This is a genomic window from Terracoccus sp. 273MFTsu3.1, from assembly GCF_000383675.1.
Taxonomy (GTDB): domain Bacteria; phylum Actinomycetota; class Actinomycetes; order Actinomycetales; family Dermatophilaceae; genus Terrabacter.
In genome coordinates, this window is record NZ_KB911832.1 from 1 (window position 1) to 56,391 (window position 56,391).

Genomic DNA, 56,391 nt, shown 5'->3' on the forward strand with positions numbered 1-56,391 from the left:
AGAGGCTCCCAGCCAGACTACTGGGTTGATAGGCCGGATGTGGAAGCACAGCAATGTGTGGAGCTGACCGGTACTAATAAGCCGATAACTTGACTTACAAAGATGCTCCGCGTCCACTGTGCAGTTCCCGAGATACAAACGGGAACACCACCCACTGATTTGATATCTCCATAGAGTTTCGGCTGTCATAGCGAAGGGGAAACGCCCGGCTCCATTCCGAACCCGGAAGCTAAGCCCTTCAGCGCCGATGGTACTGCACTGGTGACGGTGTGGGAGAGTAGGACGCAGCCGGACAACCATTCACGACAACCCCGCCAGGACACCTGGCGGGGTTGTCGCATTCCCCCACCCTTTTCACGCCATGGAAATGCCGCGCGCGGACTCCCGCCTCACCCCGCGCGGTCGCGCCCCACAGGGGGATGGGGCGTCGAAGGCGCAGGGACTAGGGTTGGTCCGTGCCTGAACTCATCCCCTCCCCGACCCGTATCCCCGTTCCCGGTGGCAAGGTCATCGACGAGCACATCGGTGCCGTCAACACGCCTGACGCCCGTCTGCAGGCCTCGGTCTCGGTCGCCCGCATGGTGGCGCCGGCCGGATGGTCCGAGCCCTTCCAGGCTCCCGAGTTCGACGAGATCACGCTCGTCCTCGCCGGGACGGTGCTCATCGACCACGACGGCGGCACGCTCGAGGTGGGCGCGGGGCAGTCGGTGATCACGCGCGGCGGTGAGCGCATCCGCTACTCGTGCGGTCCCGAGGGCGCCGAGTACGTCGCCGTCTGCCTGCCGGCCTTCAGCCCGGACTCGGTCCATCGCGAGGAGGACGCCGAACCGGCGGCCGGGGACGCGTCGTGAGCTCGGACGACGTGCTGCACGCTCCCAAGGTCCTGCTCCACGACCACCTCGACGGCGGCCTGCGCCCGCAGTCGATCATCGAGCTGGCTGCGGACGTGGGCTACGACGCCCTGCCCGAGACCGAGGCGGACGCCCTCGGCGCTTGGTTCCGCGAGAGTGCCGACTCCGGGTCGCTCCCGCGCTACCTCGAGACCTTCGACCACACCCTGGCCGTCATGCAGACCCGCGAGGGGCTGTTCCGGGTGGCGAGCGAGTGCGCCCAGGACCTGGCCGCCGACGGTGTCGTCTACGCCGAGAGCCGCTACGCGCCGGAGCAGCACCTGACCCGTGGCCTCACGCTGGAGGGGGTCGTCGAGGCCGTCAACGCCGGTCTGCGCGACGGAGAGGCCAAGGCCGCGGCCGCCGGAAACCCGATCCGGGTCACCTCGCTGCTCACGGCGATGCGCCACGCCGCCAAGTCGACCGAGATCGCAGAGCTGGCGATACGCTACCGCGACGAGGGGGTGTCCGGCTTCGACATCGCGGGCGCGGAAGCCGGCTACCCACCCACCCGCCACCTCGATGCGTTCGAGTACCTCCGCCGCGAGAACTTCCACTTCACGATCCACGCCGGCGAGGCCTTCGGTCTGCCGTCGATCTGGGAGGCGATCCAGTGGTGCGGCGCGGACCGTCTCGGTCACGGAGTCCGCATCGTCGACGACATCACCATCGACGGCGCCCCCTTCGCGCAGTGGGTGGAGGGGAACGAGGACGAGCCCGACGCGCTGACATCGCTCGAGCTCGAGCGGGTGCGCCTGGGGCGCCTGTCGGCCTACGTGCGCGACAAGCGAATCCCCCTGGAGATGTGCCCGAGCAGCAACCTGCAGACCTCGGCGGCCCCGTCGATCGCGCTGCACCCGATCACGCTGCTCCGTCGGCTGCGCTTCCGCGTCACGCTCAACACCGACAACCGGCTCATGAGCGACACGTCGATGAGCAAGGAGGCGGCCCTGCTACGCGACGAGGCGGGGTGGACCCTCGAGGACCTGCGGTGGGTGACGATCAACGCCATGAAGTCGGCCTTCATCCCCTTCGACGAGCGTCTGGCGCTCATCGACGACGTCATCAAGCCGGGCTACGCAGCCCTCGGCTACCAGGCCCCGCCCGTCGCCTGAGACACCCCAGCCGGTCAGAGCCGCCGCCGGCAGCCCGCGACGGGCGTCACTCCGCAGCGAGCGCGGCGTCGACGGCGGCCTCGACGTGCAGGCGCGTCGTCGGGAAGACCGGGACGTCCGCGTCGGACTGGTCGACGAGCAGCTCGATCTCGGTGCAGCCGAGGACCACGCCCTCGGCGCCGGCAGCGACGAGCCGCGCGATGATCTCGCGGTAGGCCTGCCGGGACTCCTCTGTCACCACGCCGAGGCACAGCTCCTCGTAGATGATCCGGTGGACCGCCGCCCGGTCGTCGGCGTCGGGCACGACCACGGTGAGGCCGTGACCGGCGAGACGGCCGCGGAGGAAGTCCTGCTCCATCGTGTACGCCGTCGCGATCAGCCCGACCTGCCGCAGTCCCGCCGCCCGCACGGCATCGGCCGTCACGTCGCCGATGTGCAGCAAGGGGATCGAGACGGCGGCCTCGATGGCGGGCGCCACCTTGTGCATCGTGTTGGTGCACAGCACGAGCAGCTCGGCACCGGCAGCCTCGAGTCCGGCGGCCGCCGTCGCGAGCAGCGCCCCAGCCTCGTCCCAGCGGTCCTCGGCCTGGAGCCGCTCGACCTTGGCGAAGTCGACCGAGTGGAGCAGCAGACGCGCAGAGGCCAGGCCTCCGACCCGCTCACGGACGAGCTCGTTCGCGAGCCGGTAGTACTCCGCGCTCGACTCCCAGCTCATGCCACCGAGCAGGCCGACGAGCCTCACGCCGGGCTGCCGGCCCCGAGAAGGGCGCCGAGCTCGGACTCGGCCTCGCGCGGGTGCAGGCAGCGCGCCCCGTGCGCCCGTGCCTCGGCCACGACGCGGGGCTCGTCACGCCACAGGGCGAGCCCGCGCCGCACGAGGATGTGCGGCGGTTTGCGGCGCTCGGACAGGTCACGCACGAAGCGGCGCAGTGCCGTCAGGGTGCGGTTCTGGCGTACGCACAGGGCGTCGGCGAGCAGTCCCTCGCGGCGCAGCGGCTCGACGAGACGTCCGGCGAAGAGCCCCTCGGCCAGCACGAAGTCGGTGGGACCCGCGTGCACGACGTGCCGACCGGTCACGGCCGAGGCGCCGATCTCGTAGACGGGCACCTCGACGCGGCCCTCGTCGACGAGTAGCCGGAGCGCGCCCACTGCGGACGCGGCGTCCCACGAGTCCTCGTGGTCCCAGTCCGGGATGCCCAAGGGGGAGCGGGGCAGTGCCGGGTCGCTCGCCTCCCGGTAGAAGTCGTCGAGACGCACGACGGGCCACCCGTGGGTGGCGCTCAGCCGTGCCGAGAGCCGGCTCTTGCCGGCGCCGCTCGGTCCGGTCAGCAGGATGACCCGACGCCGGTCCCGCCCGGTCGCACCCGGCGTGTTCGCATCCGACGGCCTGCTCATCGACGCGTCCGCAGCTGCACCACGCACGGCGTCGGGGCCCGCGCCGTCCACGGAGCCACCGGGGTCGCGGACGGCGCCCGCCCTCGCCGTTCGGCCCGTGGGCGGCTCGCCCGCGGTGTCGCCCGAGCGGTGGTCGACCGACGCCACCTCGCCCTCCTCCACCAGGTCCAGGGACCGGGTCAGAGACCCTTGGGGTGCCAGACGGTCTTCGTCTCGACGAAGGCCCTGATGCGACCGAGACCGGGGTCGGCGTTCCAGTCGGGCTCGACGGGAGCGCCGTCGGCCAGAGCCGGTCGGTAGACGCGCTTGAGGTTGCCGGCGGCCTCTGCCTCGAGCGCGGCCCAGTCGACGCCCTCGGCGCCGGCGACACCCGTGAGGTCGATGGCGTTGACGTCGCGGTGCGCCGCAAGCCACGTGGCGACCTCGGCGGTCTGGGCCGTGACGATGTTGACGACGCCACCGGGCACGTCGGACGTCGCGAGCACCTCGCTGAACGTCACCGCCGGCAGGGGACGAGCGGCCGACGACACGACGACGGCCGTGTTGCCCGACGCGATGACCGGGGCCACGACGGACACCAGCCCGAGCAGCGAGGAGGCTTGCGGCGCAAGCACGCCCACGACACCAGTCGGCTCGGGAGCCGACACGTTGAAGAACGGTCCAGCGACCGGGTTGAGGTTGCCGAGCACCTGGGCGATCTTGTCGGTCCACCCGGAGTACCAGACGACACGGTCGATCGCGGCGTCGACGACGGCACCCGCGGCACGAGCCGTCAGGCCCTCGCTCGCGGCGACCTCGTCGACGAACTGTGCGCGGCGGCCCTCGAGCACCTCGGCGACGCGGTAGAGCACCTGGCCGCGGTTGTACGCCGTGGCACCCGACCAGCCGGGCAGGGCGGCGCGGGCGGCGACGACGGCGTCGCGGACGTCCTTGCGCGAGCCCATCGCGGCGTTGGCGAGGAACTCGCCCGTGGCCGAGACGACCTCGTAGGAGCGACCGGACTCGCTGCGCGGGAACTTGCCCCCGATGTAGAGCTTGTAGGTCTTGCGCACGTCGAGGCGGCTCATCGGGCGGCTCCCGTCAGGGTCGAAGGGGCGGTGGTGACGTAGGCCTCGAGGCCGTGGCGGCCGCCCTCGCGGCCGTAGCCCGACTCCTTGTAGCCACCGAAGGGCGAGGTCGGGTCGAAGCGGTTGAAGGTGTTGGCCCAGACGACGCCGGCCTTGAGCTGGTCGGCCATCCAGAGGATCCTCGAGCCCTTCTCGGTCCAGACACCGGCGGACAGGCCGTATGCCGAGTTGTTGGCCTTGGCGACCGCCTCCTGGGGCGTGCGGAAGGTCAGCACCGACAGGACCGGTCCGAAGATCTCCTCGGTCGCGACGCGGTGCGTCTGCGAGACACCGGTGAGCACCGTCGGCGGGAACCAGTAGCCCTTGGTGGGCAGCGTGCACTCGGGGCTCCAGCGCTCGGCGCCCTCGGCGACGCCCGCCTCGACGAGCGAGGTGATGCGGTCGAGCTGCGCCCTGGAGTTGATGGCGCCGAGGTCGCTGTTCTTGTCCATCGGGTCACCGACGCGCAGCGTGCCGAGGCGGCGCTTGAGCTTGGCGACGACCTGGTCGTGGACGTTCTCCTGGACCAGCAGCCGCGAGCCGGCGCAGCACACCTGTCCCTGGTTGAAGAAGATGCCGTTGACGATGCCCTCGACGGCCTGGTCGAGGGGGGCGTCGTCGAAGACGATGTTGGCGGCCTTGCCGCCGAGCTCGAGCGTCGCCTTCTTCGACGTGCCGGCGATGGAGCGCGCGATCGCCTTGCCGACGTCGGTCGAGCCGGTGAAGGCGATCTTGTCGACGTCGGGGTGCTCGACGAGCGCCTGACCGGTGCGGCCGTCACCGGTGATGATGTTGACGACACCGGCGGGCAGCTCGGCTTGCTGGCACACCTCGGCGAAGAGCAGCGCGCTCAGCGGGGTCGTCTCAGCAGGCTTGAGCACGACGGTGTTGCCCGTCGCGAGGGCCGGCGCGATCTTCCACGCGAGCATGAGCAGCGGGAAGTTCCACGGGATGACCTGTCCGACCACGCCGTGCGGGCGCGGCACGTCGGCGCCCGAGGCGGACAGGCCGGCATACTCCAGCTTGTCGGCCCAGCCCGCGTGGTAGAAGAAGTGCGCCGCCGCGACCGGCACGTCGACGTCGCGCGTCTCCTTGATCGGCTTGCCGTTGTCGAGCGTCTCGAGCACGGCGAACTCGCGGGCGCGCTCCTGCAGGATGCGGGCGATGCGGAAGAGGTACTTGCCGCGCTCGGCGCCACTCATCCGGCCCCAGACGCCCTCGTACGCTCGCCGGGCCGCGGCGACGGCCTTGTCGACGTCCTTGGGGCCGGCCTGGCTCACCTCGGCGAGGACCGTCTCGTCGGCGGGGTTGACGGTGGGGAAGGTCGCCTTGGGACGCGTGAACGCGCCGTCGATGAAGAGACCGTAGGACTTCTCGATCGTGACGATGGCGCGCGACTCCGGCGCTGGGGCGTACTCGAACTTCGGCATCAGGGTGTCTTTCGTGGGCGCTGTCGTGTGAGGCGCGGTCGGTCAGTCAGGCAGTCACGGTCAGTCGATCGTCACGTAGTCGGCGCCGGAGTAGGCGCCCGTGGCGAGCTTCTGACGCTGGAGGATGAGGTCGTTGAGCAGGCTCGAGGCGCCGAAGCGGAACCACTCCGGCGTGAGCCAGTCGTCGCCGGCGATCTCGCTGACCATGACGAGGTACTTGATGGCGTCCTTGGTCGTCTTGATGCCACCGGCCGGCTTGACGCCGACCTGGCTGCCGGTGAGGTCACGCCAGTCGCGCACGGCCTCGAGCATGATGAGCGTGACGGGCAGGGTGGCGGCGGGCTGCACCTTGCCGGTGGAGGTCTTGATGAAGTCACCGCCCGCGAGCATCGAGAGGTAGGACGCGCGGCGGACGTTGTCGTAGGTGACGAGCTCGCCCGTCTCCATGATGACCTTGAGGTGCGCCGTGCCGCAGGCCTGCTTGACCTCGGCGATCTGGTTGAAGACGGTGAGGTAGTCACCGGCGAGGAACGCGCCGCGGTCGATGACCATGTCGATCTCGTCGGCGCCGGCCTCGACGGCGTCGCGGGTGTCGGCCAGCTTGACCGGCATGCTCGCGCGCCCGGACGGGAAGGCCGTCGCCACGGCGGCGACGTGGATGCCGCTGTCGCCGAGCGCGGCCTTCGCGGTCGCGACCATGTCGCCGTAGACGCAGATGGCGGCGGGACGTGGCGTCGTGGGGTCGAGCGGGTCGGGCACGAGGGCCTTGGCGCACAGGGACCGGACCTTGCCGACGGTGTCGGAGCCCTCGAGGGTCGTCAGGTCGATCATCCCGATGGCGGTGTCGATGGCCCAGGCCTTGCTCGTCGTCTTGACCGAGCGGGTGCCGAGCGACGCCGCACGTGCCTCGCAGCCGACCTGGTCGACCCCGGGCAGGCCGTGCAGCCACGAGGTGAGGGCATGGTTCGTCAGGCGCGACACCCCGAGGACGTCCCGCGCCTGCGCGGTGAGGTCCTGCGCGGTGTGCGTCGTGGTGCTAACTGTCACCACGGGAGTCTATCCACCTATCGAGACGGCCCGTGACGCGTGAGAGAGTCTGTCCGTGAGCCCCGACGTGTCCCCGCTGCCCTCCGACTCACCCGCAGAGGAGCATCCCGAGCGCGTCGCCCTGCGCGACGCCCGCACGCTCCGGCCCGGCTCGTCGGTCACCGTCGGCGTCATCGGTGCAGCGGCCGGAGTCGCCCTGCTCGTCCCCGGTGTGCTGACCGAGCCGCGCAGCTGGACGCTCATCTCGACCGTCGTGCTCGCACTCGTGCTCCTGTGGCTCTTCGTCGTGCGCCCCAGCGTCGTCATCCACGCCGAGGGGATCCGGCTCGTCAACCCGCTGCGAGTCGTCGACGTCACGTGGCCGGCCATCAGCGAGGTCCGGTCACGCTGGGCGCTCGAGATCGTCGCGGACGGCCGCCGCTACACCGCGTGGGGGGTGCCGGCCGATCCCGGTCGTCCGAGGTACGGCCGCGGCATGCTGACCGTTGGCGCCAACAAGGTGCGGGGCAAGGGGACCACCGAGGAGCCGGCGAAGTCGAAGGTCGAGGCCCAGGCCGTCGCGGCCGAGGTCGAGGCCCGGATGACGGCCGATCGCAAGCGCAAGGACGGCCGGACGCCACGCATCGCGCACCAGGTCTGGGACCCGGCGTCCGTCGGCCTGCTCCTCGTCGGCCTCGCCTTCTTCGTCATCGGCACGTTCGTCGTCTGACGGGCCTACTGACGTAACCCAGAGAGGGCCACTGACGCGGCCCTGACGGGCCCGGGTGACCCGGCCCCACGCGTACGCCCGTCGATGGCGTACGCGTGGAGCGGCGTCACAGGGACGTGAGGCGTTCCAGGTCGGCGCGGACCCGGGCGAGCCGGGTCTCGGCGACCGCGCGGGACTCCCCGAGCGATGCCGGACGGGCCACCGGCTCGATGACCTCGAGGTAGACCTTCACCTTGGGCTCGGTGCCGCTCGGGCGCACGATGACCCGCGAGCGGTCGGCGAGGTGGTAGCGCAGGCCCTCGGTCGGCGGCAGCCCCCCGTCGCCTTCGGCGAGGTCGTCGACCCGCACGACGTCGACGCCGGCCACCGTGGTGGGCGGCTCGGCGCGCAGGCGGCCCATGAGGGTGTCGGTCTGGGCGAGGTCGGAGACGCGCACCGAGAACGAGTCGGTCGCGTGGACGCCGTGTTCGATCGCGAGGTCGTCGAGCAGGTCGATGAGGGTGCGTCCCTGCGCCTTGAGGCCGGCCGCGAGCTCGGCGAGCAGGAGGGCGGCGCTGACGCCGTCCTTGTCGCGGACGAGCTGCGGGGCGACGCAGTAGCCGAGCGCCTCCTCGTAGCCGTAGCGCAACCGGTCGACGCGGGAGATCCACTTGAAGCCGGTCAGCGTCTCCTCGTGGGCGAGCCCGGCCGCCTTGGCGATCGACGCGAGCAGGCGCGAGGACACGATGGAGTTGGCGAAGACGTCGCGGCGCGAGACACCGCGCTGCACGATGTGCGCGCCGAGCAGCGCCCCCACCTCGTCGCCGCGCAGCATCCGCCAGTCGCCGAGCGCCGGGTCGAGCACGGCCGCGGCGCAGCGGTCGGCGTCGGGGTCGTTGGCGATGACGAGGTCGCAGCCGACGGCGCGCGCACGGGCGAGCGCGAGGTCGATCGCGCCCTTCTCCTCGGGGTTCGGGAAGGCGACGGTCGGGAAGTCGGGGTCGGGCACGGCCTGCTCGTCGACGACGACCGGGGCGGTGAAGCCCGCCTGGACGAAGGCCGTGTGCACCGTGCCGTGGCCGACGCCGTGCAGGCTCGTGTGGACGATGCTCAGGTCGCGCGGCGAGTGCGGGTCGACGACGCTGACGACGGCGTCGACGTAGTCCTCGAGGAGGTTGTCGCCCAGCGTCTCCCAGCCCTCGGAGACGCGGGGCACGTCGGCCACCCGCTCGACCCGGCCGATGTGGGCGGCGATCTGGGCGTCGGCGGGCGGCACGATCTGGCTGCCGTCGCCGAGGTAGACCTTGTAGCCGTTGTCCTGAGGCGGGTTGTGGCTCGCCGTGACCATGACGCCGGCATCGGCGCCGAGGTGGCGGATCGCGAACGCGAGGACGGGCGTCGGCAGGGGCTGGGGGAGCAGCAGCGCCCGACCGCCGGCCGCGACGACGACCGCGGCCGTGTCGCGGGCGAAGACGTCGGAGTTGTAGCGCGCGTCGAAGCCGACGACGACGGTCGGCGCCTCGCCGGCGCGGCCCTCGTCCTTGAGGTATGCCGTGAGGCCGGCGGCCGCGCGGATCACGACGCTGCGGTTCATCCGGTTGGGGCCGGCACCGAGGGCCCCGCGCAGGCCGGCGGTCCCGAACTCGAGCAGGCCCGACATGCGGTCGGCGAGGTCGGCGGCGGCCTCCGCGTCCCCCGCTGCGGCCCGCGCGAGGACGGCGTCGAGCTCGTCACGCGTCGTCGGGTCGGGGTCGTCGTCGCGCCAGGCGCGCGCCGCGGCATGCAACGTCTCGGTCGTGTCGACGGTCGTCATCAGAGACGCCCCACGACCGCCGCGAGGAGGCGGCCGCACCGTTCGGCGGCGGCCTTCCCGGCCTCGAGCACCTCCGTGTGGCTCAGCGGCTGGTCCGAGATGCCCGCGGCGAGGTTGGTGACGAGCGAGATGCCGAGGACGTCGAGCCCGACCTGACGCGCTGCGATCGCCTCGAGGCTCGTCGACATGCCGACGAGGTCGCCGCCGATGACCTTGGCCATCTGCACCTCGGCCGGGGTCTCGTAGTGGGGGCCGTGGAACTGGACGTAGACGCCCTCGTCGAGGTCGGGGTCGACCTCGCGGGCCAGGTCGCGCAGTCGCGGCGTGTAGAGGTCGGTGAGGTCGACGAAGTTCGCACCCTCGATGGGGGAGTGCGCGGTGAGGTTGATGTGGTCGCGGATGAGGACCGGGGTGCCGGGCGCCCAGGCCGGGTTGAGGCCGCCGCACCCGTTGGTCAGGACGATCGTCGAGCAGCCCGCGGCCTTCGCGGTGCGGACACCGTGGACGACGGCACGCACGCCGCGTCCCTCGTAGAAGTGGGTGCGGGTGCCGAAGACGAGGGCCCGACGGCCGGTGTCGCCGATCGCGACCGAGCGCATGCTGCCGGAGTGGCCGGCCACGGCGGCCCTATGGAAGCCGGGGACGTCGGCGTTGTCGACGGTCGCGAGCGTCTCACCGATGAGGTCGGCGGTCTGGCCCCAGCCCGAGCCGAGCACGAGCGCGACGTCGTGGTGGTCCACGCCGGTGCGCTCGGCGATGACGGCGGCGGCGTCGGCGGCGACGTCGAAGGGGTCGGTGGAGGGGTCGCTGAGATCGCGCTGGGAACTGGTCACGCTCAGGACTCTAGCGACGTCGACGCGGCGCAGGAACCGGCCCGTCGGGTCAGCCGGGACTCTCCGCGAAGGCCGTGAGCACCGCGTCGACGGTGCGCGTGACGTAGGCGCGTCGGCGCCGCGCCGGTTGGGCCAGTGCGCTGAGCAGGACCCCCTCGAGGGAGGCCACGACGGCCTCCGCATGAGGCCGGGCATCGGTGTCGCGACTGCGGCCGACGACCTCCTCGACGACGTCGAGGAGCCGGTCGCGCCACTGCGCGAAGGCGGCTGCCAGCTCGTCGTCGCGGGCCGCCTCGAGGGTCAGCTCCAGGCGCGCGAGGACGACGTCCGGCTCACGCAGCCAGCCGGCGAAGAGGTCGGAGATCTGGGCCGAGGCGAACGCGGGGTCGCCGGGTCGGGCGGCGAGGCGCCGGCCCAGGGCCTCCACGTCGCCGGTCAGACCGGTGGCGACGTGCTGGGCGAGACCGTGGACCAGCGCGGCACGTGTGCGCAGGTAGGCCGAGCAGGTGCCGGCGGGCAGGCCGGCCCGGGCGTCGACGGCACGGTGGGTCAGGCCGCGCAGGCCGCCGGCCGCCACCACCGCGACGGCTGCCTCGAGGAGCTGTCGCCGGCGTGGGGAGAGCGGGGCGTCCGTCGGTGGCATCGGTCCTGCCTGCGTGTGGGGGTCGTCACACCGAGGGTAGCGGGGAATGGGCGTCGCACCAGCGGGTGTTTCTACAGATGTAGAATCTACGGATGTAGAAACCCATTGGAGGTCCACCATGCAGATCCTCACCGGCATCACGCCGTTCCTCGTCGTCTTCTTCTCCCTCGCGGCCGTCGCCGCACTGCTCGTCGTCGGCGCGGCAGGCGTCTTCCTCGCGCGCAGCCGCTCCGTCCGGCGGCGGACCGGGACTCCCCTCGTGCCCTACTACCGTGCACTGGCCCTCAGCCACTGACGGCCGGCGCCGCCTGCTCGGCGGCCGGTCGGACGCCCGTCCGGGGGATGGTTGGATGGTCCCGTGATCACGCGCGAGACATCCGTTGTCATCATCGGCGGTGGCCCCGGGGGCTACGAGGCAGCCCTCGTCGCGGCCCAGCTCGGCGCGCAGGTCACGATCGTCGAGAAGGACGGCCTCGGTGGCGCGGCCGTTCTCACTGACTGCGTTCCCAGCAAGGCCCTCATCGCGACCGCCGACTACATGTCCGACTTCGAGACGGCCTCGCGTCTCGGCGTGCGGTTGCAGGACGACGACGGCGACGAGGTGTCCGACGCGGTCGCCCAGGCGCACACCGTCAACGACCGGATCCTCGCGCTCGCCGCCGCCCAGAGCGCCGACATCCAGGGAAGCCTCGAGCAGGTCGGCGTCACGGTCCTGCGCGGCACCGCCCGGATCGCCGGGCGCGAGCGCGTCGTCGCCGAGCTCGCCGACGGCACGACGCGGGAGCTCACCGCCCACGTCGTCCTCGTCGCCACCGGGGCGGCGCCCCGCGTCATGGACAGCATGCGGCCCGACGGCGAGCGCATCCTCACCTGGCAGCAGATCTACTCCCTCGAGGAGCTTCCCGAGCGCATCATCGTCATCGGTTCCGGTGTCACCGGCGCCGAGCTCGCCCAGGCCTACCTCGGCCTCGGCTCCCAGGTCGTCCTCGTCTCCTCCCGTGACCGGGTGCTGCCCGGCGAGGACGCCGACGCCGCCACCGTCATCGAGGACGTCTTCCGCAAGCGCGGCATGGAGGTCCTCAACAAGTCACGTGCCGCGTCGGTCGAGCGCACCGCCGACGGCGTCGTCGTGACGCTCGTCGACGGCCGCACGGTCGAGGGGTCGCACGCCCTGCTCGCCGTCGGGTCCGTGCCCAACACCGCGGGCCTCGGTCTCGAGGAGGCCGGCGTCGAGCTCAGCCCCTCCGGGCACGTCCAGGTCGACCGCGTCTCGCGCACCAGCGTCGGCGGCGTCTACGCGGCGGGCGACTGCACCGGGGTGCTGCCGCTCGCGTCGGTCGCGGCCATGCAGGGACGCATCGCCATGTGGCACGCGCTCGGGGACGCCGTGTCGCCGCTCAACGTGCGGGGTGTCGCCGCCAACATCTTCACCGAGCCCGAGATCGCGACGGTCGGCATCAGCCAGAACGCCGCCGACGAGTCGCCCGAGGTCGAGTCGGTCACCCTGCCGCTCGCCCGCAACCCGCGCGCCAAGATGCAGGGGATCAGCGACGGCTTCGTCAAGCTCTTCTGCCGCAAGGGCTACGGCACGGTGCTCGGCGGCGTCGTCGTCGCGCCGAAGGCCTCAGAGCTGATCTACCCCGTGGCCCTGGCCGTGCAGAACCGGCTCAGCGTCGACCAGGTGTCGAGCACCATCACGGTCTACCCCTCGCTCTCCGGCTCGATCGCCGAGGCGGCGCGCCAGCTGCACCAGTCCGACTGACACCCGCGTCGGACGACGGGGGACAGCGCGGGACGACGCGCGGGCCGCGCGTCGCCGCGGGACCCGGGCGGACGGCATACGCCGTCGGTGGCTCAGCGCTGCTCGTCGCCCGGCGCCGGGCGGTCTGCCTGCTCGCGCTCGAGCTCGGCGCGCCGGTCCTCCTCGGCCCACCGCTCGCGTCGGCGACGCGAGACCACCTGGCGCAGCTTCTTCTGGAGCGGGTAGACGATCGCAGCCACGACGATGAGGATGACGAGGTTCGCCACGGAGAAGACGGGCTGGTCGGCCGTGGCACTGGGGAGGGTCGCAAACACACGTGCAGTGTGCCAGAGGCGTAGCGTCGGGACGGTGGCGGCGTCGTCGCCGCGTCAGGGAGGTCGCCCGGGCCGCGGGTGGACGTTCCTGAGCAGGTCGGACCGTGGAGGCACACGCAGTGAGCGACTGGATCCAGAAGGCCAAGGACTTCGTCAAGGGTCACCCCGAGCAGGCCGAGCAAGGTCTCGACAAGGCCGAGGAGCTCATCAACGAGCGCACCGGCGGCAAGTACGCAGACCAGGTCGACCAGGGCACGGACAAGCTCAAGGAGGGCCTCGGGCTGCCGCCCGACGCCGAGGGCACGCAGCCACCCGGCGCCCCCGAGCCGCCGGCCCCGCCCGCACCGGCTCCGAGCCCTACCCCCGCTCCGACGCCCGAGCCGGCTCCGACGCCCGAGCCGGCCCCGACCCCGGCGCCTGCGCCCACACCGGAACCGACCCCCACCCCGAGGCCCGGTCCGGGACCTGCCGAGCCGAGGCCCCCGGTCGACCCGACCGACCCGGCCCCCGTCGACCCCCACCTGCCCGGGGGACCCGGACCGTCGGAGATCCCGCCTGCCGGCGAGCCTGCAGGCGAGCAGGACCTGCCCGGCGTCCCCCACCCCAACCTCCCCGGCTCGGGCGAGGGCGACATCACCCTGGGCGACCCGCCCGCCAAGCAGGGCTGACGCGAACGCCGCTCAACCCAGCGGCGCACGCACGAGGGCCGACCCGCCTCACGGCAGGTCGGCCCTCGTCGTGGTGGTGCTGCGGCGCTCAGGCCTCGACGACGTCCGCGATCTCGGCGAGCACGGCACCCGACGTGACGGTCTCGCCGACCTTGGCGGTGAGGCCGGAGACGACTCCGGCCTTGTGGGCGGTGATCGGCTGCTCCATCTTCATCGCCTCGAGGACGATGACGAGGTCACCGGCCGCGACGGTCGTGCCCTCCTCGACGGCGATCTTGACGATGGTGCCCTGCATCGGCGCGGTGAGCGAGTCGCCGGAGGCGGCGCCACCGGACTTGCCGCCGCCGGACCGCTTGGGCGCCTTCTTCTTCGCTGCGGAAGCACCCCCGCCACCACCGAGCGAGAGCCCGCCAGGGAGCGAGACCTCGAGGCGCTTGCCGCCGACCTCGACGACGACGGTCTGGCGCTCCTCCACCTCGGCCGTGTCGGCCGACCCGCCGGCATACGCCTCGATGGTGTTGTCGAACTCCGTCTCGATCCAACGGGTGTGGATCGTGAAGGGCGAGCCGTCGGTCGGTGCGAACGCCGGGTCGGCGACGACCGCGCGGTGGAAGGGGACGACGGTCGGCATGCCCTCGATGGTCAGCTCCGCCAGGGCCCGGCGCGAGCGCTCGATGGCCTGCTCGCGGGTGCGGCCCGTGATGACGAGCTTGGCGATCATCGAGTCGAACGCGCCGGCCACGGTGTCGCCCTCGACGATGCCGGCGTCCCAGCGCACACCCGGGCCCTGCGGCACGACCATGCGGCTCACGGTGCCGGGCGCGGGCAGGAAGCCCCGGCCGGCGTCCTCGCCGTTGATCCGGAACTCGATCGAGTGGGCGTGCGGCTCGGGGTCGCCGTAGTCGAGGGACTCGCCGTTCGCGATCCGGAACTGCTCGCGCACGAGGTCGATGCCGGTGACCTCCTCGGTCACGGGGTGCTCGACCTGCAGACGGGTGTTGACCTCGAGGAAGCTGATGTCGCCGGCCGGGCCGACGAGGAACTCGCACGTGCCGGCACCGACGTAGCCGGCCTCCTTGAGTATGGCCTTGCTCGCGCGGAGCAGCTCGGTGTGCTGCTCCTCGGTGAGGAACGGCGCGGGGGCCTCCTCGACGAGCTTCTGGTTGCGGCGCTGGAGCGAGCAGTCGCGGGTCGAGACGACGACGACGTTGCCGTGCTGGTCGGCGAGGCACTGGGTCTCGACGTGGCGCGGGTGGTCGAGGAAGCGCTCGACGAAGCACTCGCCGCGACCGAAGGCCGTCACGGCCTCACGGACGGCCGAGTCGTAGAGGTCGGGGATCTCCTCCATCGCACGAGCGACCTTGAGTCCGCGGCCGCCACCGCCGTAGGCCGCCTTGATCGCGACGGGCAGGCCGTGCTCCTTGGCGAACTCGACGACCTCGTCGGCCCCGGAGACGGGGTCCTTCGTGCCGGGCACGAGGGGTGCGCCGGCCTTCGTCGCGATGTGGCGGGCCTTGACCTTGTCGCCCAGAGAGTCGATGGCCTGCGGCCCGGGGCCGATCCAGACGAGCCCGGCGTCGATGACGGCCTGCGCGAACGACGCGTTCTCGGCGAGGAAGCCGTAGCCGGGGTGGACCGCGTCGGCCCCGGCCTGGCGGGCGACGTCGAGCAGTTTCTCCTGGACGAGGTAGCTCTCACCGGGGGTCGAGCCCCCGAGGGCGTACGCCTCGTCGGCGACCTTGACGTGCAGGGCATCCCGGTCCGGGTCGGCGTAGACCGCGACCGAGGCGATCCCACTGTCCGCGCACGCCCGCGCGATGCGGACGGCGATCTCACCACGGTTTGCGATCAGTACCTTGCTGATGGGTGCCATGGATCGGACTCTATCGGGCTGACGTCACGTCAATTCGGCGTCCTCCGGCGTATTCCCGGTCGTCTCGGAGTGAGGTCGCGCACACCGCCTCCGTCCGTCCGGACCTAGCGTGGACGGCATGACGACACACGAGTCAGCCCCGACCCTCGACCTCGGCCACGCCTCCACCCCCGGCCTGACGATCCCGCAGATCGGCTTCGGTGTCTGGGAGGTGCCGGACGCCGCCGTCGACGCCGCGTTCGGGCAGGCCCTCGACGAGGGCTACCGCCACATCGACACCGCCAGGATCTACGGCAACGAGGACGGCGTCGGCCGGGTCCTCGCCCGTGAGGACGTCGACCGCGACAGCGTCTTCGTGACGACGAAGGTCTGGAACGACGACCACACGGACGTGCCCGCCGCCTTCGACGCGTCGATGCAGCGCCTCGGCATCGACGTGCTCGACCTCTACCTCATCCACTGGCCGGCACCGCAGCAGGACGCCTACGTCGACGCCTGGCGGGCGATGCTCGAGCTCCAGCGCGAGGGCAGGGTCCGCTCGGTCGGTGTCTGCAACTTCCAGGTGCCGCACCTGCAGCGCCTGCTCGACGAGACCGGCGTCCTGCCGTCGGTCAACCAGATCGAGCTGAGCCCGTACCTCCAGCAGCGTGAGCTGCGCGCCTTCCACGCCGAGCACGGCATCGTCACCGAGGCCTGGAGCCCGCTCGCCGTGCGCGCCGGCCTGCTCGACGACCCGGTGGTCGTCGACCTCGCGGGCAAGCACGCGGTGACGCCGGCCCAGCTCGTGCTGCGCTGGCACGTCGAGCTCGGCAACGTGGTGCTGACGCGGTCGGTGACCCCCGCCCGCATCGCGGAGAACGTCGAGATCTTCGGCTTCCACCTCGGCGACGACGACCTCCAGGCACTGGCCGGGCTCGACCGGGGCGCGCGCACGGGACCGGACCCGGACACCTTCGGCTGACCTGACCCGGGCGGGTCCGAGCCACTAGATTGGCGGGCATGGGACTGTTCTCGCGCAAGGGCAAGGACGACACCGACGAGGCCGTGGTCGCGGAGTCCGCCACGGGCGAGGACCCGGACGACGGGCTCGGCCCCGACTTCACCGGACGGCCGGTCGCCGTGCCGCTCGGCGACGAGGAGCGTGCCCGGCTGGCCTCGGCGCTCGAGCACGCCGCCGCGGACGGGGTGGACGTCGACGACCTCGCGTCGATCGGCGCCCACTACGACGTGGCCTACCGGCGCTGGGCCGACGAGGGCGGTTCGGGGGAGGGGCCTGAGGTCGTCGTCGAGACGTATGCCGTCGCCATCGGCGAGCACCTCGCACGCCACAGCGCGCGCGAGTGGGCCGTCGTCACGGACGTCTTCGGCACCGACCTCGGCCTCGTGGCGGCCCGTGCCGACACCGTCGTCGTGCCACACAACCTCGTCGGAGCCCGGTGGATGCGCGGCGAGACCGGCTGGGTCCCCGGCGTCGTGTCCCACCTCGTCAGCATCCGCCCGCGCTCTCGCTGAGGCGGCCCCTAGGATCGCCGACATGGACAGTGCCGCCCAGGGAGGGCCCGACCGACGCAGCAAGCGCGACCTGGAGGAGGGGATCCAGCGCGACTTCACGCGCAAGATGTCCTATGGCGACTACCTCCGGCTCGACACCCTGCTCAGCGCGCAGCAGCCGCTGAGCGAGCCGCCCCAGCACGACGAGCTGCTCTTCATCATCCAGCACCAGACGTCGGAGCTGTGGCTCAAGCTCCTGATCCACGAGCTCCGTTCTGCCAGAAGCCTGCTCAAGGACGACGAGCTGGCGCCGGCGCTCAAGAGGCTCGCCCGGGTCAAGCACATCCAGCACACGCTGACGGACCAGTGGTCGGTGCTCGCGACCCTGACACCGAGCGAGTACGCCGAGATCCGGCCCTTCCTCGCCGCCAGCTCGGGCTTCCAGTCGGCGCAGTACCGCGAGGTCGAGTTCCTCCTCGGCAACAAGAACGCCGACATGGTGGCGGTCTTCTCGCACGACGAGGGCGCGCGCTCGGCGCTCGACGCGCTGCTGCACGAGCCGAGCCTCTACGACGAGTTCCTCGCCTACCTTGCACGACGGGGGTATGCCGTCCCGGCAGGCCTGCTCGACCGTGACTGGACCCAGCCCTACCGCCATGACGAGGGGCTCGTCGACGTCTTCGCGGCCGTCTACGCCCAGCCGAACGAGCACTGGGGCGTCTACGAGACGTGCGAAGAGCTGGTCGACCTCGAGGACAACTTCCAGCAGTGGCGCTTCCGGCACCTGCAGGTCGTGCAGCGCACGATCGGGCAGAAGACCGGCACCGGGGGCTCGACGGGCGTCGACTTCCTCCGGCGCGCTCTCGACCTCACCTTCTTCCCCGAGCTCTACGAGGTGCGCACCCGGATCGGGGGCTGACGCACCCGTCCGGCGGCCCGCGATCGCGGCTGGCGTTGCTGGGGTAGGTCCCATGCGCCACGGTGGTGTCACAGCGACATTCGTGGCGCGACCACACCAGACGCATGGGAGGCGACATGGCTCAGGTTGCAGCGGAACAGGGCACGCACGAGGACGGTGAGCTCAAACGGGTCATGGGGCCCGGCTTGCTGCTGCTCTTCATCGTCGGTGACATCCTCGGGACGGGCGTCTACGCCCTGACGGGGGACGTCGCCGCGGAGGTGGGAGGAGCAGCGTGGGCGCCGTTCATCGTCGCGTTCGCCATCGCGATGGTCACGGCGTTCTCGTACCTCGAGCTCGTGACGAAGTACCCGCAGGCTGCGGGTGCCGCGCTCTACACGCACAAGGCGTTCGGGATCCACTTCCTGACCTTCATCGTGGCGTTCACGGTCATGTGCTCGGGCATCACGTCGGCCTCGACGGCGTCGCGCGCCTTCGCGTCGAACCTGGCCAAGGGCTTCGGCCTCGATGACGAGAACACGACGCTGATCATGCTCATAGCCCTGGGGTTCATGGCCGTCGTGGCCCTCGTGAACCTCCGCGGTGTCGGCGAGAGCGTCAAGGCCAACATCGTCCTGACGCTCGTCGAGCTGTCGGGCCTGCTGCTCGTCATCTTCGTCGGCTTCTTCGCGGTGTTCGCCGGCAAGGGTGACTTCTCGCGGACGATGATCTTCGAGTCGCCGAGCGACAAGTCGACCTTCTTCGCCGTGACGGCGGCGACGTCGCTGGCGTTCTTCGCGATGGTCGGCTTCGAGGACTCGGTCAACATGGCCGAGGAGACGAAGGACCCCGTCCGCATCTTCCCGAAGATGATGATCACGGGCATCGGGATCACCGGGGTCATCTACGTCCTCGTCTCACTCTGCGCGGTGGCGATCGTGCCCGTGGGCGACCTCGCGGCCAGCGACACGCCTCTCGTGACGGTCGTCGAACGGGCGGCTCCGGGTGTCCCGATCAAGGACCTGCTGCCCTTCATCTCGATGTTCGCCGTGGCGAACTCGGCCCTCATCAACATGCTCATGGCCTCGAGGCTGCTCTACGGGATGAGCCGACAGGAGGTGCTGCCGCACTTCCTCGGCAGGGTGCACGCGCACCGCCAGACGCCGTGGGCCGCCATCGTCTTCACGACGCTCCTGGCCTTCGGGCTCATCACCTACGTCTCCGGCGCGAGCGAGGACGCGGTCTCGGCCCTCGGTGGCACGACATCGCTGCTCCTCCTCGGGGTCTTCACGATCGTCAACATCGTCGTCCTCGTGCTGCGTCGTGACCCGAAGCCGGGTGACCACTTCGTCACGCCCTCGGTGCTGCCCGTCATCGGGGCGATCTGCTGCTTCTTCCTCGTGCTTCCGTTCTCAGGGAGGCCTTCGGAGCACTACACGATCGGCGGTGGGCTGCTCGCGCTCGGCGTCGTGCTCTGGGCTCTGACCTGGATCGCCAACCGCGGACTTCGGGCGAAGAAGACGTACTTCCGCGACCCTGACGACCTCGGCGGTGACGGGCCCGTCAACTAGAACGGCTCAACCCGCCCGGTCATCCGTGCCCTCGCGCTCCTCGTCCATATCGACGGGGAGCGCGAGCCGTCTGCGGACCCTGAGGCTGCGCGGCTCGCACTGGCAGGGGCACTCACTGGTGCACAGCTCCTCGAAGCAGGCGTCCAGGCAGTCGCACTCGACGTCGGCGACGGGTGGGGCGTCGACGCGGGGCTGCCGTCCTCGCATCAGGCGACGCCGGAGCGCGAGCGCCGGCTCGGTCGGGTGGTCTGCCGGGCGTCCACGGCGCGGTGCGGCCTCGGCCAGCTCGTCACGAGCGGCTCGATGCCGGAACCAGCCCCGGGCTTCGGGCCGGTCGTAGCGCGGGAACGCCCAGCGTTCGAACGGCACCTCGTCGGGTGGGGCGACGTCGAGGTGGGCCGGGAACCGTCGCCCCTGGTTGTCGCGGACGGTGTCGACCGGCACGGGGAAGACCTCGTTCCCGTCGCCGTCGACGACGGCGAGACGGAGCCCGGCCATGGTCAGGATCTCCTCGAAGAGCCGAAAGGGCGGCACCGCGACGTTGGTCTCGTAGCGACCGATCGTGCTCGCGGAGACGCCCACGAGCGCGGCCAGGTCGCGCTGGCTGAGGTCAGCCAGCCGTCGGACCCGCACGACGTAGCGCGCGACCTCGTCTCGTGTGTGGTCACCCGCGGAACCGTCTTTCATGGCAGCGATCCTGCGGGTGCGTACCGACACGCCTCAGGTCCGCCCCATCGCCTGTCCACAGGGGGCAACCTCAGGCGAGGGGGTGTGGACCGACCCATGCGTCACTGCCCCGTCCCGCGGAGCAGTGACGTAGGCGGCGGAGTGGGCTGCCAGGGGGCGGTGTCCGCTCGCTGCGTCAGTGCTCCGCTGGGTGGGGCAGTGACGTAGGCATTGGGGTGGGCTCCCGAGGGACCGGTGTCCGCTCGCTACGTCAGTGCTCCGGTGGGTGGGGCAGTGACCTAGGCGTTGGGGTGGGCTCCCGGGGGTCGCGGTGTCCGCTCGCTACGTCAGTGCTCCGCTGGGTGGGGCAGTGACGTAGGCGTCGGGGTGGGCTCCCGTGGGCGCGGTGTCCGCTCGCTACGTCAGTGCTCCGGCAGGTGGGGCAGTGACGTGGCGAACGGCGGGTTCAGGTGCTCAGTCGGCGGTCTTGGCGCGGACCTGGCGCTTGATGCGGCCGAGCATGGCCACCATGCCGCGCATCCGCAGCGGTGACACCGCCTCGGCGAGACCGAAGCGCATCGGAGCGTCGTCGGGGACGGCCAGCACCTCGGCGGCCGAGAGGCCGTCGAGCCCCTCGTGCAGGATCCCGGCGAAGCCGCGGGTCGTCGGTGCCTCGGCGGGAGCGTCGAAGAAGAGGCTGACGGGCCGGTCCTCGAGGGAGGCGCCGTCGGCGACCTCGACGGTGAGGAAGAGCGGCGACTGGCACTCGTCGACCCGCTCGAGCTGGTCGAGGTGACCGGCATACCGCTCGGGCAGGCCCGGCAGCTCGTCGCTGAACTCGAGCAGCAGCTGCAGCTTGAGGTCGTTGCTCGCCGAGCGGAAGTCCTCGGCGATCTCGGCCAGGGAGGTCGGTAGCGGGGTGTCGCTCACGAGAGGCTCCTGTCTCGCGTCCGGGTCACTTCTCGATGGGCACGCGCACGGCGTTGCCCCACTCGGTCCACGAGCCGTCGTAGTTGCGCACCGCCTCGAAGCCGAGCAGGTGCGTCAGGACGAACCACGTGTGGGACGAGCGCTCGCCGATGCGGCAGTACGCGACGACGTCGTCGGACGGGGTCAGGCCCTGCTCCTCGAGGTAGATCGCCTCGAGGTCCTCGCGCGACTTGAACGAGCCGTCCTCGGCGGCGGCGCGCGCCCACGGAACCGACTTCGCGCCGGGGATGTGTCCGCCGCGCATCGCCCCCTCCTGGGGGTAGTCGGGCATGTGGAGCAGCTCGCCGGAGTACTCGCCGGGGGAGCGGACGTCGACGAGCGGCTTGCCGAGGTGCGCGAGCACGTCGTCCTTGAAGGCGCGGATAGGCGCGTCGTCACGCTCGGCGACGGGATAGTCCACGGTTGTCGGGGACGTCACCTCTCGAGTCAGCTCGCGGCCCTCGGCGACCCACTTCGCGCGCCCACCGTCGAGCAGTCGGACGTCCTCGTGGCCGAAGAGGCTGAAGACCCAGAGCGCGTAGGCCGCCCACCAGTTGCTCTTGTCGCCGTAGATGACGACGGTCGTGTCGCGGCTGATGCCGCGCTGACCCATCACCTCGGCGAACCGGGCACCGTCGACGTAGTCGCGCGTCACGGGGTCGTTGAGGTCGACGTGCCAGTCGATCTTGAGCGCTCCGGGGATGTGGCCGGTCTCGTAGAGCAGCACGTCCTCGTCGGACTCGAGGAGCACGATGCCGTCCGGGCCGCCGATGCCGCCGGCCGAGACCTGCTCCGCGAGCCAGTCGGTCGTGACGAGCCGCTCGGGGTGGGCGTAGGCGGAGATCTTCGTGTCTTCAGCGCTCATGTCCCCATCGTGTCACGCGGGGTCCGGTCGCTCACACGTGGTCGAGGCGCCCGAGGTCGTCGCGGCAGCGGCGCTCGAACTCGCCGAGCTCGGCGATGGCGTCCTGCACGTCACGTAGCCGCTGCTCGAGGTCGGTGCGGCGCTCGTCGATCTGGTCCAGGACGTACTCGAGCTGGGTCCGACGACCGCGCGGGGCGTCGAAGAGGTCGATGATCGTGCGGATCTCCTCGAGCGGGAAACCGAGCCGCTTGCCGCGCAGGATGAGGCCGAGGCGCGTGCGGTCGCGGCGGTGGTAGACGCGCTGCGTGCCACGACGCTCGGGGGAGATCAGCCCGAGGTCCTCGTAGTGGCGCACCGTCCGGTGGGTGACGTCGAACGCCTCGGCCACCTGGGCGATGGTCCACGTCTCCCCGGTCCGCGAGGACCGGCGCGCGGTCGAGGTGTCACTTGTCATGGGGTCGATAGTGCTTTACGTTTACGTCAACGTCAAGCATGCGTCACGAGCGCGTGATGGCCGCCACCCTTCAGGAGAACAGCGATGTTCGAGCTCAGCCAGGACCACGAGGACTTCCGGATGGTCGTCCGCGACTTCGCCGAGAAGGAGGTCGCGCCTCACATCGCCAAGTGGGACGCTGCCGCGCACTTCCCGACCGACCTCGTGCCGAAGATGGGTGACCTCGGGCTGTTCGGCCTCGTCGTGCCGGAGGAGTACGGCGGCGCGGGGGAGTCCGGTGACTTCACGAGCCTCTGCGTCGCCATCGAGGAGCTCGGTCGTGTCGACCAGTCGATCGGCATCACGCTGTCGGCGGGCGTGGGGCTCGGCATCAACCCGATCCTCACCTACGGCACCGAGGAGCAGAAGCAGCGCTTCCTGCCCGACCTCGTTGCCGGCCGTGCCCTCGCCGGCTTCGGCCTCACCGAGCCCGAGGCCGGCTCCGACGCCGGTGCGACCCGTACGCGAGCCGTCCGCGACGGTGACGAGTGGGTCGTCAACGGCGCCAAGGCCTTCATCACGAACTCCGGCACCGACATCACGTCCGTCGTCACGGTGACCGCGCGCACCGGCACGAACGAGGACGGGTCTCCGCAGATCTCGGCGATCATGGTGCCCAGCGGCACTCGGGGCTTCGTCGTCGAGCCGGCGTACCACAAGCTCGGGTGGCGCGTCTCCGACACCCACGGCCTCACCTTCGAGAACTGCCACGTCCCCGCCGACCACCTCCTCGGCGAGGAGGGGGAGGGCTTCAAGCAGTTCCTCAACACCCTCGACGACGGCCGCATCGCTATCTCGGCACTCGCCGTCGGCTGCGCACAGGCCTGTCTCGAGCTCGCCACCGACTACGCGAAGACCCGTGTCGCGTTCGGTCGCCCGATCGGTGTCAACCAGGGCGTCTCGTTCCAGCTCGCCGATCTCGCGGTCATGGTCGAGGGCGCCCGGCTGCTCACCTACAAGGCGGCCTGGCTCAAGGACGAGCTCCACGCCGGCAAGCGCTCCGTCAAGGAGGTCAAGCAGGCCGCCGCCATCGCCAAGCTCTACTCGACCGAGGCCGCTGTCACGGCCACCCGGATCGCGACCCAGGTCTTCGGCGGCAACGGCTTCATGGAGGAGTACCCCGTGGCCCGCTTCTACCGCGACGCCAAGATCCTCGAGATCGGCGAGGGCACGTCCGAGGTCCAGCGCATGCTCATCGCCCGGGGGATGGGGCTGCCGGCATGACCGAGACGGCCGCGAGCACCACAACCGGCACCTCGCCGAGCCCCGACCCGCACGGCGACCCCCGCGTCGCCGACGTCCGGGCGCGTCTTGAGGCCGCCCACACGGCGTCCGCGAGCGCGCCGGAGAAGGCCCAGGCCAAGCTCGATGCGCAGGGCAAGATCTACGTCCGCGACCGCATCGCCCTGCTCTTCGACGAGGGCTCGTTCGTCGAGGACGGGCGCTACGCCAACGCGCTGGCGCCGGGGCTCCCGGCCGACGGCGTGGTGACGGGACGCGGCACCGTCGACGGACGACCGGCGATCGTCATCGCCAACGACCCGACCGTCAAGGCCGGATCGTGGGGCGCACGGACCGTCGAGAAGATCGTCCGCGCCACCGAGATGGCCCTCCGCGAGGAGCTCCCGGTCTTCTGGTTCGTCGACTCGGCGGGCGCCCGGATCACCGACCAGGTCGAGATGTTCCCCGGCCGCCGCGGCGCCGGGCGGATCTTCCACAACCAGGTGGCGCTCTCGGGCAAGGTGCCGCAGATCTGCTGCCTCTTCGGTCCGAGTGCTGCAGGCGGCGCCTACATCCCCAGCTTCTGCGACCTCATCATCATGGTCGAGGGCAATGCGTCGATGTACCTCGGCAGCCCGCGCATGGCCGAGATGGTCGTCGGCGAGAAGGTCTCCCTCGAGGAGATGGGCGGCGCCCGGATGCACTGCACGGTCTCCGGTGTCGGTGATCTGCTCGCCCACGACGACGCCGAGGCCATCGAGCTGGCCAAGCTCTACTTCTCCTACGTCCCCGGCAGCTGGCGCGACCACCCGCCCACGTATGCCGCCGAGGAGCCCGCGACGCCGCTGACCCGCGCGACCGTGCCCGAGCGGGAGTCGGTGCCGTTCGACGTCCACGAGGTCATCGACGGACTCGTCGACGACGACTCCTTCTTCGAGCTCAAGCCCCTGTGGGCCGGCGAGCTCGTCATCGGCTTCGGCCGTCTCGAGGGCCAGACCGTCGGCATCGTCGCCAACAACTCGATGGTCAAGGGCGGCGTGCTCTTCACCGACAGCGCCGACAAGGCCGCGCGTTTCATCTGGCTGTGCGACGCCTTCAACATCCCGCTCGTCTACCTCGCCGACGTGCCCGGCTTCATGATCGGCTCCGAGGTCGAGCGCGGCGGCATCATCCGCCACGGCGCCAAGATGGTCAGCGCCGTCTCGTCCGCGACCGTGCCGCAGTTCTGCGTCGTCGTCCGCAAGGCCTACGGTGCAGGGCTCTACGCCATGGGTGGACCGGGCTTCGGACCCGACGCGACGATCGCGCTACCGACGGCTCGGATCGCGGTGATGGGGCCGGAGGCTGCCGTCAACGCCGTCTACGCCAACAAGATCGCCGAGATCGCCGACGCGGACGAACAGGCACGATTCGTGGCAGACCGTCGCCGGGAGTACGAGGAGGACGTCGACATCGAGCGTCTTGCGGCCGATCTGGTCCTCGACTCCATCATCGAGGCGGATGAGCTGCGCTCGGACCTGGTGCGCCGACTGGCTTATGCTTCCCGGCGTGACCGTCACTTCAGCGAGCGCCGACGCGCCGTCCCGCCGGTCTGAGCCGCGCCTCGGTCACCGGCTCGAGCACCCCGACCGGGACCTCGAGCGGACGCAGCCGTTCTGGCGCCGCTTCCCGGTCTGGTTCCCGTTCGCGGTCTTCGCCGTCTCGCGTCTCTTCGTCTGGGTCGCCGCGACCTACCTCTCGCGCTACCAGATCCCGCTGCCCATCGGCACGGCCAACATCCGGATCTTCTACCCCTCGCCCGCGGACCCCGGCTACGCCGCGGTCATGACGGGCTGGGACGGCCAGTGGTACCGCGTCATCGCGGAACAGGGCTATCCCGCGGTGCTGCCCCGGGTCGGCTGGGGCGGCATCGACATGAACCCGTGGGCCTTCTTCCCGGTGTTCCCGATGACGGCCGGCCTCATCATGAAGGTCACCGGCCTGCCCTTCGCCGTCGTCGCGCCGACGCTCTCGATCGTCATCGGCTTCGCCGCGATGCACGTGCTCTTCAAGCTCGTCGACCAGGCGGTCGGTCGCTGGGAGGCGATTGTCGCCGTCGTCGCCACGTGCTTCTTCATCGCGTCGCCGGCCTTCTCCGCCTCCTACACCGAGTCGACGGCCCTGCTGGGCGTCGTCACCGTCCTGTGGCTGCTCCGCAAGCGGCAGTACGGGTGGGTGGCTCTGGCGCTCCTCGTCCTGTCCCTGAGCCGCAACGTCGTCATCGCGATGGTGCCGGTCATCATCGCCCACGCGGTCGTCCGCTGGCGGCAGGGTGACGAGGGCGAGCACCCCGTGCGGCTGCGCGTCGGGTTGGCGGCGCTCGCGGCCTACGCCGGGGCCCTGACCTTCCTGTGGCCGACGATCGTCACGATCGCGACCGACACGCCCAACGCGTACAACGACACGATGCTCGCCTGGAACATCGAGACGAAGATCAAGCTCTACCTGTGGTGGAACCTGCTCTACGACTACTGGGGCGTCGTCGGGCAGGTCGCGGGCGTGCTGGGCATCGCGGCGTTCACGTGGTTCATGCTGACGAAGAACTCGTGGCGCTGGGGTCCGGAGATCTGGGGCTGGGCCGGCGCCTACCCGGCATACATCATCCTCGTGACGAGCACGACGCCGAGCCGCGTGCGCTACGCCCTGCTCGCGTTCCCGATGACGCTCATCATCGCGTGGTTCCTCAAGCTGCGCTGGTGGCGGCGCTACCGCTACTGGCTGCTCGGGCTCATCGTCGTCATCGGCGCGGCCCAGATGTGGTGGTGGACCGAGCACTACCTCGTCATCGAGAACCTCACCGACGACCTCTACCCCTGACCGTCGGCCCTGTCGACCCCGCCGACGACGTCAAACCACTCGATGCCGGCGTCGGCCAGCAGGTCGCGCAGCAGCGGCAGGGACAGGCCGACGACGTTGTGGTGGTCGCCCTCGACGGCCGTGACGAACGCGCCGCCGAGCCCGTCGATGGTGAAGGCCCCGGCCACGGTGAGCGGCTCGCCCGTCGCGACGTAGGTCTCGATCTCCTCCTCGGAGAGCTTCGCGAAGTGGACCGTCGTGGACGCCGTCGCCCCCAGCGTGGGGCCGCCGCTGCCGCGCTCGTCGACGAGCCAGTGACCCGTGTGCAGCACCCCTGAACGGCCCCGCATCCGGCGCCACCGGGCCACGGCCTCCGCGGCGTCACCCGGCTTGCCGTGGACCTCGCCGTCGAGCTCGAGCACCGAGTCGCAGCCGAGCACGACCACACCGGCGTCGACGCGGGCCGCGACGTCCTCGGCCTTGGCGCGGGCCAGCAGCAGCGCGATGTCGGCCGGCTCGAGCGGGCCGTAGCGATCGGTCGCCTCGGCGACCGTCAGGTCCTCGTCGACCTCGCTCACGACGACGAGCGGCTCGATGCCCGCGGAGCGGAGCGTCGAGCGGCGAGCCGGCGACGCGGAGGCGAGGACCAGCTGGACAGCGGGCACGTCGGGGAGGGGACTCGGCGGCATGACGCCATGGTAGGCGGCGCGCTCGGTGCCCGGGACGCCGACGGCGCCGCCCCCCGGGGAGGCGGCGCCGTCAGGTCGTCCGTGGCCCGCTCAGATCTCCTGCAGCACCGCGCCGCGGAGGGTGTCGAGACCGACGCCGCCGATGTCGAGTGCGCGACGGTGGAAGGCCTTGAGGTCGAACGCGTCCCCCTCGCGCTGCTTGACCTCGTCGCGCAGCTGCAGCCAGAGGCGCTCGCCGATCTTGTAGCTGGGCGCCTGGCCCGGCCAGCCGAGGTAGCGGTTGAGCTCGAAGCGCAGGACCTTCTCGTCCATGAATCCGTAGCGGGTCAGGTAGGTCCACGCCTTGTCGTAGTCCCACGCGCCGCCACCGACCTCCTCGGGGGCGTCGAACCCGCAGTGCACGCCGATGTCGATGACGACGCGCGCGGCCCGAAGTGACTGTCCCGCAAGCCAGCCCATTCGGTTGCCCGGGTCGTCCATGTAGCCGAGCTCGGCCATGAGCCGCTCGGCGTAGAGAGCCCAGCCCTCACCGTGCCCGGAGGTCCACGCCTCGAGTCGACGCCACTTGTTGAGCAGCTCGGAGCGGTAGACCGTCTGTGCGACCTGGAGGTGGTGGCCCGGGACGCCCTCGTGGTAGACGGTCGTCAGCTCGTTCCACGTCCGGAACTCCGTGTTGCCCTTGGGCACCGACCACCACATGCGGCCGGGCCGGCTGAAGTCGTCGGACGGGCCGGTGTAGTAGATGCCCCCGGTCTGCGTCGGGGCGATCATGCACTCGATGCGCTGGACCGGCTCGGGGATGTCGAAGTGGACGTCCAAAAGGTCGGCGATGACCTCGTCGGCGCGCTCCTGCATCCAGGCCTTGAGCGCGTCGGTGCCGTGCAGGGCGTAGCGGTCGTCGGCGTCGAGGATCTCGACACCGCGCTGGACGCTGGCGCCGGCCTCGAGGCCCTCGGCGATCTCGGTCATCTGGGCGTGCAGGCTCGCGACCTCCTGCTGGCCCCAGCGGTAGGTCTCCTCGAGGTCGACCGCGGCACCGAGGAAGTAGCGCGACTCGAGCCGGTAGCGCTCGATGCCGCAGGCATCCGCCTCCGGCGCGTGCGGCAGCAGCTCCCGCTCCAGCCAGTCGGCGATGTCGCCGTATGCCGCCGCGGCCACCTTCGCGCCCTCGGCGAGCTGGTCCCTGACCTCGCCCGCGAGCGGCGCGTCACCCACGGTCGCGTCGGCCACGACCTTGGCGAAGTAGCCGTCGTCGGCCACGAGGTCGCGGGACTGGTCGGCGCAGGCCTCGACCTGGCGGCGCGGAGAGACCTGTCCGCGCTCGCGCGCGAGGAGCAGCGACTCCTTGTACCCCTCGAGCGCGGCCGGGATCTTCGTGAGGCGCACGGCGAAGGTGCGCCAGTGGTCCTCGGTGTCCTGAGGCATGAGGTCGAAGACGTCGCGGACCGCCTGGAGCGGCGACGCGAGGACGTTGAGGGACATCTCGTCGAGCCCGGCGGCATACCGGTCCTCCGAGAGCCTGAGGCGCTCGGTCATGGCGTCGACGGTGACGCGGTCGACGTCGTCGGTCGGGCTCGCGGCCGCGAGCTGGGCGAGCGTGGCCCGGCGCAGCTCGGAGGCGGCGGCGTTGCCGGCGGGGGAGAGGTCGTCGAGCTCCTCCTCGGCTCCGGGGACGCCGAGGAAGGTCGCGTTGATGGGACTGAGGGCGACGGACGCGTCGAAGTAGGTCTCCGCGATGCGGTCGACGTCGGTCTGGGGTCGCGCGGTCTGGGTGTTGGCGGTCACCCGGCGAACGTAATCCAGCCCGCGGTCCCGTGCCAGTGCATTGTGGGCGCCCGGCTCGTGAGCAGGGCCGTGGCTCAGCCGTCGCCGTCGGACGAGCCACCCTTGGCATCGCCCGAGACGACGAGCACGACGATCCCGTCCGCGGTCCGGGTGCCTGCCGACGGCCAGGTCGCGAGGACCTGACCGCTGTCGCCGTCGGACGGGACGGTGACCCGCGTGACGCGGACGTCCTCGCCGCCGAGGGACTTCTCCGCGTCCTTGGCGCTCGTGCCGACGAGACCGTCGGGCACGACGAAGGAGGAGTTGACCCGGTCCGGGGCGTGTCCGCGGCTGACGACGAGGGCGACGGTCTGCCCCTTCGTCATGGGCTGGCCCTCGGCGGGGTAGCTGCCCATGACCGCCCCGTCCGGCTGCGTCGAGCGCACGAGCACCCAGCGCACGTTGACACCCAGCCCGATCAGCTCGTTCACCGCCGCGTCGCGCTGCTGGCCGACGAGGCCGCCGGGGACGGTGCTGCCGTCGGACGGCGGGGCGGTCGTGGACGGCGCGGGCGTCGGCTTCTCGGACGTCGCCGACGGGCGCGTGCCTGGTGCGGTGGTCGCCGGCGCGTCCGAACCCGACAGCAGGACGTAGCCGAGGATGCCGACGAGCGCCACGACGGCGACGAGGAGCACCCAGACGAGCGGGCTCGGGCCGGAGCGGCGGCGGCTCGCCGCGCTCGAGCGCCGCGTGACGGCAGGGGCCGGGGTCGTCGGGGCGGTGGGCGCCGCCGCCGCGACGGGAGCGTCGGGAGCAGCGGGCACCGGGGTGACGACGGTGCGCTCGCCGCTCGACGGCATCCCGACCGTCGGCATCATCGCGGTGCTGGCTGCCGTGCTGTCCGAGGCTAGGTCGAGCACCGAGGTGGCCTCGCCGGCCGGCAGGGCGCGGGTGGCCGCGTCGGCGCGCATCTCGTGACCGATCAGCGCGGCCGCCATGGCATCGGCATCGGCGTAGCGGTCGGCGGGCGACTTGGCCGTGGCGCGGACGACGACCTCGTCGAGGTTCGCCGGGAGGTCGGCGACGCGCGAACTGGGCAGCGGGACGGGCTCGTCGAGGTGGCGCATCGCGATCGCGACCGGGGTGTCGCCGTCGAAGGGCACGGAGCCGGTCAACATCTGGAAGAGCAGGATGCCGAGCGAGTAGAGGTCGGACGAAGGTGTCGTCGCCTCGCCCCGGGCCTGCTCGGGGGCGACGTACGCCGCTGTCCCCATCACGGTGCCGGTGTCGGTGAGGGACGCCTGCCCGAGGGCCCGGGCGATGCCGAAGTCGGTCACCTTGACCGTGCCGTCGGGTCGGATGATGACGTTGCCGGGCTTGACGTCACGGTGGACGACACCGGCGCGGTGGGCGGCGCCGAGCGCTGCGCACACCTGCTCGGCGACGCGGACCGCGTCGCCGGGGGTGAGCCGGCCGTGCTCCCGGATCACGTGGGCGAGGTCCTGGCCCTCGGCATACTCCATGACGATGAAGTGAGAGTCGCCGTCGACGCCGTAGTCGTAGACCTGGGCGATGTTCGGGTGGGAGAGGGCGGCTGCCGTCAGGGCCTCACGGCGGAAGCGCTCGACGAAGTCGGGGGAGTCGGCGAACCCGGCGGCGAGCACCTTGACGGCGACGAGCCGGCCCAGGCGGTCGTCGGTCGCGAGGTGCACCTCACCCATGCCGCCGACGGCGATGCGCTCACGCAGGGAGTAGCGCTCGGCGATCCGGACGGTGGGGCTCGACTCGACAGACATGGGCAACGAGCGTAGGGCAGCGGGCCGGGTCACGGCCAACCGAAGGGCTCGCGTCAGCGCGGCAGACCGGTGCGGCGCCACCCGCCGTGGCGTGCCGACGGCCCGACGAGCCGCCACGACGGGTCGGACCACGCCGAGCGGGCGTGCTCGGGTGCGGGCTCGTCCCCGTCGAGGGCGGACAGCACGGCGACGAGCGCCGCGACCTCCTCGGGGGTCGGGTGACCCGAGATGCGGATCGTGGGCATGACGTCGGCAACCTCAGGAGTCGTGGGATCGGTCACAGCGGGATGTTCCCGTGCTTCTTGGGCGGGAGCGTCTCGCGCTTGTTCTGCAGGGCCCGCAGGGCGCGCGTGACGTTCATTCGCGTGTTGGAGGGGCTGATGACGGTGTCGATGTAGCCGCGCTCGGCCGCGACGTACGGGTTGGCGAGCGTCTCCTCGTAGTGCGCGATGAGCTCCTGTCGCTGGGCGTCGACGTCGCCACCGCGCTCCGCGGTGTGCTTGAGCTCCTTGCGGTAGAGGATGTTGACGGCGCCCTGCGCGCCCATGACGGCGATCTGCCCCGTCGGCCACGCGAGGTTGATGTCGGCGCCCAGGTGCTTGGAGCCCATGACGTCGTAGGCGCCGCCGTAGGCCTTGCGCGTGATGACGGTGATCTTGGGGACCGTGGCCTCGGCGTAGGCGTAGATGAGCTTCGCGCCGCGGCGGATGATGCCGTCCCACTCCTGGCTCGTGCCGGGCAGGAAGCCGGGCACGTCGACGAGCGTCAGGACCGGGACGTTGAAGCAGTCGCAGGTGCGCACGAAGCGCGCGGCCTTCTCGGACGCGTCGATGTCGAGGCACCCGGCGAACTGGAGCGGCTGGTTGGCCACGATGCCGACCGACATGCCGTCGATGCGGGCGAAGCCGGTGAGGATGTTGGGCGCGAAGAGGGGCTGGACCTCGAGGAACTCGCCGTCGTCGACGAGGTGCTCGATGACCTGCTTCATGTCGTAGGGGACGTTCGGCGAGTCCGGGATGCACGTGTCGAGCCAGCGGTCGTCGTCGGTGACCGACAGGTCGGCCTCGCCCTCGCCGTAGGAGGGCGGGGTCTCGAGGTTGTTGCTCGGCAGGTAGGACAGGAGCGCCTTGACGTAGTCGATCGCGTCCTGCTCGTCGGTGCCCATGTAGTGCGCGACGCCTGACTTGCTGTTGTGCGTCAGCGCACCGCCGAGCTCCTCGAAGCCGACGTCCTCGCCCGTCACGGTCTTGATGACGTCAGGACCGGTGATGAACATGTGCGAGGTCTGGTCGACCATGACGGTGAAGTCGGTGATGGCGGGGGAGTAGACCGCGCCGCCGGCGCACGGCCCCATGACGAGGGAGATCTGCGGGATGACACCCGAGGCGCGGACGTTGCGGAAGAAGATCTCGCCGTAGAGCCCGAGCGAGACGACGCCCTCCTGGATGCGCGCGCCCCCGGAGTCGTTGAGGCCGACGACGGGGCAGCCGATCTTCATCGCGAAGTCCATGACCTTGACGATCTTCTCGCCGAAGACCTCGCCGAGGGACCCGCCGAAGACGGTGAAGTCCTGGGCGAAGACGGCCACCTGGCGGCCGTCGACCATGCCGTAGCCGGTGACGACGCCGTCGCCGTAGGGCCGGTTCTTGTCCTGGCCGAAGTTGTTGCTGCGGTGCCGGGCGTACTTGTCGAGCTCGATGAACGTCCCCTCGTCGAGGAGCATCTCGATGCGTTCGCGGGCGGTCTTCTTGCCGCGGGCGTGCTGCTTCTCGACCGCGCGCTCCGAGCCGGCGTTGGCGACCTCGGCGACGCGCCGCTTGAGGTCGGCGAGCTTGCCGGCGGTGGTCGTCAGGTCGGGCCCGGGGGCCGACTCCGCCTGTGCTGTGGCGTTCTCCGGCGACGTGATGGTCGGCTGTTCTGCGACGGCGTGATCGGTGGCCATGCTCGGCACTCTAGCCTTGTGGACGTGCGCGATTTGCTCGACATCGAGACTGTGAGTGCGGCCTTGGTCACGTCCGGACGGCCGTGGCGCGAGGTGGAGTTCCACCCCGCCCTGGGGTCGACGAACACCCGGCTGCGCGAGCTGCTGACCGGCACGGCGGAGCAGACCGGGGGGGCTGGGCCGACCGGGCCGTGTGCCGCCGGGCGGCTCGACGACGACGCCGGGCTCTGGTGGGTCGTCCTCACCGACCACCAGACCGGTGGGCGCGGCCGTCTCGGGCGGGCCTGGACGGTGCCCGACCGGGCCTCGATCGCCGTCAGCGTCGCACTGCCGGTCGCCGCCCCCGCCCAGGCGGGCTGGATGCCGTTGCTCGCCGGGCTCGCGCTGTCGCGCGCGGTGCGCCGGGTGACCGAGGCCACCGGTGCCGCGCTGACGGCCCGGCTCAAGTGGCCCAACGACGTGCTCCTCGCCGAGGACGGCGACCGCAAGCTGAGCGGCATCCTCTGCGAGCTCGTCACCGTCGGCTCCGGTCAGGTGGTCGTGGTCGGGACCGGCGTCAACATCGACCAGAGCAGGGAGGAGCTGCCCGTCGACACGGCCACCTCCCTCGCGCTCGCGGGTGCCCGGGTGAGCCGGGAGGACGTCCTCGTCGCGTACCTCGACGAGCTGACGTCCGTGCTGGCCGGAGCCGGAGTCGGCACCGACGCGTCGGGTGCCCCGGGCGCAGCGCAGGTGCGGACGGCATACCGCGAGGCGTGTTCGACCATCGGGCTGACGGTGCGGGTGCACCTGCCGACGGGTGACGCGGTCGAGGGAACAGCGGTCGGCGTCGACGACGACGGCGCGCTCGTCGTGCGCACCGACCACGGGGTGCGGACCTTCGCGGCCGGTGACGTCGTCCACGTCCGGCCCGCGGCCGGTGGACTGGCATGATCGGGCCATGACCGAGCCGGGCACCCCAGGCACCCAGGGCGCCGAGGGCCCCCAGGGTCCCGAGGGCCCCCAGGGTCCAGGGCCCGTCGGGCGGGTGAGCGAGGACTACACGGAGCGGCTGCTGGGGCGTCCGCTCGAGCTGCGTCGCCGCGAGGTGAGCCGCGGCGCCGAGGTCTCCCTGCTGTCCGCACGCAAGTTCTGGCACGCGCTGGGCTTCCCCGTCGTCGACACCGACGACGAGCTGTTCACGGAGGCCGACCAGAAGGCGCTGGCCGCCGTCGCGGGCATCGTCCGGGACGGGCTGCTCGACGAGCCGACGGCGCTCGCGATGACCCGCGCCTTCGCCCGCTCCGCCGACCGCCTCGCAGGCTGGCAGTCGCAGCTCATCGCCGAGGCCGTCGAGAACCACATGAGTGCGGTCCTCGCCGACGAGGCCGACGACGACGAGCACGAGTCCCGCTCGGTGCCGAGCCTCGAGACCGCCACCGAGACGGCGAAGCGCCTCGCGGTGCTCACCGACCGCCTCGAGCCGCTCCTCGTCTACGCCTGGCGCCGGCACCTGTCGGCCACCGTCGCGCGCATGCTCGCCGACGCCGACCCCGAGTCCTACGGCATGACGAAGATGCGCTCCGTGGGCTTCGCCGACCTCGTCAACTTCACGGCGCTCGTCCGGCGGATGTCCGAGCGCGACCTCGCGCGGCTCGTGTCCCGCTTCGAGGCGCTCTCGGCCGACGTCATCACCGCGCACGGCGGCCGGCTCATCAAGACCGTCGGAGACGAGGTGCTCTTCACGACGATGGGCGCCGCACCCGCAGCGGCCATCGCGCTCGACCTCGTCGAGACGATGACCGACGACGACGTGCTGCCCGACGTGCGGTGCGGGATGGCGCGCGGACCGATCATCTCCCGCCTCGGCGACGTCTTCGGCACGACGGTCAACCGCGCCTCGCGCCTGACCGCCGTGGCCCAGGCGGGCAGCGTCCTCGTCGACGCGACGATGGCGCGCGAGCTCGCGAGCCTCTCCGGCTTCGAGCTGACCGGCCAGCGCCGACGCATCCTGCGCGGCGTCGGCCCCGTGACCCCGTCGCTGCTGCGCCGGGCGACGTCCGCCGGCCGCCGCTCCGTCTCGGGCGAGCCGCTCCCCGACACCACCCACCGAGCCACGTCGCGCACCGACGCGTGACCCCCGAAGGAGACCTTCGTATGCCGTCAACGCCGACCGCAGCCGACGCCGCCGCGAGCGCGGGGCCGGGTGAGCCCGCCCTCGTGCGCGTCCAGCGCTTCGAGGACCCGGAGCTCGCGCACGTCGCCGAGATCGTCCTCGACCGGCCCGAGGCGATGAACGCCGTGTCGACGGCGATGGCCCGCGCCATCGCGGCGGCCACGGCCCGCGTCGCGGCGGACGAGTCGGTGCGTTGCGTCGTGCTGACCTCGAGCCACGCGAAGGCGTTCTGCGTCGGCGCCGACCTCAAGGAGCGCAACGGCTTCTCCGACGCAGACCTCATGGAGCAGCGCCCCGTCGCCCGGGCGGCCTACACCGGCGTCCTCGACCTGCCGGTGCCGGCCATCGCCGCCGTCGACGGCTTCGCGCTCGGGGGCGGCTTCGAGCTGGCCCTGTCGTGCGACCTCGTCGTGGCGGGGGAGGGCGCCGTCGTCGGCCTGCCGGAGGTGAGCGTCGGGGTCATCCCGGGGGGTGGAGGCACGCAGCTGCTCGTGCGCCGGGTCGGGTGGTCGCGGGCGGCCAGGGCCATCTTCACGGGAGCGCGGCTCCCGGCCCGCGAGGCCCTCGAGCTCGGCGCCGTCGACGAGGTCGTCGCGGCCGGCACGGCACGTGACCGGGCGTTGGAGCTGGCCCGGACGATCGCGGCGAACTCGCCCGTCGGGCTGCGGAACGCCAAGCGGGCCATGCGCCTCGGCTCCGACGTTGGTCTCGAGGCGGGCCTGGAGATCGAGGACGGCTGCTGGCGCGCGACGGCCTTCTCGGGCGACCGCCGCGAGGGTGTGGCCGCCTTCGCGGAGAAGCGGCGCCCCGTCTGGCCCGGTCGCTGAAGCCCCATCTGCCGTGTCGCCGGGGCGTCAGGGTGCAAATCGGGCCGTTGTCGATAGGCTCACGACGGTCGGTGCACCCCCGGGCCGGCAGATCCTGAGGACGGTGACATGACCCGAGTGCTCCTGGCGGAGGACGACCCAGCCATCTCCGAACCGTTGGCGCGTGCGCTGCGGCGAGAAGGCTACGACGTCGACGTGCGCGAGGACGGTGTCGCAGCGCTCGACGGTGCCAAGGAGAACCCCGACCTCGTGCTCCTCGACCTCGGTCTGCCGAAGATCGACGGGCTCGAGGTGTGTCGCCGCATCCGGGCCGAGGGCCGCGCCATCCCCGTCCTCATCCTCACGGCTCGCGCCGACGAGGTCGACACGGTCGTGGGGCTCGACGCCGGCGCCGACGACTACGTCACCAAGCCCTTCCGCCTCGCCGAGCTGCTCGCACGGGTGCGGGCCCTGCTGCGGCGCACCCCCACCGAGGTCGTCGCGTCGGGTGAGCTGGTCCGCATCGACTCCGACGGCCGTCGCGCCTGGTTCAAGGGCGAGGAGCTGCAGCTCACGGCCAAGGAGTTCGACCTGCTGCGGGTGCTCGTGCGCGAGCAGGGCAAGGTCGTCTCGCGCGAGCAGCTGATGCGCGAGATCTGGGACACCGCGTGGTTCGGGTCGACGAAGACCCTCGACATGCACATCTCGGTGCTGCGCCGGAAGCTCGGCGACGACGCGACGTCCCCGCAGTACATCGCCACCGTCCGTGGCGTCGGCTTCCGCTTCGAGCGCCCTCAGGTCGACTGACCGTGCGCCGGGTGCTCGACCGGATGGCGCTCGTCGTGGCCGTCGTGTGCGCCGGGCTCTTCGTGCTGCTCTCGACGGGGGTCGTCGCCTGGGCCGTGACGCAGCAACCCGGCACCGTCACCGCGTGGATCTCCTCCGACCCGTCGGTCGGGATCGCGCGGTTCGGTGCCATCATGCTCGGGATCGGCGCGCTGAGCGGTGGCGCGGCCTACCTCGCGACGGTCGGCACCCGAGCCCACGTCGAGCGGTCCTCGCAGGAGCTCGTCCACCTCGCCACGCGCTTCGCGGCAGGGGAGGCGCGCCTGACGCCGGTGCACTCCGACATCGACGAGATCGACCACGTGTCGGGCGTCATGACCCGTCGGGCCCACGACATGACGAAGTCGCTCGCGGCCGAGCGTGACTTCGCCGCGGACGCCTCGCACCAGCTGCGCACCCCGCTCACGGCCCTGCTCATGCGCCTCGAGGAGATCTCCGAGACCGACGACGCCGAGGTCGTCAAGGAGGAGGCGACGATCGCGATCGCCCAGGTCGAGCGGCTGACCCGCGTCGTCGACGACCTGCTCGGCCGCACGCGTGGCTCCGGTGGCCCGTCGCCGGCCGTGTCGCTCGACTCCGTCATCGCCGCCCTCCAGCGCGAGTGGCAGCCCGCCTTCGAGCAGGCCCGCCGCTCCGTGCGGGTCCGTGGCGAGCGCGGCCTCTTCGTGCGGTCGACGCCGGTCGCGCTCTCGCAGGTGCTCTCGACGCTGCTCGAGAACTCCCTCGTGCACGGACGGGGCACCGTCGACGTGCACGCGCGTCGCTCGGGCCCGTCGGTCATCGTCGAGGTCAGCGACCAGGGCGACGGCGTGCCCGCCGCCATGGCCCCGCACATCTTCGAGCGCTCGGTCAGCAGCGGAGCCGGCGGCAGCACCGGGCTGGGGCTGGCGCTCGCCCGCGACCTCGCGGAGTCCAACGGCGGTCGCCTCGACCTCGTCCAGGCCCAGCCGGCGCGCTTCGCCCTCTTCCTCTCCGAGGCCGAGACCGACTGAACGCCGACGGGACCCACTGCCTGCCGGGGTAGGGTGCCCCGGTGAGGCGCCTGCATGAGTTCCTGTTCGTGCGCCACCGGCACAACTGGCTGCTGCTGCTCCGGTTCGCGGCCGTTGGCGTCTCGGGTGTGCTCCTCAACCTCCTCACCCTCGTCGTCGTCAAGAAGCTCGGGCCCGGCTTCAACGAGCCGATCGTCGGCGTCCCCGGCACGGAGTTCAACGTCCGCTGGTACCACGTCTACTCGACCATCGCCTTCCTCGTCGCGAACCTCTGGAACTTCCAGCTCAACCGCACGTGGACCTTCCGCACGAGCAAGCACGCCCGCTGGTGGCACGAGTACTGGCCCTTCCTCGCCGTGGGCCTGCTCGGTCAGGTCATCGGCCTCGTGCTGCTGACGCTCCTCATGCACCTCGACTCGCCGATCCACCTCTCGCCCACGGTCCTCGACGACTCCACCGGCTTCCGCACCCGGCTCTACTGGGCGCAGCTCATCGTCATCGCCGTCGTCACCCCCATCTCGTTCGTGCTCAACAAGCTGTGGACCTTCGCGGCCGTGCGCACCCACCACCCCGACCTCGCCGACCCCAGCCACGTCGAGGCGGTGCTCTCCGACGAGGGGGACGAGGCCGCCGCGGCGAGCGACGCGCACCGGCGCGCCGGAGCGGTGCCGGGGCGCCACGACCCGCTCCGCTGACGGCGACTACGCTTGGGCGTCGTGACCCAGCCGAAGCGCGCCCCCGGAGGATTCCCCGTCGTCGGCGTCGTCGGCGGCGGACAGCTCGCCCGCATGATGCAGGGCCCCGCCGTCGAGCTGGGCGTCCAGCTGTCGGTGCTCGCCGAGAGCGACACCGCGGCAGCGGCCCTCGTCGTGCCGAGCTCACCGGTCGGTGAGCACACCGACCTCGAGACGGTCCGCGCCTTCGCGCAGCACTGCGACGTCGTCACCTTCGACCACGAGCACGTGCCGCCGGCCGTCCTCGAGGCGCTCGAGGCGGACGGGGTGGCCATCCACCCCACCCGCGCCGCCCTCAACTTCGCCCAGGACAAGCTCGCCATGCGCGAGCGCCTCACGGCGCTCGGGATCGCGTGCCCCCGGTGGGCGCGTGCCACCTCCGCCGAGGAGGTCACGGCCTTCGGTGACGACGTCGGCTGGCCGATCGTCGCCAAGACCCCGCGGGGCGGCTACGACGGCAAGGGCGTGGCGGTCGCCTCCTCGGCCGCCGACCTCGGGGACTGGATCGCCCGGATCGGCGAGCCGGGCCCGCTCGAGCACGGCCTGCTCCTCGAGGAGAAGGTCGACTTCGTGCGGGAGCTGGCCGTCCTCATCGCCCGCAGCCCGTCCGGCCAGGCCGCGGCGTGGCCCGTCGTCGAGACGGTCCAGACCGACGGCATCTGCACCGAGGTGCTCGCTCCCGCCCCGGAGCTGGACGCGGACCTCGCCTCGGTGGCCACCGAGGCCGCACTGCGGATCGCCGGGGAGCTCGGCGTCACCGGCGTGCTCGCCGTCGAGATGTTCGAGGTGCGCCCCGGCACGGGCGGCGCGTCGGCCTACGTCGTCAACGAGCTGGCGATGCGTCCGCACAACAGCGGGCACTGGTCGATGGACGGAGCCGTCACCGGACAGTTCGAGCAGCACCTGCGTGCCGTGCTCGACCTGCCGCTCGGCGACCCGCGCCCCCGGGCGCCGTGGACCGTCATGGCCAACGTCCTCGGCGGCGACTACGAGCACCTCTACCCCGCGTACCGCCACATCATGGCCCGCGACCCCGGGGCCAAGGTGCACGTCTACGGCAAGGGTGTGCGGCCCGGCCGCAAGATCGGGCACGTCAACGTCAGTGGCGCCGACCTGGGCGACGCGCGCGAGCGCGCCGGTCACGCGGCCGACTACCTCCGAGGGGTGATCACCGAATGACCGAGAGCACCGCGCCCGTCGTCGGCATCGTCATGGGCAGCGACAGCGACTGGCCCGTCATGCGCGAGGCAGCCCGTGCGCTCGAGGAGTTCGGGATCCCCTACGAGGCCGACGTCGTGTCGGCCCACCGGATGCCCGACGAGATGATCGCCTACGGCCAGAACGCCGCCCGGCGCGGCCTGCGCGTCGTCGTCGCCGGCGCCGGGGGCGCCGCGCACCTGCCCGGGATGCTCGCGTCGGTGACGCCGCTCCCGGTCGTCGGGGTGCCCGTGCCGCTGAAGTACCTCGACGGCATGGACTCGCTGCTCTCGATCGTCCAGATGCCGGCCGGCGTGCCGGTCGCGACCGTGTCGATCGGTGGCGCGCGCAACGCCGGGCTGCTCGCGGCCCGGATCGTCGGCACCGGGTCCGACACGCTCGCCACCGACGTCCGCGAGCGCATGGTCGCCTTCCAGGACGACCTGCGTGACCAGGCGCACGCCAAGGGGGCGTCGCTGCGCGAGCAGGTCGCCCGGGGCCTCACCGACTGAGCCGGCGCCGCTCCCGCTGGGGACCGAGGACCAGGCCGACGGCACACGCCATCGGTCAGCCCGGCAGGGCGAGGAAGCCGCGCACGGCCGCCGTGAACACGACGGGCTGGCGGGCGTGGACGAGGTGACCGGCGTCGATGCGCACGAGGCGGCCGTCGGCGACGGTCTCGGCCATCTCGGCGACGTGCTCGGCCGGCATCGGGCTGCCCGGGCCGCCCCAGACGACGAGCGTCGGGGCGGAGACGGCCGCGACGACCTGCGACCACCCCGGGTCCGGGTCGTCGATCTGCGCGCGCACCTGGAGCACCGCCTCCCAGTCGAAGGCGAGCTCGCCGTCGGGGCGCTCCGGCGGGCGGGGGTCGCGCGGGTGGGGGACCGGCACGTCCTCGAGGACGAGGCGCCGGACGAGGTCGGGGCGACGGCTCGCGACGAGGCAGGCGACGAGGCCGCCCAGCGAGTGGGCGACGACGTCGACCGGACGGCCCTGCTCGGCCGCCAGGGAGTCGGCCACCACGACGAGGTCCTCGGCCAGCTCGCCGAGCCCGTAGCTGCCGGGCCGGGGGCTCTCGCCGTGCCCGCGCAGGTCGACGGCGACGACGAGCCGGTCGACGGCGAGACCGGCCGCCACCTCGGCCCAGTCCGCCGACGTGTCCCCCGTGGCGTGCACGAGCAGGACGCACGGCAGCCCGCTCGGGACGCCCCAGCGCTGCTCGTGGAGGACGACCGCCGTCATCGGGGCGTCAGTCGGTGACGGCCGACGCGCCGTCTCCCGGCTGGATGCGGGGGTACTCGATCTTGGGACAGGTGTCCATGACGACCGCGAGTCCGGCCGCCTCCGCGCGAGCGGCGGCCTCCTCGTCGATGACCCCGAGCTGCAGCCACAGTGCCTCGATGCCGAGCCGCTCGCGCTCGGCGATCGCCTCGTCGACGACCTGGCCCACGTGGTCGCTGTTGACGAAGAAGTCGACGACCTTGACGACGGTGCCGTCGGGGATGTCGGCCAGCGTCGCGTGGCCCGCCGCGCCGTGCACCGTCGCGGCGCTCGGGTGCACCGGCACGAGGCGGATGCCGAGCTCGCGCTGGAGCCACAGGGACACGCGGTAGGCCGTGCGGTCGGGGTTGTCACCGAGACCGACGACGGCCCACGTGGCCGGGGTGTGGAGCAGGTCCCGGATGACGTCGGGGTCGTTGTGGTGCGGACTCATCCCGTCATCTTCACACGTCGGCGTGCCCGGATCGCGCCCCGACGGCGACCAGCCGACCGTGGTTGGATGGCTGGATGCGATTCGGAATGTTCGTTCCCCAGGGCTGGCGTATGGACCTCGTCGGCATCGAGCCGGCCCAGCAGTGGGAAGCCATGGTCAACCTCGCCAAGCACGCCGACGACGGAGACGTCTTCGAGTCCATCTGGGTCTACGACCACTTCCACACCGTGCCGCAGCCCTCGGGCGAGGCCACGCACGAGGCGTGGACGCTCATGGCGGCCTTCGGCGCCGCCACGAGCCGGGTGCGGCTCGGCCAGATGTGCACGTGCATGGCCTACCGCAACCCCGCCTACCTCGCCAAGGTCGCCGCGACCGTCGACGTCATCTCCGGCGGCCGCACCGAGATGGGTATCGGCGCGGGTTGGTACGAGCACGAGTGGCGCGCCTACGGCTACGGCTTCCCCAAGGCCGGCGACCGCCTCGGCGCGCTGCGCGAAGGCGTCCAGGTCTTCCGCGACATGTGGACGACGGGGTCGGCGACGCTCGACGGGAAGTACTACCAGGTCGACGGCGCCCTCTGCGCGCCCCGTCCCCTGCAGGGCACGAGCCACCCGGGCAGCGCGCTCAACGGCATCCCCATGTGGATCGCCGGCGGTGGCGAGAAGGTGACGTTGAAGATCGCCGCGGAGTACGCCGACTACACGAACTTCGACGGCAGTCCCGAGGGCTTCGACCACAAGAGCGCGATCCTCAAGGGCCACTGCGACGACCGCGGCCGCGACTTCGGCGAGATCGTGCGCTCGGCCAACTACAACGTCGTCATCGGCGAGACCGACGCCGACGTCGAGGACCGCCTGCAGTTCTACGGCGAGCTGCTGCGCAAGGGCGGCGTCGCCGACGACAAGGCAGCGGGTGCGGTCGAGGACCTCCGCAAGCAGCCCGCGGTGGGCACGCCCGACAAGATCGTCACGATGCTCAAGGACATGGAGGCCCGCGGGATGACGTATGCCATCACGTACTTCGCGGAGGCCGCCTACGACCGCTCGGGCATCGAGCTCTTCGAGCAGACGGTCGCCCCCGAGCTCAAGGGCTGACCCGAGACCGCAGCGACTCGATGGATGAGCGCGTCGCCCGAGACGCGCTCATCCATCGACTGCGGGGTCGTCCGGGCTACCAGGCGGTCCAGCCGCCGTCGACGGCGACGACCTGGCCGGTGACGTAGGCGGACGCGTCCGAGGCCAGCCACGTGACGACGCCGCGGAAGTCGTCCTCGGTGCCCATCCGGCCCAGCGGGGTGAGCCGCTCGTAGCGCTCGACGAATGCCTCGTCCTGACCACGCGCGATGCCGCCCGGCGCGAAGGCGTTGACCCGCACGTCGGGTGCGAGCACCGTCGAGAGGTAGCGCGTCAGCTGGGCGATGCCTCCCTTGCTCGCGGCGTAGGCCGCGGGGTTGCCCATCCGGGTGCCCTCGTAGAGACCCATGTTGGGGCCGACGAGACCGTAGATGCTCGACACGTTGACGACGCTGCCGTGCCCACCAGCCCGCAGCAGCGGCGCGAGCTGCCGGGTCAGCGAGAAGGGCGCCGTGAGGTTGAGGGCCAGCGCCATCGCGAAGGCGTCGTCGGTCTGCTCCTCGAAGGGGACGGCATACCCGGGGACGCCGGAGGTGCCGGTGAACGCGGCGTTGTTGACGAGGACGTGGCAGTCGCCGAGGTCACGGACCACGTCGACGACCCGCGAGATCCCTTGCGGGTCGAGCAGGTCGGCGCCGACCGGGACGTGGTGGCTGCCGGGGAGGGTGTCGACGGCGGCCGCGCAGCTCTCCCCGTCGAGGTCGACGACGACGATGCGGGCGCCCGCCGTCGCGAGGGCGTCGGCGAGCACGCGGCCGAGCGGTCCGGCGCCGCCGGTCACGACGGCCGTGCGTCCGGTGAGCGACGTCGTGGGTGTGGTCGTCATCGTGGTTCCTCCGTGTGCGCGTTGGGGGTGGCGACGTCGAGCCACGGCAGCGTGATGAGCCCCGCGCCGATGAGGGCCTCGATGAGCCGGAACTCGTATTCGTCGTCGATCGAGAAGGCCTGGGCCTCGGGGATCTCGAGCCCTTCGTGGGTGCCCTCGTCGAACCACGAGCTCTCGAGGCGGCGCACCAAGTCGGCCCGCCAGAGGTAGAAGTTGCCGTTGATCCGCAGGAACCGGCCGACGTCCTGCCGTCGGGTGACGCCGGTACCCGCCTCGAAGTAGCGGGAGAGCGCGCCGTCGCGGGAGCCGTCGGGACGCACGCCGACCCACACCGGGTTGAAGGTGGGTTCGGAGACGCTGATGACGCCGTCGAGGGCGGGCGTCGTGGCCAGGCGTCGGACGGCCTCGGCCAGCTGGGACGGCACTCGTGCGGGGCTCGTCGGGTCGAGGAGGAGCACCGCGTCGTAGGAGGCGCCCTCGTCGCGCTCGACCCACTCGAGGGCGTGACGCACGACGGGAGCCATGGGGGTGTCGTCGGCCGCGAGCTCGACGGGGCGCAGGAACGGGGCCTCACCACCGTGGGCGCGCACGACGTCCGCGATCTCGGCGGAGTCGGTGGTCACGACGCAGCGGGTGACCTCCGCGGTGAGGGCTGCGGCACGGATGCTGTGCGCGATGAGGGGCAGGCCCCACATCGGACGGATGTTCTTGCCGGGCAGGCCTTTCGAGCCGCCACGTGCCGGGATGACCGCGAGCACGCGGGGCGGGGTGTGGTCGGTCACGAGCCGTCCTCGGGGTCGGGGGTCTGCGAGGCCAGGGTTCTCGCCTCGTCGCACAGGCGGACGGCGTCGATGCCGTCGACCAGGGTGGCCGGCGCCCCCCGGGCGATCCGCTGTACCGCGGGAGACCACGGCTTGAGCCCGAGGGCCGCGCGCGCCTGGGTGCCCATGACGATGTCGCGGTCCAGGTCGTGCTCGAAGACCTGCTCGCTCACCTCGCCGTCGGAGGTCGTGTGCCGCACCATCGCGCGCGTGACGTCCCACTCGAGGATGCCGTCCGAGGTGTGGATGACGACTCCACGCGACGTCGGGCGGGTGACGTAGTCGAGCCGCGCCGTCACCGTGAAGCGGTCGCGGGTGGTCCAGAGCAGCGTCGCGGCCTGCTCGGCCTCGATGTCGAGCGGACCGCTCGTCTCGAGGTGCCCGCCGACGAGCTCGGGGCGGCCGAAGAGCACGCCGGCGTAGTCGATCTCGTGGACCATGTCGCGCAGCACACCGCCCTCGTCGCGGCGGGCCGAGTAGGACGCGCGGTAGTCGCGGTCGGGCCGCCAGTCCGGCAGCCACGACTGCGAGCGCACGTGCGCCGAGGCCGGTCCGTCGATGCGACCGACGAGACGGTGCAGGTGGCGGAAGGCCTCGTGCGCCCGGAGCGGCGCGGCGACCCAGATGTCCTGGGCCCGCGGGTGGGCGCGCAGCACGGCCGCGTCGTCCGCCGTCCCGGCGACGGGCTTCTCGACGAGCACCGACGCCGCACCCGCGTCGAGCGCCACGACGGTGTCGCTGACGTGGCGGGCGGTGTCGGTCGCGACGACCACGAGAGCGCCCTGCAGGGCTGCCGGGCCCGTCGCGTCGTCGAGGAGCCGGGCGCCGGTGACGTCGTCGACGGCGCCGGCCCCGAGCATCCGGTCGCGGACCGGCCAGAGCGCGACGTCGGCGCCCTCCTGCCGGAAGACCCGCGCGTGCCGCTGCCCGATGGAGCCGGAGCCGCGCACGACCACGGGCATCGACGACGGAGACGGGCTGGGCACACCTGCAGGCTAGAGGACGGCGCCCCGCACCGCGCAGGTCGCCGGGCTCCTCGGCGGGGCGGTTGAGCGGCGTGCCGGGCGCGCACCGGTACCTTCGAGCCTGTGACGAGCACGCCCGAAGGCACCGCGCCCACCGCCGACCGCGCGGGTGGCTCGCTCGGAGCGCACTCGGTCGTCTACCTCGTCGGCACGGCGCTGCAGGGCCTCGGCGTGCTCCTCGTCCTGCCCTTCGCCACCCGGGTGCTCGGCGCCGTCGAGTTCGGTCGCGTGGCAACAGGTCTCGTCGTCGTTCAGATGGTCGGCACCATCGCCGCCGCCGGACTGCCGCAGGTCGTGCTCCGTGAGCACCACCGCGGTGCCGAGGGCCCCCGGGTCGCGCGGGCGCTCGCCGGGACGATGGTGCTGCTGGCCCTCGGGCTCGGCGTCGTCGGTCTCGCGCTGGCCCTGCTCCTCTCCGCCACCGGGCACGCGGACCCCCGACAGTGGGTGCCGCTCGTCGTCGCCGCGGTGGCCCTGACGACGGTCGTGGCCGGCCAGACGCTGATGCGGGCGCGCCTCCAGCCCTGGGGCTTCCTCGCCCTCGCGGTGCTCGCCACCGTCGGGGCGCAGCTCGCCGGACTGCTCGCGGCGCGGGGCGAGCCGACCGCGGGGACGTACCTCACGGCATACGCCGTCGTCGTCGTGCTGGCCGCCGTCGTCGCCCTCGTGCTCGGCCGTCCGCTGCCGCCCACCGTCGAGCGCGAGCGGGTCCGGGCGGGCATCCGACTGGCCACGCCCCTGCTGCCGCAGGCGGCCGCGATGCTCGGCCTGCTCTCCGGGGACGTGCTGCTGGCCAGGGTCCTCGTCGGCGAGGCCGGGGCGGGCACCTACCAGGTGGCGCTGCAGCTCGGGAACATGCCGTTCGTGCTCGCCGTCGCCCTCTTCAACGCGTGGGGGCCGCTCGTGCTGTCCCACCCGATCGACCGCCGCTGGGCGTGGACGGCCCGCACCGGCACCGCCCTGACGACCGTCGTCGCGGCAGGCGCGGCGGGGGTGGCGCTGCTCGCGCCGTGGCTCGTCGCCGTCATGGCCGACCCGGGCTTCGACCACGTCGCCATGGTCGGCGCGCTCGGGGTCATCTGCACCGTGTCGGTGTCGTACATGCTCTACCAGGGCTCGTCGCTCGCCGTGCTCGACGCGGAGCGCACCGGCCGGCTCGCGTGGGCCGCGCTCATCGCGCTCGCGGTCATGGTCCTCGTCGCGCTCTCACTCGCACCGCGGTCGGGCGCGACGGGCGGGGTCGTCGGCGTCGCCGTCGCCAAGGCCGTGGGCTACGTCGTGCTCATGGCGCTGACGACGTGGTTCGCCCGGACCCACTCGCCGCTGCGCTGGCCGCCGCGAGTGGCGGCCGTGGCGCTGGCCGGGGTCGGACTCGCCCTCGTGGGTGCGGTGCTGCCGCTGGAGGGGCCGGCTGCGTGGGTGCGGGTCGCACTCGCCGCCCTCGTCGGGGCCGGCGCCCTGGCGGTCGCGCCGCGAATCCTGCGCACGCTGCGCGGATAGGATGGGGCGCCCGCCCGGCTCACCTCGATCCGGCACGCACCGACACGCAGGAGAGACGCTTTCGTGGTGACACCGCTCGTCCACATGGGGTTGGGCTACGACGACCTCCTCGTCCCGGCCCTCGTGCACGCGGGCTTCGAGACGAAGGACCTCATCCTCGTCGTCCGCACGGACGCCAACCTCGCGTGGGTGCGCCGGCACGCGCCGCGTGCCACGACCGTCCGACTGCCGTATGCCGCCGCGCGCAAGGCCAACGTCGTCAGTGGCCTCGCGCCCCACGCCGCTCTCAAGCGGGCCTGTGCCGGGGTCGGCCTCGACCCCCTCGACCTGCTCGTGTCCGAGCGGGCGCTGCGCCGCAACCGCGTCGACACCGCGATGAACTTCCTCAACCTCGCCGCCGAGGAGCTCGAGGCGGCCATCGAGGGTCGTGGTCCCGTGCTCGCCCTCGTCGAGTTCACCGTGACGTCCGAGCTGCTCACCGCTGGACTCGTGACCCACCACGGTGGCCTCGCGACCTGGCCACGCGGCATACGCCTCCCGTCCGACCGCTTCGGCCTCATCGGCGCGCCCAAGGGGATCACCCTCTGGGAGCGGCAGGTCGAGGACCCGTCGGCGCTGGCCGCCGGTCAGGCCTTCATCGACACGTGGCGAGCCGAGCACGGCCGGCCGATGGGCTTCGCGCGCAACCTCAAGGTCGAGACCGGCCAGGAGATCTGGCGGCTCGCGAGCGACCGCATCAAGGAGTTCGCCGTCGACCGCGGCGCGAACCTCCAGCTGCCCCGGCCCTCGGACTACGCCCGGCTCCCGTGGCTCAACCCCGTCAAGGCCCGGCTCAACCTGCGCGAGTACCAGGACCGTCGCTGGGACCCGGTGCCGGAGAAGTTCGTCTTCCTGCCGCTGCAGGTGCAGCCCGAGTCGAGCGCCGACGTCATGGGCCAGGAGTGGCGCGACCAGGCCTACACCGCCCGCGTGCTCGCCGACGCGCTCGCGCCGCTCGACATCGGGGTCGCCGTCAAGGAGCACGCGCACTTCATGTGGCGGCGCGACCCGGACTACTGGCCCCAGTTCGACGCTCATCCCAACATCGCGACGATCGACCCCTTCGCCGACTCACGCGACCTGATGAAGCAGGCGGTCTTCACCGTCACCGCGACCGGCACGGTCGGCCTCGAGGCCGGGCTCCTCGGCCTGCCGGTCGTCACGGGCGCCGAGATGCCGTGGAGCGGTCTGGGCAACGTCGCGCAGCTCGACTCGCCGGACGACCTGACGCGGTTCGTCGCCGAGCGCGGCTGGGAGTCGCTGCGCGCCGACCAGGCCTCGATCGACGAGTGGTTCGTCCACGAGTACGTGCGCAACTCGTGGGAGGGCCTCGTGCTCGACCCGCCGCGGGTGCCCGCCGTGCTCGAGCCCCACAACATCCGCAAGGTCGGCGGCGCGCTCGGCGAGGCCGCGGCCGCGCTCGGCCACCGGGGCGGGCCCGCATGACGGGCGGCGGCACCGGCTGGGTGGTCCTCGGCGCGGGCGGCCACGCGCGCTCGGTCGTCGACGTCCTCGAGCGAGCCGGCCACGCCGTCGTCGCGGTCTCGGGCGCCGTCCCGGCAGGCACGTCCTGGCACGTCGACGTGCTCGTCGACGACCGGGAGGCCTTCGAGCTCGTCGAGGCGCAGGGACTGCACGCGGTGGTCGCCGTCGGTGCCAACCGGGCCCGAGCACGCCTCGTGCGCGAGCTCGTGGCCCGCGGGCTCTCGGTCCCGCCCGTCGTCGCCGCCACCGCGACGGTCTCTCCCCGCAGTGTCCTCGGAGCCGGCTCGGTCGTGCTCGAGCACGCGCACGTCGGACCGTCCAGCACCCTCGGCGAGGCCGTCGTCGTCAACACCGCGGCCGTCGTCGAGCACGACTGCACCGTCGGCGCGGGCACCCACGTCGCGCCCGGTGCCGTGCTCCTCGGTGCCGCGTCCGTCGGCGAGCTCAGCCTCGTCGGCAGCGGTGCCCGCCTCCTTCCCGGCGTCGCGGTCGGGTCCGGCGTCACCGTCGGCGCCGGCGCCGTCGTCACCACGCACGTCGGCGACGGCGAGACCGTCGTCGGCGTCCCCGCAGCCACGCGCCCCACCGGAGGCACCGCATGAGCGACCACCTGAACGCCGTCCACCCGGTCGCGATCGGCGACGTCGACGTCCCGACGCCCGGTGACGTCTACGTCATCGCGGAGGCCGGGGTGAACCACAACGGCGACATCGAGCTGGCCCACCGCCTCGTCGACATCGCGGTCGCGTCCGGTGCGGACGCCGTGAAGTTCCAGACGTTCTCGCCCGACAAGCTCGTCTCGTCGGCGGCCGCGACGACGCCCTACCAGCGCGACCGCGGGGGAAGCGCGGACCAGCGCAGCCTGCTCGAGGCCCTGACCCTGCCCAAGGAGGCGTGGGTCGAGCTGCGCGACCACGCCACCGAGGCGGGGACGACCTTCCTCTCGACGCCCTTCGATCTCGACAGCGCCGAGATGCTCGTCGAGCTCGGGCTGCCCGCGCTCAAGGTCAGCTCCGGAGAGCTGACGAACCTGCCCTACCTGCGGGAGATGTCCCGACTCGGGGTCGTCCTGCTCGTCTCGACGGGCATGGGCACCCAGGACGAGGTCGAGGCGGCTGTCGAGGCCTGCGCCGACGCGCCGGGCCTCGTGCTCTTCCACTGCGTCTCGGCCTACCCGGCACCCGTCGAGGAGTGCAACCTGCGGGTCATCCCGCGCCTGACCGAGCTGCACGGCATACCCGTGGGGTGGTCGGACCACACGCCCGGGCTGACGACGGCGCTCGGCGCCGTGGCGCTCGGGGCGCCGATCCTCGAGAAGCACTTCACGAGCGACCGCACCCTCCCCGGCCCCGACCACCTCGCCAGCCTCGAGCCGGACGCCCTGACCGACTACGTCGCGACGACGAAGCAGCTCGCGCTGGCGCTCGGCGACGGCGTCAAGGTGCGCATGCCGTCGGAGGAGGAGAACGCCGTCCTCGTCCGACGGTCGTGGCACGCGGCGCACGCGATGCCTGCCGGTACGCAGCTCGCGGGCACCGACCTGCAGCTGCTGCGCCCCGAGGGTGGCGTCAGCCCCGCCGTCGACATCCGCGGACGTGTCCTGGCCCGTGACGTCGAGACCGGCGCCCCCGTCACCGACGCCGACCTCGTCGACTGACGCCGTGGCCCCCACGCACACGGTCGCCGTCTTCGTCGGGACCCGCGCCGACCTCGGACCGCTCTCGGCGGTGCTCGAGGTCCTGCAGTCGGCGAACGACGTGACCCTGCGGGTCCTGACCGGGGTGATGTATGCCGCCGACGACCTCGTCGCGGCCCTGCCGACGAGCTCTCCCCGAGAGGTCTGGCGGGACGTCGTCGTGCCGCTCGCCGAGCCGATGACCGCCGTGACGGTCGACGCGCAGCTCGAGCAGGGTGCGCTGCTCGCGCGCGCGTGCGGCCGGGCGCTGCGGGACGAGCACGTCGACGTCCTCGTCGTGCTCGGCGACCGCTGGGAGCTGCTCTACGTCGTGCCGCCCGCCGTCCTGCTCGGAGTGCCGGTCGTGCACCTGCACGGGGGAGAGGTGACCGAGGGGGCCCTCGACGAACGGGTCCGCCACGCCGTCACGAAGCTCGCCGACCAGCACTGTGTCGCGTCCGAGGACGCCGCGGCGCGGGTGCGTCAGCTCGGCGAGCCGGCCGACCGGGTCCACGTGACCGGTGCGCCGGGTCTGGACCGCCTGGCGACCGCGTCGCCGATCTCGGACGCCGACCTCGGCGAGTTGCTCGGCACGACCGTCGAGCGACCGCTCGCGCTCCTGACGTACCACCCGCCGACCGCCCAGCCCGGCGCCCCGGTCGGGCAATGGGCGCGCGAGGCGGCCGAGGCCGCGCTCGCCACGTGCGGCACCGTCGTCGCCACCCACCCGGGCATGGACGAGGGACGCGACGAGATCCTCACGGAGCTGACCGGCCTCGCGGCACGCGAGCCCCGCCTCCGGCTCGTCGCCGCCCTCGGCCGCGACTACCCGCGGGTCCTCGCGGCCGCCGACGTCGTCGTCGGCAACTCGAGCTCGGGCGTCATCGAGGCCGCAACCCTGCACGTGCCGGCCGTGGACATCGGCGAGCGTCAGCGCGGTCGGCTCCGGGGCGACAACGTCGTCCACGCGGCCGAGGGGCGGGAGGCCGTCGAGGCGGCACTGCGCACCGCGCTCAGCCCCCGCTGGCGGGAGCACTCGGCCCACGTCGCCAACCCCTACGGCACCGGTACGGCCAGCGCCGCCATCCTCGATATCGTTCGGACAGCGGCGCTCGCCCCACGGACCAAGCACTTCGTCGACCTGCACCCGGCACCGGTGGTGGGCCGGCCACGGGCCCGCCGCACGAACGAGGAGGAGGAGGAGTGACAGCGCGAGACCTGCGCGCGGCGTGCGCGCCGACCACCGCGACGATCCGCGACGCCCTCGAGGTCGTGGACCGCAGCGGCAACCTCGTCTGCCTGCTCGTCGACGACGAGAACCGCCTCGCCGGACTGCTCACCGACGGTGACCTGCGCAGGGCCTTCCTCAAGGGCACGAGCCTCGACGACGCCGCCCTCGACCACGCCACGCGGACGCCGCACTTCGTCGCCGCCGGGTCACCGCGGGCACTCGTCCTCGACCTCATGCAGGCCCTGCGCATCTCGGCCGTGCCCGAGCTCGCCGACGACCGCACCCTCGTCGGCCTGCACACCCTGTCGGACGTCGTCGGGTCGGCACCGTTGCCCAACGTCGCCGTCGTCATGGCCGGTGGTCGCGGCACGCGCCTCGGCGACCTGACCAAGGACACCCCGAAGCCGCTCATGACCGTCGCAGGCCGCTCGATCCTCGAGTGGATCGTCCTCGGTCTCGTCGGTGACGGCATCCGTGAGATCTACGTCAGCGTCAACTACCTCGCCGAGCAGATCGAGGAGCACCTCGGGGACGGCTCCCGGCTCGGGTGCAGCGTGCGCTACCTCCGGGAGGACCCGGAGCGACCCCTCGGCACCGCCGGCTCCCTGACGCTGCTCCGCGACGAGCGACCCGACCTCGAGCACGCCGTGCTCGTCATGAACGGCGACCTCATGGTCGAGTTCGACGCGAGCGACCTGCTCGACGCCCACCGGCGGACGGGCGCCGCCGTCACCGTCGCGACCCGCACCTACCAGCACGAGGTGCCGTTCGGCGTCGTCGAGAGCACCGACGGGCGCGTCACGGCCGTCTCGGAGAAGCCGACGCTGAGCTTCGACATCAACGCCGCGGTGTATGCCGTCGAGCCGCGTGCGCTCGCCTGGCTTCCCACCGGGCGCGCCAGCACGATGCCGGGCCTCGTCGAGACGTGTCTCGAGCGTGGCGAGCCGGTCACGGCCTGGCCGATCCAGAGCGACTGGATCGACGTCGGCACCCCGAAGGACCTGGCCCGCGCGAAGGGCGAGACGTGAGCGCTCGCGCGAGCGACGACGCGACGGCCACGGTCACCCTCGACGTGGCAGACGGCATACGAAGACACATGGACGACGAAAAGGCAGCTGTGACAACACTTTCCGGCCAGAGCACCAACGGCGAGATCCCTGAGATCGAGCTCACCGCACGACCCGTCGAGGGCTCGGTCGCGGGCAAGACCGTCCTCGTCACGGGCTCCGACGGTTTCATCGGGTCGCACGTCGTCGAGCGGCTGCTCGCCGACGGCGCACACGTGCGCGCCTTCTGCCTCTACAACTCCAACGGCTCGACGGGGTGGCTCGACGAGTCCGATGCCTTCAAGGCCGCGGTCCGCGACGGGCAGGCCGAGGTCGTCCTCGGCGACATCCGCGATCCCGAGCACGTCATGTCGACCACCGAGGGCGTCGACGTCGTGCTCCACCTCGCGGCGCTCATCGCGATCCCCTTCTCCTACGTGGCTCCCCGCTCCTACGTCGAGACCAACGTCATCGGCACGCTCAACGTGCTCGAGGCCGTCCGGCGCCACGGCACGCCGCGGATGGTCAACACGTCGACCTCCGAGGTCTACGGCACGCCCGAGTCGGTGCCGATCACCGAGGCGCACCCGCTCCGCGGTCAGTCTCCCTACTCGGCGACGAAGATCTCGGCCGACAAGATGTGCGAGTCCTACGCCCTGTCCTTCGAGACGCCGGTGACGACGCTGCGGCCGTTCAACACGTTCGGCCCCCGCCAGTCGACGCGCGCCGTCATCCCGACCGTGCTGTCGCAGCTGCTCGCCGGTGCGAGCCAGCTCAAGCTCGGCGACGTGACGCCCAAGCGCGACTTCACCTTCGTCGCCGACACGGCCGACGGCTTCGTCCGCGCAGCTCTGGCCGACGTCGCACCCGGCACGACGATCCAGCTCGGCACCGGACGCACCGTGTCGGTCGGCGACGTCGTCGAGCTGTGCCGCAAGGTCACCGGCAGCGACGCCGAGATCGTCACCGAGAGCGACCGCATCCGGCCCGAGGGGTCCGAGGTGCAGATCCTGCTGTCCGACCCGTCGCTGGCCAACGCGGTGCTCGGCTGGGCGCCCACCGTGTCCTTGGAGGAGGGCCTCGCGGCCACCGCCGAGTGGCTGCGTCCGCGCGTCGACCCCGAGACCGCCGGGCGGTACCACCGGTGACCGCGACCGGCGGGGCGCACGCGACCGGCGAGGCGCACGCGCCCGGAGCCCGCGGCCCCGAGGGCACGATCCCGCTCGCGGTCCCCAACATCGGCGAGCTCGAGCGCCGCTACGTCCTCGAAGCCGTCGAGTCGGGCTTCGTCTCGTCCGTCGGGCCGTTCGTCTCGGAGTTCGAGCGGCGCTTCGCGGAGCGGGTCGGCTCGAAGCACGCCATCGCCTGCGCGACCGGCACGGCCGCGATCCACATCGGCCTGATCCTGCTCGGGGTCGAGCGCGACGACGACGTCGTCTGCTCCGACTTCACGTTCGTCGGCTCGGTCAACCCGATCGCCTACTGCGGCGCCCGGCCCGTCCTCGTCGACGCCGAGACGACGACGTGGAACATCGACCCGGCCCTGCTCGTGGGCGAGCTCGACCGCCGTGCGGCCGCCGGGGAGGCCCAGCCCAAGGTCGTCGAGATCGTCCACGTCCTCGGTCAGCCCGCCGACATGGGACCGCTCATGGACGCCTGCGACCGGCACGGCATACCCGTGCTCGAGGACGCCGCGGAGTCGCTCGGGGCGACGTGGACGGCTGGGCCCTACGCCGGGCGCCACACGGGCACGGTCGGCCGGATCGGCTGCTTCTCCTTCAACGGCAACAAGATCGCGACGACGGGCGGTGGCGGCATGATCGTCACCGACGACGACGACCTCGCTGCCCGGGCGCGCCACCTGACGACCCAGGCGAAGGTGCCCGACGTCGGCTACCTCCACGACGAGGTCGGCTACAACTACCGCCTCACGAACATCGCGGCGGGCCTCGGCCTCGCCCAGCTCGAGCGGCTCGACGAGTTCGTCGCGGCCAAGCACCGCATCGCGTCCCGCTACGACGCGGCCTTCGCCGACCTGCCTCTCGTCCTGCCGCCGCGCGTCGACGGACTCGACGCGACGTACTGGCTCTACTCGGTCCTCGTGCCCGAGTCCGACGGGCGTGGGCGCGACGAGTTCCTCGCGCACCTCAACGGGCTCGGCGTCGGGGCGCGGGCGCTGTGGCGGCCGCTGCACGACCAGCCGCCCTTCCTGTCGGCGCCGCTCGTCGGCGGGGCTGTCGGAGACGGCCTGTTCGCCCGCGGTCTCTCGCTGCCCTGCGCGACCGAGCTGACCGACGCCGACCAGGACCGTGTCATCGCGGCGGTGCGCTCCTTCTTCGTCTAGGCCGGCGCCGTCCGGGCCGGACGGCCGACGCACCGCGCCCCGGCGTGGGGCAGGATGTCGACGTGGAGATCGCCATCGGGCTGCTCGCGATCGCAGCCACCGTCCTCGGGGGGTCCTGGCTCGCGGACCGGTTCGACCTGCCGCCGCCCCTCGTCCTCATCGTCATCGGCATCCTCGGCTCCTACCTGCCGTTCGTGCCCGAGGTGGCCCTGAGCCCCGAGGTCGTGCTGCTCGGCATCCTCCCGCCCCTGCTGTACGCCGCCGCGATCCAGACGTCGCTCGTGGACTTCCGCAACAACCGCGGCGTCATCCTCAGCCTGTCCGTCGGGCTCGTGCTCTTCACGGCCCTCGGGGTGGCGCTCTTCCTGCGGTGGGCGCTCGGCCTCGACTTCGCCGTCGCCTTCGCGATCGGCGCCGTCGTCGCCCCGCCTGACGCGGTCGCGGCCACGGCGGTGGGCCGGCGCATCGGGCTGCCGCGCCGGCTCGTGTCCATCCTCGAGGGGGAGTCGCTCGTCAACGACGCGACCGCCCTCGTCTCGCTGCGCACCGCCCTCGCCGCGGCCGGACTCGCCGCGGGCGTGTCGTCCGGCGGAGTGTCCTTCGGCGGCGTCGTGCTCGACTTCGCCTGGGCGTCGGTGGGGGGCATCGCGATCGGTGTCGGGGTCGCGCTCGTCGTCTCCGTGCTGCGGCGGCACTTCTCGACCGAGCCGGCCTTCGACACCGTGCTGTCGTTCATGGTGCCCTTCGCGGCCTACGTCCCGGCGGAGGAGCTGCACGCCTCGGGCGTCATCGCCGTCGTGACCGCGGGCCTCGTCCTCGGCCACAAGTCGCCGCGCACCCAGACCGGCGCCTCGCGCCTCAGCGAGCGGATCAACTGGACCTCGATCCAGTTCCTCCTCGAGAACGCCGTCTTCCTCCTCATCGGGCTGCAGGTCTTCTACGTCCTCGACAGCGTCCGCAGCTCGGAGCTGTCTGCGCAGCAGATCACCCTCGCCGCGGTCGGCACGCTCGTCGCGGTGCTCGTCCTGCGGCCCCTGTGGGTCGTGCCGTTCCGCTTCCTCAGCACCCAGGTGTTCCGCATCGAGGCGCAGGCACCGTGGTCTCACACCGTCGTCCTGTCGTGGGCCGGCATGCGGGGCGTGGTGACGCTCGCCGCGGCCCTGCTGCTGCCCCAGGAGACCCAGCACCGGGACGTGCTCGTGCTCATCGCCGTCGTCGTCACCGTCGGCACGCTGCTCATCCAGGGCACGACGCTGCCGGCCCTGGCCCGCTGGCTCGACGTGCGAGGGCCGGACCCGCGCGAGGACGCGCTCCAGGCGGCCACGGTGCTCCAGGCCGCGACCCGGTCCGGGCTCGACGTGCTCGACCGGATGGACGACGTCGACGAGGCGACCCGCGACATGTTGCGGTCGAGGTCCGAGGACCGCCTCAACCAGATGTGGGAACGGCTCGGACCCCGCAGCGGCAACGACGACGAGACCCCGAGCGTCCGCTACCGACGTGCCCGGATGCAGATGCTGCAGGCCGAGCGCGACGAGGTGCTGAGGCTGCGCGACGAGGGGCGGGCCGACCACGTCGTGCTGCGCGTCGTGCTCAGCTCGCTGGACCTCGAGGAGACCATGCTCGACCGCATCGACGACCAGGAGAGCCGCCTGGCAGAGAGTGAGATGTTGCCCGTGGACACGATCGAGGCTCCCTGCGAGCACCTCCAGGACACCGACTCCTGCGTCGAGCCGCGCACGCCCGAGGGCTGCGAGGAGTGCCTCCGCGACGGCACGACGTGGGTGCACCTGCGCCTGTGCCTCCAGTGCGGGCACGTCGGCTGCTGCGACTCGTCCGAGATGAAGCACGCCACGGCGCACTTCCACGAGACGGAGCACCCCGTGATGCGCTCCATCGAGCCGGGTGAGGCCTGGCGCTGGTGCTTCGTCGACGAGGTCGTCGGCTGAAGCCGCGGCTCGTTCAGCCGGAGTGCTCGGCCAGGAGGGTCAGGAACGCGGCGCCGTACTTCTCCGCCTTGACCGGCCCGATGCCGTTGACCG

56 protein-coding genes and 2 rRNA genes (1 of these 58 only partly in view) are annotated in these 56,391 nt (G+C 72.1%); 33 read left to right on the forward strand and 25 right to left on the reverse strand.

What is annotated here, in order from left to right:
• From H283_RS0122615 to H283_RS0122630, 4 genes are all read left to right on the forward strand, one after another.
• A 23S ribosomal RNA gene (locus H283_RS0122615) occupies nt 1-97 on the forward strand; the annotation flags it as partial.
• A gap of 80 nt (nt 98-177) precedes the next feature.
• Nucleotides 178-294: ribosomal RNA gene (rrf, locus tag H283_RS0122620) — 5S ribosomal RNA — on the forward strand.
• Between the two features lie 161 nt (nt 295-455).
• Nucleotides 456-851, forward strand: coding sequence for a hypothetical protein (locus H283_RS0122625; protein WP_020145812.1), 396 nt, complete (start codon nt 456-458; stop codon nt 849-851).
• Nucleotides 848-2,005, forward strand: a complete 1,158-nt coding sequence (locus tag H283_RS0122630) for an adenosine deaminase (RefSeq protein WP_020145813.1) — start codon at nt 848-850, stop codon at nt 2,003-2,005. The genes H283_RS0122625 and H283_RS0122630 overlap by 4 nt, the downstream gene beginning before the upstream one ends.
• Nucleotides 2,006-2,051: 46 nt before the next feature.
• Here the strand turns inward: H283_RS0122630 and H283_RS0122635 are convergent, their stop codons facing one another.
• From H283_RS0122635 to deoC, 5 genes are read right to left on the reverse strand one after another with little or no spacing between them, the layout of a single operon-like run.
• Nucleotides 2,052-2,747, reverse strand: a complete 696-nt coding sequence (locus H283_RS0122635) for an aspartate/glutamate racemase family protein (RefSeq protein WP_020145814.1) — start codon at nt 2,745-2,747, stop codon at nt 2,052-2,054.
• Complete coding sequence (locus H283_RS26205) at nt 2,744-3,547, reverse strand: uridine kinase (protein ID WP_231372350.1); 804 nt, start codon at nt 3,545-3,547, stop codon at nt 2,744-2,746. Before H283_RS26205 ends, H283_RS0122635 begins: the two co-directional genes overlap by 4 nt.
• 32 nt (nt 3,548-3,579) lie before the next feature.
• Nucleotides 3,580-4,467, reverse strand: a complete 888-nt coding sequence (locus tag H283_RS0122645) for an aldehyde dehydrogenase family protein (RefSeq protein WP_020145816.1) — start codon at nt 4,465-4,467, stop codon at nt 3,580-3,582.
• Nucleotides 4,464-5,936, reverse strand: coding sequence for an aldehyde dehydrogenase family protein (locus H283_RS0122650; protein WP_020145817.1), 1,473 nt, complete (start codon nt 5,934-5,936; stop codon nt 4,464-4,466). The genes H283_RS0122645 and H283_RS0122650 overlap by 4 nt, the downstream gene beginning before the upstream one ends.
• A gap of 60 nt (nt 5,937-5,996) precedes the next feature.
• Nucleotides 5,997-6,983 (reverse strand): deoxyribose-phosphate aldolase, encoded by a 987-nt coding sequence (gene deoC / locus H283_RS0122655; protein WP_028785846.1) that lies wholly within the window; start codon nt 6,981-6,983, stop codon nt 5,997-5,999.
• 55 nt (nt 6,984-7,038) lie between these two features.
• Here deoC and H283_RS0122660 point away from each other — a divergent pair, with 55 nt between their 5' ends.
• Complete coding sequence (locus tag H283_RS0122660) at nt 7,039-7,692, forward strand: PH domain-containing protein (protein ID WP_020145819.1); 654 nt, start codon at nt 7,039-7,041, stop codon at nt 7,690-7,692.
• A gap of 106 nt (nt 7,693-7,798) precedes the next feature.
• Here the strand turns inward: H283_RS0122660 and H283_RS0122665 are convergent, their stop codons facing one another.
• From H283_RS0122665 to H283_RS27010, 3 genes are read right to left on the reverse strand one after another with little or no spacing between them, the layout of a single operon-like run.
• A complete protein-coding gene (locus H283_RS0122665; RefSeq protein ID WP_020145820.1) occupies nt 7,799-9,484 on the reverse strand; it encodes a phospho-sugar mutase in 1,686 nt (561 codons plus the stop codon).
• On the reverse strand, nt 9,484-10,317 hold the full coding sequence (locus tag H283_RS0122670) for a purine-nucleoside phosphorylase (protein WP_020145821.1): 834 nt from the start codon (nt 10,315-10,317) through the stop codon (nt 9,484-9,486). Before H283_RS0122670 ends, H283_RS0122665 begins: the two co-directional genes overlap by 1 nt.
• Nucleotides 10,318-10,366: 49 nt before the next feature.
• Nucleotides 10,367-10,960, reverse strand: coding sequence for a TetR/AcrR family transcriptional regulator (locus tag H283_RS27010; protein WP_020145822.1), 594 nt, complete (start codon nt 10,958-10,960; stop codon nt 10,367-10,369).
• A 118-nt stretch (nt 10,961-11,078) separates the two neighbouring features.
• On the opposite strand from H283_RS27010, the gene H283_RS27990 reads away from it, so the two are divergent.
• Nucleotides 11,079-11,255, forward strand: a complete 177-nt coding sequence (locus H283_RS27990) for a hypothetical protein (protein ID WP_020145823.1) — start codon at nt 11,079-11,081, stop codon at nt 11,253-11,255.
• A gap of 63 nt (nt 11,256-11,318) precedes the next feature.
• Nucleotides 11,319-12,722: an NAD(P)H-quinone dehydrogenase gene (locus H283_RS0122685; RefSeq protein WP_020145824.1), complete on the forward strand. Its 1,404-nt coding sequence runs from the start codon at nt 11,319-11,321 to the stop codon at nt 12,720-12,722.
• Between the two features lie 92 nt (nt 12,723-12,814).
• Here the strand turns inward: H283_RS0122685 and H283_RS0122690 are convergent, their stop codons facing one another.
• Nucleotides 12,815-13,036 (reverse strand): hypothetical protein, encoded by a 222-nt coding sequence (locus H283_RS0122690; protein ID WP_020145825.1) that lies wholly within the window; start codon nt 13,034-13,036, stop codon nt 12,815-12,817.
• 119 nt (nt 13,037-13,155) lie between these two features.
• Between H283_RS0122690 and H283_RS0122695 the strand changes: the two genes are divergently transcribed.
• A complete protein-coding gene (locus tag H283_RS0122695; protein ID WP_028785847.1) occupies nt 13,156-13,704 on the forward strand; it encodes an antitoxin in 549 nt (182 codons plus the stop codon).
• Nucleotides 13,705-13,792: 88 nt separating this feature from the next.
• Here the strand turns inward: H283_RS0122695 and H283_RS0122700 are convergent, their stop codons facing one another.
• Nucleotides 13,793-15,577, reverse strand: a complete 1,785-nt coding sequence (locus tag H283_RS0122700) for a biotin carboxylase N-terminal domain-containing protein (protein ID WP_020145826.1) — start codon at nt 15,575-15,577, stop codon at nt 13,793-13,795.
• A gap of 118 nt (nt 15,578-15,695) precedes the next feature.
• Here H283_RS0122700 and H283_RS0122705 point away from each other — a divergent pair, with 118 nt between their 5' ends.
• The 4 genes from H283_RS0122705 to H283_RS0122720 all read left to right on the forward strand — a co-directional run bounded on the left by H283_RS0122705 (nt 15,696) and on the right by H283_RS0122720 (nt 19,537).
• The gene (locus H283_RS0122705) at nt 15,696-16,538 is read left to right on the forward strand and encodes an aldo/keto reductase (RefSeq protein ID WP_028785848.1); all 843 of its coding nucleotides are present in this window, start codon (nt 15,696-15,698) and stop codon (nt 16,536-16,538) included.
• Nucleotides 16,539-16,576: 38 nt separating this feature from the next.
• Nucleotides 16,577-17,089, forward strand: coding sequence for a DUF3806 domain-containing protein (locus tag H283_RS0122710; protein WP_020145828.1), 513 nt, complete (start codon nt 16,577-16,579; stop codon nt 17,087-17,089).
• A 22-nt stretch (nt 17,090-17,111) separates the two neighbouring features.
• Complete coding sequence (gene kynA / locus H283_RS0122715; protein ID WP_020145829.1) at nt 17,112-17,987, forward strand: tryptophan 2,3-dioxygenase; 876 nt, start codon at nt 17,112-17,114, stop codon at nt 17,985-17,987.
• Nucleotides 17,988-18,103: 116 nt separating this feature from the next.
• Nucleotides 18,104-19,537: an APC family permease gene (locus tag H283_RS0122720; RefSeq protein ID WP_043650628.1), complete on the forward strand. Its 1,434-nt coding sequence runs from the start codon at nt 18,104-18,106 to the stop codon at nt 19,535-19,537.
• Nucleotides 19,538-19,543: 6 nt separating this feature from the next.
• Here H283_RS0122720 and H283_RS0122725 read toward each other — a convergent pair whose 3' ends face one another.
• From H283_RS0122725 to H283_RS0122740, 4 genes are all read right to left on the reverse strand, one after another.
• Nucleotides 19,544-20,224, reverse strand: a complete 681-nt coding sequence (locus H283_RS0122725; RefSeq protein ID WP_020145831.1) for a helix-turn-helix domain-containing protein — start codon at nt 20,222-20,224, stop codon at nt 19,544-19,546.
• A gap of 453 nt (nt 20,225-20,677) precedes the next feature.
• Complete coding sequence (locus tag H283_RS0122730) at nt 20,678-21,133, reverse strand: SufE family protein (protein WP_020145832.1); 456 nt, start codon at nt 21,131-21,133, stop codon at nt 20,678-20,680.
• Between the two features lie 25 nt (nt 21,134-21,158).
• Nucleotides 21,159-22,037, reverse strand: coding sequence for a sulfurtransferase (locus H283_RS0122735; RefSeq protein WP_020145833.1), 879 nt, complete (start codon nt 22,035-22,037; stop codon nt 21,159-21,161).
• A gap of 31 nt (nt 22,038-22,068) precedes the next feature.
• The gene (locus H283_RS0122740; protein WP_020145834.1) at nt 22,069-22,491 is read right to left on the reverse strand and encodes a MerR family DNA-binding transcriptional regulator; all 423 of its coding nucleotides are present in this window, start codon (nt 22,489-22,491) and stop codon (nt 22,069-22,071) included.
• 84 nt (nt 22,492-22,575) lie between these two features.
• Between H283_RS0122740 and H283_RS0122745 the strand changes: the two genes are divergently transcribed.
• From H283_RS0122745 to H283_RS0122755, 3 genes are read left to right on the forward strand one after another with little or no spacing between them, the layout of a single operon-like run.
• Nucleotides 22,576-23,754 carry an acyl-CoA dehydrogenase family protein gene (locus H283_RS0122745; protein ID WP_020145835.1) on the forward strand — a complete coding sequence of 393 codons (1,179 nt, stop codon included), beginning with the start codon at nt 22,576-22,578 and terminating at the stop codon, nt 23,752-23,754.
• Nucleotides 23,751-25,346 carry an acyl-CoA carboxylase subunit beta gene (locus H283_RS0122750; RefSeq protein WP_020145836.1) on the forward strand — a complete coding sequence of 532 codons (1,596 nt, stop codon included), beginning with the start codon at nt 23,751-23,753 and terminating at the stop codon, nt 25,344-25,346. Before H283_RS0122745 ends, H283_RS0122750 begins: the two co-directional genes overlap by 4 nt.
• Nucleotides 25,300-26,607: a hypothetical protein gene (locus H283_RS0122755; RefSeq protein WP_231372351.1), complete on the forward strand. Its 1,308-nt coding sequence runs from the start codon at nt 25,300-25,302 to the stop codon at nt 26,605-26,607. Before H283_RS0122750 ends, H283_RS0122755 begins: the two co-directional genes overlap by 47 nt.
• Here the strand turns inward: H283_RS0122755 and H283_RS0122760 are convergent.
• The 5 genes from H283_RS0122760 to H283_RS0122780 form a co-directional block, all read right to left on the reverse strand.
• On the reverse strand, nt 26,598-27,275 hold the full coding sequence (locus H283_RS0122760; RefSeq protein WP_020145838.1) for a nucleoside triphosphate pyrophosphatase: 678 nt from the start codon (nt 27,273-27,275) through the stop codon (nt 26,598-26,600). The genes H283_RS0122755 and H283_RS0122760 overlap by 10 nt on opposite strands.
• A gap of 90 nt (nt 27,276-27,365) precedes the next feature.
• The gene (locus H283_RS0122765; protein ID WP_020145839.1) at nt 27,366-29,060 is read right to left on the reverse strand and encodes a DUF885 domain-containing protein; all 1,695 of its coding nucleotides are present in this window, start codon (nt 29,058-29,060) and stop codon (nt 27,366-27,368) included.
• A gap of 74 nt (nt 29,061-29,134) precedes the next feature.
• Nucleotides 29,135-30,835 carry a Stk1 family PASTA domain-containing Ser/Thr kinase gene (pknB, locus tag H283_RS26215; RefSeq protein ID WP_020145840.1) on the reverse strand — a complete coding sequence of 567 codons (1,701 nt, stop codon included), beginning with the start codon at nt 30,833-30,835 and terminating at the stop codon, nt 29,135-29,137.
• A gap of 53 nt (nt 30,836-30,888) precedes the next feature.
• The gene (locus H283_RS0122775) at nt 30,889-31,116 is read right to left on the reverse strand and encodes an acyl-CoA carboxylase subunit epsilon (RefSeq protein ID WP_196806055.1); all 228 of its coding nucleotides are present in this window, start codon (nt 31,114-31,116) and stop codon (nt 30,889-30,891) included.
• Complete coding sequence (locus tag H283_RS0122780) at nt 31,113-32,777, reverse strand: acyl-CoA carboxylase subunit beta (protein ID WP_020145842.1); 1,665 nt, start codon at nt 32,775-32,777, stop codon at nt 31,113-31,115. The genes H283_RS0122775 and H283_RS0122780 overlap by 4 nt, the downstream gene beginning before the upstream one ends.
• A gap of 24 nt (nt 32,778-32,801) precedes the next feature.
• On the opposite strand from H283_RS0122780, the gene H283_RS0122785 reads away from it, so the two are divergent.
• From H283_RS0122785 to purE, 8 genes are all read left to right on the forward strand, one after another.
• On the forward strand, nt 32,802-33,710 hold the full coding sequence (locus tag H283_RS0122785; protein WP_231372352.1) for a biotin--[acetyl-CoA-carboxylase] ligase: 909 nt from the start codon (nt 32,802-32,804) through the stop codon (nt 33,708-33,710).
• Nucleotides 33,711-33,717: 7 nt separating this feature from the next.
• Entirely contained in the window at nt 33,718-34,893 is a 1,176-nt protein-coding gene (locus H283_RS0122790; RefSeq protein ID WP_020145844.1) for an adenylate/guanylate cyclase domain-containing protein, read from the forward strand.
• Between the two features lie 20 nt (nt 34,894-34,913).
• The gene (locus H283_RS0122795) at nt 34,914-35,759 is read left to right on the forward strand and encodes an enoyl-CoA hydratase/isomerase family protein (protein ID WP_020145845.1); all 846 of its coding nucleotides are present in this window, start codon (nt 34,914-34,916) and stop codon (nt 35,757-35,759) included.
• Between the two features lie 108 nt (nt 35,760-35,867).
• Complete coding sequence (locus H283_RS0122800) at nt 35,868-36,545, forward strand: response regulator transcription factor (protein ID WP_020145846.1); 678 nt, start codon at nt 35,868-35,870, stop codon at nt 36,543-36,545.
• A gap of 2 nt (nt 36,546-36,547) precedes the next feature.
• On the forward strand, nt 36,548-37,576 hold the full coding sequence (locus H283_RS0122805) for a sensor histidine kinase KdpD (RefSeq protein WP_020145847.1): 1,029 nt from the start codon (nt 36,548-36,550) through the stop codon (nt 37,574-37,576).
• Nucleotides 37,577-37,617: 41 nt separating this feature from the next.
• Nucleotides 37,618-38,271, forward strand: a complete 654-nt coding sequence (locus H283_RS26220) for a GtrA family protein (RefSeq protein ID WP_020145848.1) — start codon at nt 37,618-37,620, stop codon at nt 38,269-38,271.
• Nucleotides 38,272-38,292: 21 nt separating this feature from the next.
• Nucleotides 38,293-39,489: a 5-(carboxyamino)imidazole ribonucleotide synthase gene (locus tag H283_RS0122815; protein WP_020145849.1), complete on the forward strand. Its 1,197-nt coding sequence runs from the start codon at nt 38,293-38,295 to the stop codon at nt 39,487-39,489.
• Entirely contained in the window at nt 39,486-40,019 is a 534-nt protein-coding gene (gene purE / locus H283_RS0122820; RefSeq protein ID WP_020145850.1) for a 5-(carboxyamino)imidazole ribonucleotide mutase, read from the forward strand. The genes H283_RS0122815 and purE overlap by 4 nt, the downstream gene beginning before the upstream one ends.
• 55 nt (nt 40,020-40,074) lie before the next feature.
• Here the strand turns inward: purE and H283_RS26225 are convergent, their stop codons facing one another.
• A complete protein-coding gene (locus tag H283_RS26225) occupies nt 40,075-40,752 on the reverse strand; it encodes an alpha/beta fold hydrolase (RefSeq protein WP_020145851.1) in 678 nt (225 codons plus the stop codon).
• A 7-nt stretch (nt 40,753-40,759) separates the two neighbouring features.
• Entirely contained in the window at nt 40,760-41,224 is a 465-nt protein-coding gene (locus tag H283_RS0122830; RefSeq protein ID WP_020145852.1) for a CoA-binding protein, read from the reverse strand.
• Between the two features lie 74 nt (nt 41,225-41,298).
• On the opposite strand from H283_RS0122830, the gene H283_RS0122835 reads away from it, so the two are divergent.
• Nucleotides 41,299-42,318: an LLM class F420-dependent oxidoreductase gene (locus tag H283_RS0122835; RefSeq protein ID WP_028785853.1), complete on the forward strand. Its 1,020-nt coding sequence runs from the start codon at nt 41,299-41,301 to the stop codon at nt 42,316-42,318.
• 76 nt (nt 42,319-42,394) lie between these two features.
• On the opposite strand, the gene H283_RS0122840 is transcribed toward H283_RS0122835, so the two are convergent.
• From H283_RS0122840 to H283_RS0122850, 3 genes are read right to left on the reverse strand one after another with little or no spacing between them, the layout of a single operon-like run.
• Nucleotides 42,395-43,183: an SDR family oxidoreductase gene (locus H283_RS0122840; protein ID WP_020145854.1), complete on the reverse strand. Its 789-nt coding sequence runs from the start codon at nt 43,181-43,183 to the stop codon at nt 42,395-42,397.
• Nucleotides 43,180-43,965 (reverse strand): cytidylyltransferase domain-containing protein, encoded by a 786-nt coding sequence (locus H283_RS0122845; protein ID WP_020145855.1) that lies wholly within the window; start codon nt 43,963-43,965, stop codon nt 43,180-43,182. The genes H283_RS0122840 and H283_RS0122845 overlap by 4 nt, the downstream gene beginning before the upstream one ends.
• A complete protein-coding gene (locus H283_RS0122850; RefSeq protein ID WP_043650622.1) occupies nt 43,962-44,990 on the reverse strand; it encodes a Gfo/Idh/MocA family protein in 1,029 nt (342 codons plus the stop codon). The genes H283_RS0122845 and H283_RS0122850 overlap by 4 nt, the downstream gene beginning before the upstream one ends.
• Before the next feature lie 102 nt (nt 44,991-45,092).
• Here H283_RS0122850 and H283_RS0122855 point away from each other — a divergent pair, with 102 nt between their 5' ends.
• The 9 genes from H283_RS0122855 to H283_RS0122895 all read left to right on the forward strand — a co-directional run bounded on the left by H283_RS0122855 (nt 45,093) and on the right by H283_RS0122895 (nt 56,298).
• A complete protein-coding gene (locus H283_RS0122855) occupies nt 45,093-46,529 on the forward strand; it encodes a lipopolysaccharide biosynthesis protein (protein WP_020145857.1) in 1,437 nt (478 codons plus the stop codon).
• A 63-nt stretch (nt 46,530-46,592) separates the two neighbouring features.
• Complete coding sequence (locus H283_RS0122860) at nt 46,593-48,014, forward strand: hypothetical protein (RefSeq protein ID WP_028785854.1); 1,422 nt, start codon at nt 46,593-46,595, stop codon at nt 48,012-48,014.
• Nucleotides 48,011-48,655 carry a NeuD/PglB/VioB family sugar acetyltransferase gene (locus tag H283_RS0122865; protein WP_028785855.1) on the forward strand — a complete coding sequence of 215 codons (645 nt, stop codon included), beginning with the start codon at nt 48,011-48,013 and terminating at the stop codon, nt 48,653-48,655. Before H283_RS0122860 ends, H283_RS0122865 begins: the two co-directional genes overlap by 4 nt.
• A complete protein-coding gene (locus tag H283_RS0122870; RefSeq protein WP_020145860.1) occupies nt 48,652-49,710 on the forward strand; it encodes an N-acetylneuraminate synthase family protein in 1,059 nt (352 codons plus the stop codon). Before H283_RS0122865 ends, H283_RS0122870 begins: the two co-directional genes overlap by 4 nt.
• Before the next feature lie 4 nt (nt 49,711-49,714).
• On the forward strand, nt 49,715-50,935 hold the full coding sequence (gene neuC, locus H283_RS0122875; protein WP_156023405.1) for a UDP-N-acetylglucosamine 2-epimerase: 1,221 nt from the start codon (nt 49,715-49,717) through the stop codon (nt 50,933-50,935).
• Entirely contained in the window at nt 50,932-51,987 is a 1,056-nt protein-coding gene (locus H283_RS0122880) for a nucleotidyltransferase family protein (RefSeq protein ID WP_020145862.1), read from the forward strand. The genes neuC and H283_RS0122880 overlap by 4 nt, the downstream gene beginning before the upstream one ends.
• Nucleotides 51,984-53,153: an SDR family NAD(P)-dependent oxidoreductase gene (locus H283_RS0122885; RefSeq protein WP_020145863.1), complete on the forward strand. Its 1,170-nt coding sequence runs from the start codon at nt 51,984-51,986 to the stop codon at nt 53,151-53,153. The genes H283_RS0122880 and H283_RS0122885 overlap by 4 nt, the downstream gene beginning before the upstream one ends.
• The gene (locus tag H283_RS0122890) at nt 53,150-54,349 is read left to right on the forward strand and encodes a DegT/DnrJ/EryC1/StrS family aminotransferase (RefSeq protein ID WP_020145864.1); all 1,200 of its coding nucleotides are present in this window, start codon (nt 53,150-53,152) and stop codon (nt 54,347-54,349) included. The genes H283_RS0122885 and H283_RS0122890 overlap by 4 nt, the downstream gene beginning before the upstream one ends.
• 62 nt (nt 54,350-54,411) lie before the next feature.
• Nucleotides 54,412-56,298, forward strand: a complete 1,887-nt coding sequence (locus H283_RS0122895; RefSeq protein WP_020145865.1) for a Na+/H+ antiporter — start codon at nt 54,412-54,414, stop codon at nt 56,296-56,298.
• Nucleotides 56,299-56,311: 13 nt separating this feature from the next.
• On the opposite strand, the gene recQ is transcribed toward H283_RS0122895, so the two are convergent.
• On the reverse strand, nt 56,312-56,391 hold the 3' end of the coding sequence (gene recQ / locus H283_RS0122900; protein WP_231372353.1) for a DNA helicase RecQ. 1,828 nt of this gene lie beyond the right edge of the window; 80 of the gene's 1,908 nt are visible here — the last part of the coding sequence; its start codon lies beyond the right edge, outside the window — the gene reads right to left on this strand; its stop codon occupies nt 56,312-56,314.

Excerpts from the sequence above, each read along its gene's own strand:
- H283_RS0122645 (WP_020145816.1), bottom strand. The coding sequence starts at position 4,467 with ATGAGCCGCCTCGACGTGCGCAAGACCTACAAGCTCTACATCGGGGGC.
- H283_RS0122650 (WP_020145817.1), bottom strand. The coding sequence starts at position 5,936 with ATGCCGAAGTTCGAGTACGCCCCAGCGCCGGAGTCGCGCGCCATCGTC.
- H283_RS0122665 (WP_020145820.1), bottom strand. The coding sequence starts at position 9,484 with ATGACGACCGTCGACACGACCGAGACGTTGCATGCCGCGGCGCGCGCC.
- H283_RS27010 (WP_020145822.1), bottom strand. The coding sequence starts at position 10,960 with ATGCCACCGACGGACGCCCCGCTCTCCCCACGCCGGCGACAGCTCCTC.
- H283_RS27990 (WP_020145823.1), top strand. The coding sequence starts at position 11,079 with ATGCAGATCCTCACCGGCATCACGCCGTTCCTCGTCGTCTTCTTCTCC.
- H283_RS0122700 (WP_020145826.1), bottom strand. The coding sequence starts at position 15,577 with ATGGCACCCATCAGCAAGGTACTGATCGCAAACCGTGGTGAGATCGCC.
- H283_RS0122705 (WP_028785848.1), top strand. The coding sequence starts at position 15,696 with ATGACGACACACGAGTCAGCCCCGACCCTCGACCTCGGCCACGCCTCC.
- H283_RS0122710 (WP_020145828.1), top strand. The coding sequence starts at position 16,577 with ATGGGACTGTTCTCGCGCAAGGGCAAGGACGACACCGACGAGGCCGTG.
- kynA (WP_020145829.1), top strand. The coding sequence starts at position 17,112 with ATGGACAGTGCCGCCCAGGGAGGGCCCGACCGACGCAGCAAGCGCGAC.
- H283_RS0122720 (WP_043650628.1), top strand. The coding sequence starts at position 18,104 with ATGGCTCAGGTTGCAGCGGAACAGGGCACGCACGAGGACGGTGAGCTC.
- H283_RS0122725 (WP_020145831.1), bottom strand. The coding sequence starts at position 20,224 with ATGAAAGACGGTTCCGCGGGTGACCACACACGAGACGAGGTCGCGCGC.
- H283_RS0122735 (WP_020145833.1), bottom strand. The coding sequence starts at position 22,037 with ATGAGCGCTGAAGACACGAAGATCTCCGCCTACGCCCACCCCGAGCGG.
- H283_RS0122740 (WP_020145834.1), bottom strand. The coding sequence starts at position 22,491 with ATGACAAGTGACACCTCGACCGCGCGCCGGTCCTCGCGGACCGGGGAG.
- H283_RS0122745 (WP_020145835.1), top strand. The coding sequence starts at position 22,576 with ATGTTCGAGCTCAGCCAGGACCACGAGGACTTCCGGATGGTCGTCCGC.
- H283_RS0122750 (WP_020145836.1), top strand. The coding sequence starts at position 23,751 with ATGACCGAGACGGCCGCGAGCACCACAACCGGCACCTCGCCGAGCCCC.
- H283_RS0122760 (WP_020145838.1), bottom strand. The coding sequence starts at position 27,275 with ATGCCGCCGAGTCCCCTCCCCGACGTGCCCGCTGTCCAGCTGGTCCTC.
- pknB (WP_020145840.1), bottom strand. The coding sequence starts at position 30,835 with ATGTCTGTCGAGTCGAGCCCCACCGTCCGGATCGCCGAGCGCTACTCC.
- H283_RS0122780 (WP_020145842.1), bottom strand. The coding sequence starts at position 32,777 with ATGGCCACCGATCACGCCGTCGCAGAACAGCCGACCATCACGTCGCCG.
- H283_RS0122790 (WP_020145844.1), top strand. The coding sequence starts at position 33,718 with ATGACCGAGCCGGGCACCCCAGGCACCCAGGGCGCCGAGGGCCCCCAG.
- H283_RS0122795 (WP_020145845.1), top strand. The coding sequence starts at position 34,914 with ATGCCGTCAACGCCGACCGCAGCCGACGCCGCCGCGAGCGCGGGGCCG.
- H283_RS0122800 (WP_020145846.1), top strand. The coding sequence starts at position 35,868 with ATGACCCGAGTGCTCCTGGCGGAGGACGACCCAGCCATCTCCGAACCG.
- purE (WP_020145850.1), top strand. The coding sequence starts at position 39,486 with ATGACCGAGAGCACCGCGCCCGTCGTCGGCATCGTCATGGGCAGCGAC.
- H283_RS26225 (WP_020145851.1), bottom strand. The coding sequence starts at position 40,752 with ATGACGGCGGTCGTCCTCCACGAGCAGCGCTGGGGCGTCCCGAGCGGG.
- H283_RS0122830 (WP_020145852.1), bottom strand. The coding sequence starts at position 41,224 with ATGAGTCCGCACCACAACGACCCCGACGTCATCCGGGACCTGCTCCAC.
- H283_RS0122835 (WP_028785853.1), top strand. The coding sequence starts at position 41,299 with ATGCGATTCGGAATGTTCGTTCCCCAGGGCTGGCGTATGGACCTCGTC.
- H283_RS0122840 (WP_020145854.1), bottom strand. The coding sequence starts at position 43,183 with ATGACGACCACACCCACGACGTCGCTCACCGGACGCACGGCCGTCGTG.
- H283_RS0122865 (WP_028785855.1), top strand. The coding sequence starts at position 48,011 with ATGACGGGCGGCGGCACCGGCTGGGTGGTCCTCGGCGCGGGCGGCCAC.
- H283_RS0122870 (WP_020145860.1), top strand. The coding sequence starts at position 48,652 with ATGAGCGACCACCTGAACGCCGTCCACCCGGTCGCGATCGGCGACGTC.